This is a genomic window from Actinophytocola sp. NPDC049390, from assembly GCF_044466355.1.
In the GTDB taxonomy this organism is placed as follows: domain Bacteria; phylum Actinomycetota; class Actinomycetes; order Mycobacteriales; family Pseudonocardiaceae; genus Actinophytocola.
On record NZ_JBITMQ010000029.1, the window covers coordinates 1 to 52,661 of the forward strand.

Genomic DNA, 52,661 nt, shown 5'->3' on the forward strand with positions numbered 1-52,661 from the left:
CATCGATCTTGGTCGACGCTGTTCTAGCAGGAACCCCGTTGCCTATCTCAGCCGCCTTGACAACCCACCCACCGCCCTAACTGAACGGCATTGGAACTAGTCCTTCTTGCGTAGTGCCGCCAGCTGTTCGGCGAACGGCACGAACGTCTCCTTGACGGGGGCGGGTGCGCGCACCATCAGCTCGGCCAGTTCCTCGGCCGCGCGGTCGATGCGCTGCGCCAGGTCGTGGCCCGCCCAGTCCTCCGACGCGGCGTACACGGCCGTCGGCACGACCACCGCGTGCAGGTAGGCGAACATCGGGCGCATGGCGTGCTCCAGCGCGAGCGAGTGCCGCGCGGTGCCGCCGGTCGCCGCGATCAGCACCGGTTTGCCGGTCAGCGCCTCGTTGTCGACCAGGTCGAAGAACGACTTGAACAGCCCGCTGTAGGAGGCGGTGAAGATCGGCGTCGCGACCACCAGGCCGTCCGCCTCCTCGACCGCCTTCAACGCGTCCGCCAACGGGGGTGCCGGGAACCCGGTGACCAGGTTGTTCGCGATGTCCACCGCGAAGTCCCGCAGCTCGACCACCCGGGTGTCGACGTCGGCGTGCGCGGCGACGGCCGTCGCCAGCCGGTCGGCGAGCAGCCTCGTCGACGACGGCTGGGTCAGACCCGCGGAAACCACGACGAGCTTCATGCCTCCACCTTCTCCTGCGAAGCGGCCTCGACCTGCGAGGCGTGCGTCGGCGCCTCCGCGACACCGGGGGCGCGCCGCGACTCGAACTCCTTGCGCAGCACCGGAACGATCTCACCCAGGTGGTCGAGCTGCTCCAGCACCGTCTTCAGCGGCAGGCCAGCATGGTCCATCAGGAACAGTTGGCGCTGGTAGTCGCCGAAGTGTTCGCGGAACGTCAGCGTCCGGTCGATCACCTGCTGCGGCGACCCGACGGTCAGCGGTGTCTGCGCCATGAAGTCCTCCAGCGACGGCCCGTGCCCGTACACCGGCGCGTTGTCGAAGTACGGCCGGAACTCGTTCACCGCGTCCTGGGAGTTCTTCCGCATGAACACCTGCCCGCCCAGGCCGACGACCGCCTGCTCGGGCGTGCCGTGGCCGTAGTGCGCGAACCGCTCCCGGTACAGGCTGATCAGCCGCTGGAAGTGGTAGGTCGGCCAGAAGATGTGGTTGGCGAAGAAGCCGTCGCCGTAGTAGGCGGCCTGCTCCGCGATCTCCGGGCTGCGGATCGAGCCGTGCCACACGAACGGGGGAACACCGTCGAGTGGCCGCGGCGTGGACGTGAAGCCCTGCAGCGGGGTGCGGAACCGGCCCTCCCAGTCGACGACGTCCTTGCGCCACAGTTCGTGCAGCAGCGCGTAGTTCTCGATGGCGAGCGGGATGCCCTGGCGGATGTCCTGGCCGAACCACGGATACACGGGTCCGGTGTTGCCGCGGCCCATCATCACGTCGACGCGCCCGTTCGCCAGGTGCTGCAGCATCGCGAAGTCCTCGGCGATCTTCACCGGGTCGTTCGTGGTGATCAGCGTGGTCGACGTGGACAGGATCAGCTTCTCGGTCCTGGCCGCGACGTAGCCGAGCATGGTCGTCGGTGAGGACGGCACGAACGGCGGGTTGTGGTGCTCGCCGGTCGCGAACACGTCCAGCCCGACCTCTTCGGCCTTGAGCGCGATCGTGACCATGGCCTTGATCCGCTCGTGCTCACTCGGCGTCACGCCGGTGGTCGGGTCCGTGGTGACGTCCCCGACGGAGAAGATCCCGAACTGCATCACGCTCACCCCTCTGGTAGTTGCGAGTTCAACTACTCCTGTGAACCGTACTGGACGTGCGGGTATTCCCGCGAGCGAGATGGGCGCCCGTGAAGCAGATCGTGAGCCAGAGAACACCGATCAACCAGCCCGCGAGCACGTCCGACGGCCAGTGCACGCCCAGGTAGACACGGCTGACCCCGACCACGACGACCAGGAACGTGCCGACCGCGGTCAGGGCGGTCCTGCGCACCGCACCGGGCCGCTCACGCACGGCCAGCACCGTGAGCAACCCGAATACCACCATCGAGTTGAGACTGTGGCCGGACGGGTAGGACCAGCTGCTGACGAACACCACGTGGTCGGTCAGTGCCGGTCGCGGCCGCTCGACGATCGCCTTGAGGACCGGCCCGAGCGCGAGCCCGCCCGCGGACCCGAGCACGACCAGCAGCGAGTCGGCCTTCCTGTCCTTCCACACCAGCCACGCGCCCGTGAACAGCACGATGACGATCAGCGACGGCGTGCTGCCGAACCGGCTCGCGTTCACCATGACCTCGGTCCAGAACCCGCCGCGGTGGTCGATCACCCAGTCGCGGAACGGTCCGTCCAGCTCGGCGAGCGCCCGGTGGTGCACGACGGCCTCGGTCAGCACGATCGCGGCGAGCCCCAGCACGACCACGGCCACGGCCTGCCTTGATCGGGTCATGTCCCCAACGTAAAGGGCACCTGACCGGTTGGCCGATCGGCCACCGGTGGGTCGGCCGATCGGCCGGTGCGCCTCGACCGGTCCTGGCCATCTGCCCGACGTGCGCGACCGCCCACCTCCGCGAAGGTTTCTCCCCGCAGGTACCGACGAGAAGGGGTCGACATGACATCGCTGTTGTCCGGGCGGGGGTTGGTGAAGCGGTACGGGTCCGCGTACGCGCTCGCCGGGGTGGACATCGACATCGCCGCGGGGGAGGCCATCGCGATCGTGGGGCCGTCGGGGTCGGGCAAGACCTCGCTGCTGCACGTGCTGGCCGGCATCCTCAAGGCGGACGAGGGTGCGATCACCCTGGGCGGACAGCGGATCGACCAGCTGTCGGAGACCAGGCGCAGCGAGCTGCGGCGCACCGAGTTCGGCTTCGTGTTCCAGTCGGGGATGCTGGTCGCCGAGCTGACCGCCGAGGAGAACGTGGCGCTGCCGCTGCTGCTCGGCGGCCGCGACCGCGGCATGGCGATCTCCACGGCGCGCACGTGGCTCGACCGGCTCGGGCTGACGGGCAAGGAGACCCGCCGCCCCGGCGAGCTGTCCGGCGGCGAGGCCCAGCGGGTCGCGATCGCGCGGGCACTCGCGCACCGGCCCAAGGTGATCTTCGCCGACGAACCGACCGGCGCCCTGGACACCAGGACCGGTCACGCGACGATCAGCGCGCTCGTGGACGCCGCGCAGGAGACCGGCGCCGCGGTGATCGTGGTGACCCACGACCGGGAGATCGCCGCGATGATGCCGCGCACCGTCGCCATCCGCGACGGCCGTATCGAGCAGCCGGTGGCTGCCCAATGAGTCCGTTCCAGCTGGCGCTGCGTGTGCTGCGGGTCGACCGCCGCACCCAGGTGTCCACCGTGCTGACCACACTGGGGGTCGCGGTGGCCACCGGGCTGGTGCTGCTGTTGACGAGCCTTCCGTACGCGACGCAGGCGCGCGCGGAACGCACGCTGTGGCAGCACCCGATGGGCTTCGCCGACCCGGGGACGGGCGTGCTCGGCTACGCGTCGAGTGAGGACCAGGTCGACGGGCAGGTCATCACGCGGGTCGACGTGGCGCCGCTCGTCGACGAGGCGGACATCGCGCTGCCACCGGGCATCGACCGGCTCCCGGCGCCCGGCGAGATGCTGCAGTCGCCGGAGCTGGCGGCCCTGTCCTCGGCCAAGCCGCCCGCGGAGCTGTCGGACCGCTTCGGCGCGGAACCCGCCGGGCTGCTCGGCGAGGACGCGCTGATGTTCCCCGAGCAGTTGGTGGTGCTCGTCGGGCACACGCCGGAGACGATGCCCGCGATGTCCTCGGAGCTGACCACGCTGGCCTCGGGGGAGGCCCGGGCGGACGGGCTGCTGTCGCTGCTCGCCGGCGTCGGTGTGGTCGTGCTGCTGGTGCCGAGCCTGGTGCTGGTGGCGTCCGCGTCCCGGCTCACGGCGGCGCGGCGGGAACGTCGCCTGGCCGCGCTGCGGCTGGCGGGCGCGACCCCCGCACAGGTCACGGCGATGGTCGCGGCGGAGACGGGGCTCGCCGCGGTGGCCGGTGCGGTCGTCGGGGTGGCGATCAGCCCGGTGCTGCACTCGCTGGCGACCTGGGTGCCGTGGGGCGGCGGCACCTGGTTCGCGAGCGACTTCATGCTGCCGTGGCCGATCGTGCTGCTGGTGGCGATCGCCGTCCCGGTCCTGGTCGTGGGCGCCGCCGTCGCGGGTCTGCGGCGCGTGGTGAACACGCCGCTCATGGCGACCGGCGGGCACACCCGCAAACCGCTCAGCAAGACACGGCTGCTGGTGGTGCCGGTCGCGGGACTGCTGTTCATCCTGTCGCTGTCGATGGCACAGGAAGCCGGAGCGGGTGCGCTGCTGCCGATCCTCCTGACGCTGGGGCTGCTGATGTGGTCGCCGACCGTCGTGGGACCGTGGGTGACCTCGGCGCTCGGCGGCGTGTTCACGAAGGCGTGGCGCAGGCCGTCCGCGCTGCTGGCCGGGCGACGCCTGCAGGACGACCCGAAGGCGGCGTACCGCGCGTCGGCCGGTGTGGTGCTCGCGGTGTTCGCCGGGTCGATGGCGTTGACACTGATGCCGAGCCTCGAGTCGGAGGCCGGGTACTACAGCCCGTACAAGGACTCCGTCCTGTACCTCAGCACAGACGCCGAGCACGCGCCCACTGTCGTGGCGGCGGCCGACGAGGGCCTCGAACGGTACGGTCTCGCGGCACGCGCGGCGGCGGTCGGCCAGCTCAACGTGCGGCAGGGCGAGGACTACCTGCAGGCGTACGTGCTGTCCTGTGCCGAAGCCCAGGTGCTGTTGCCGAACGTGTCGGTCGACTGCCGGTCCGAACCGGCCGTGTACGCGCCGTCGGACGCGCGGCTCGACGCGGTGACGTGGTCGGACAGCTCGTCGGCCGAGGAGCGCACACCGCTGGACGTCACCCCGGTCGCTGCGTCGACGGACGTCGTGCTGATCGACCCGGCCCTGCTGCCCGAGGGCGTCGAGCCGACCGGCGTCGACGTCGCCGTGCCCGCGGACGACAAGTCCCGGGAGGCCGCGCGGACCGCGCTGATGGCGGCGTCGGGTGGCGCGCAGGTGATCAGCAAGGAGATGAAGCTCGGCGAGCAGAACCAGGAGCTGGCGGACCTGCGCCGGGTGACGGTGATCGGTCTGGTGACCGCGTCGGTGCTCGGCGGGCTCAGCGCCGCGATCGCGACCGCGGGTTCGGTGATGGACCGCAGGCGCACGTTCGGCGCGCTGATGGCGGCGGGCACGCCGGTGCACACGCTGGCACGGGCCTTGCGTGCGGAGGCGGCGTTGCCGGCACTGGTGGCGACCGTCGGCGCGGGCGCGCTGGGGACGGCCGTCGGGGTCGGGTTGTTCGGGTTGGTGTCGCACAGCGCGCCGGTGTTCAGCGCGTGGCTCGCCGCCCCGATCGTGCTCGGCGCCCTGGTCGCGTTGCTGGCGGCGTCGGTGTGCTCGCCCGCGCTGAAGCGGGTGCGTGCGGAGCCGCTCGCGGAGGAGTGAGACCCCGGGGAGCGCCGGCCTTCCCCTCGGGTCGGCGCTCCCCGGCTCGGGGTGCCGGGTGGCCGTCGGGGGCCGGTTCGTCGGGGGACGGGCCGGGGAAGGTGAGGCCCGGTTCGCGTTCGGGGCGCGGACCGGGCCTCACCGCGTGCCGCGAAAGGCGCGTTGGCGGCGTTGAGTGCTGCGAAAGCGCCTTTCACAGCACCGGGGGATGCCGCCGACGCGTCTTTCGCGGCGGTGAGGAGGTCGGGGGCGGGCCGGGAGGGCTGCTCGCGATCAGCGGCGCGATGGTGGGGTCCGGATGGGCGTGCCCGGTCCGCTGTGGCGGCGGGCCGGGCGCCCGTTGTCGTTACGTCGTCCGCGTGGTCAGCGGCGCTGACGGTCCGCCAGCTCGGCCTGCATGCGGACCAGGATGGCGTGCGCGTCGACCACCTCGCCCGCCAGCAGCAGGTCGGCGGCCAGGCGCACGCCGTCGCACTGCGGGCGGATGCGGCAGCTGTCGCCCAGGGCAGCGGTGCGGGCGAGAGCGGTGCGGAGGTCGTCGGCGAGGCCGGTGGAGTCGCCCGGCTGCGCGAGCCGGCCGAGCACCTTGTCCACCCCCGCGAGCAGATCGTGTCCGGCGCGCGGCCGGATGTCCGGGGTGGCCTGCACCACCCGCGGACCGGGAATCGGTCTCGTGGCGGTCATTGCTGCGGCCTCGATGGCCATGCGGTCCTCCTCGTCGTTGAGGTTTGCCCACCGATTCCCTCGGCAGGTCTGGGCGAAACCTGAAGACATTCCAACGGGTGAACACCATGTTGCGTCGCTGTCCGCGAACGGGACGCGACATCTCGCGTGATCATCATCATGGATGGTGTCTCATGGGGTGGACGCGATGGTCGGATGGTGGGCACGATGCATACGGTTGCTCCGGTCGGGTGACACGCGGAAAGGGACGTGCGCATGAGGGCGCGATTGGGGATCTTGCTACTGGCCGCCGGAGCGCTGGCAACCGGGTGCAACGCGGCGGCGAACTCGCCGGGGGCATCGGAGGGTGACGGACCGTCGCTTGTCCTCGTGACCCCCAACCCGGTGGGTGTCAACGACTTCCTCAAACTCGCGGTCACCGGCATCGAGGACGCCGCGAGCGAGCACAAGGGCAGCCAGAAGGTCTACCAGAGCACCGACCCGGCCTCGATCCAGCAGAACGTGGCGGCCGCGGTCCGCGACAAGCCCGACGTGATCGTCGCCGTCGGCTTCAACTTCGCCGACGTGCTCGCCCAGCAGGCCGAGCAGAACCCCGACCAGCAGTTCCTGTTCGTCGACTCCTGCACGGAGAAGCCGTACCCGAACGTCACCTGCGCGGTGTTCCGCGAGTACGAGGGCGTCTTCCTCGCGGGCGCCGAGGCTGGGCTGCTCACCAGGTCGGGCAAGGTCGGCGCGGTCGTGGCCGTCGACGCGCCCCAGTTCCACCGCTACTCGGAGCCGTTCGGGCTCGGCGCGCGGAGGACCAGGCCGGACGCGGCGCTCTCGCCGCTGTTCATCGGTGGCGCCAACCCGTTCAACGACCCGGGCCGCGCCAAGCAGCTGACCGCGACGCTCGCAGGCCAGGGCGTGGACCACGTGATGGGCGCGGCGTCCGCGTCCGGCAACCTCGGTGTGTTCGAGGCCGCCAAGGAGGCGGGGATCTTCGCGTTCGGTGTGGACGCCAACCAGTGCCCGGCCGAGCCCGGCGTGGTGGTCGACAACGTGATCAAGCGCACCGATGTGGTGATCACCGACGGGGTGACGGCCATCCTCGACGGCAAGCGCGGCGAGACCCGCTCGTACGGCGTCAAGGAAGAGGGCATCTCACTCACCGGTCTCCAGCCGGACGTCGCGCAGTCGCAGTGCGTCATCGCGGATCACCCGGACGTGCTCACCCAGGTCGGCAAGCTGCGTGACGAGATCACCGCGGGCACCCTCACGATCGATGACCCCGCAGCGGCCTGACGCACCGGCGGTCTCCCTGCGGGGGATCGTCAAGCGCTACCCCGGCGTCCTCGCCAACGACCACGTCGACCTCTCCGTCGCACCCGGCGAGATCCACGCGCTCATGGGCGAGAACGGCGCGGGCAAGTCGACGCTCATGTCCATCCTGTATGGACTGTCCAGGCCCGACGAGGGGACGGTCGAGCTCGACGGCCTGCCGGTGTCGTTCTCCTCCGCCGCGGCGGCCATCGACGCCGGGGTCGGCATGGTGCAGCAGGGGTTCGCCCTGTTCGACACGCTGACGGTGACCGACAACGTGGTGTTCGGCGCCGAGCCCACCCGGTTCGGGCTGCTCGACCGGCGCACCGCGCGGGCCGCGGTCGCGGAGCTGATCGAGCGGCACGGCCTGCGGCTGCGGCCCGGCGACAAGGTCGGTGACCTGCCGGTCGGGGTGAAGCAGCAGGTGGAGATCCTGAAGCTGCTGTACCGCAGGGCGCGGGTGCTGATCCTCGACGAGCCGACCGCGGTGCTGACGCCCGCGGAGACGGACCGGCTGTTCGACGTGCTGCGCGGGCTCGCCGCCGACGGGCACACGATCCTGTTCGTGTCCCACAAGCTGCACGAGGTCCTCGCGTTGAGTGACAACGTCACCGTGCTGCGCGACGGCCGCGTCACCCTTCGAGCGAAGACCGCGGACACGGACCGTGCCGCCCTGGCCGCCGCCATGACCGGCCGGGACGTGGAACTGGACAAGATCTATCCGGCGGGGTCGCCCGGCGAGGTCGTCCTGTCGGTGCGGGGGCTCATCGTCGCGGGCCACGGCAAACCCGCCCTCGACGCCGTGTCGCTGGACGTCAGGGCGGGCGAGGTGGTGGGCGTCGCGGGTGTCGCGGGCAACGGGCAGACCGAGCTGATCGCCGCCATCGCCGGCCTGCGCACCCCCGACGCGGGCACGGTCACCGTGCGCGGCAAGGACATCATCCGCCTGTCGGTGCGGGAGCGGCGTGCGGCCGGGCTCGCGCACATCCCCGAGGACCGCGCGCACACCGGCAGCGCACCGGGCGCGAAGCTCGGCGACAACCTCGCGACCGGGTTCCAGCGGCGGCTCGCGCGGCGCGGCTGGCTGCGGCCCGCGCGGCGCCGGGACCACGCACGCGGGATCGTCGAGCGGTTCGGGGTGCGCGCGGCGAACCAGGACGTGCCGATGCGCACGCTGTCCGGCGGCAACCAGCAGAAGGCGATCCTCGGCCGCGAGCTGACCCACGACGCACCGGTGCTGCTGGTCGAGCAACCGACCCGCGGCGTGGACATCGGCGCGATCGTCAACATCCACCAGCAGCTGATCTCCTACCGCGACGCCGGGCACGCGGTGCTGCTCGTGTCGGCCGAGCTGTCGGAGATCCGCGCGCTCGCCGACCGCGTGCTGGTGATGTACGAGGGCCGGGTGGTCGCCGAACTGACCAAGGACGACGCGACGTACGAGGCGCTCGGTCTCGCGATGGCCGGGGGCGCGTCGTGAGGACCGTGGCCGTCACCCTGCTGGCCGCGCTGGTGCTCGGCGCGGTCCTGCTCGCCGCCACGGGCGCGAACCCGCTCGAGGCGTACCAGGCGATCGTCACCGGCGCGTTCGGCCCGGACGGCCTCGCCGACACGCTCGCCTACGCGGTGCCGGTCGTCGGTATGGCGACCGCGCTCGCGATCCCCTTGCGTGCCGGGATGGTCAACCTCGGCGGCGAGGGCCAGCTGGTGCTCGGTGCGATCAGCGCGATCACGGTGGGCCTGCACGTGCCCGGCCCGCTCGGGCTGGTGGCGGCGCTGGTCGCGGGTGCGCTGGCCGGTGCGCTGTACGCGTCGGTCGCCGCCGTGTGCGAGACCCGGATGGGCGTCCCCCTGCTGGTGACGACGCTGCTGCTCAGCTACCCGGCGATGTCGTTCGCCGCGTACCTGGTGCGGTTCCCGATGCGGGACGAGGGGTCGAGCCTGCCGCAGAGCGACCAGCTGCCCGCGGACGTGCGGTTCGCGGAGCTGGCGCCCAGCCTGTGCCTGATCGTCGCGGCGGTGGTGGTGTACGCGGTGGTGGACGCCAGGACGCCCGCCGGGTTCGAGACGCGGGTGACGGGGTGGGGGCCTCGGTTCGCGCAGTACGCGGGGATCGACCGGCCCGCGCTGACGGTCAAGCTGCTGGCCTGCTCGGGTGGGCTCGCCGGGCTGGTGGGGGCGGTGGTCGTGCTGGGCTTCCCGCACCGGTTCATCGACGGTGCGCTGATCACGCCGCAGTACACGTGGATCGGGCTGCTGGCGGCGTTGCTGGCGGCGGCGAACCCGCTGGGAACGTTGGTGGCCGCGGTGTTCTTCGCCGCGCTGACCAGCGGCGGCTTCGCGATGGAACGCGTGACCCAGGTACCACGCGAACTGACGGCGGTGCTCCAGGCGGTGCTGATCATCTTCCTGGCCGCGGCGACGGGCCTGCTGCGCAAGAGGAGGAACCCGGCATGACTGTGGACAACTCCGCCCGCGCGGCCCGGAACTGTCGGTCCTCCGCGGTAGCGTGGATGTCGGGGGTCCCCTGGGGGTGCGAGTGGGACTTTCGTTCGGGGTGTGCCCGTGTGGGTGTGGATGGCGTGTTGTGTGGCGCGGGGGATTGTCGGTTCGCGTCGGTAGCGTGGATGTCGGGGGCCCCCTGGGGGTGCGAGTGGGACTTTCGTTCGGGGTGTGCCCGTGTGGGTGTGGATGGCGTGTTGTGTGGCGCGGGGGATTGTCGGTCCGCGTCGGTAGCGTGGATGTCGGGGGCCCCCTCGGCGAGCGAGTGGGACTTTCGTTCCGGATGTGCCCGTGTGGGTGTGGGCGATCTGCCGCGAGGTGAGCGGAACTGTCGGTGTCTGCCGGTAGCGTGGAAATCGGGGGGCCCCGGGCTGCGTGAATGGGACTCTCGCTCGGGTTCGGGGGCTCGTCGTGGTTGACGCCGCTCTCTTCTCCTCCGCGCTCGGGGCGCTCACGCCCATCCTCTTCGCCGCGCTGGCCGGGGCGCTCTGCCAGCGGGCCGGGGTCTTCAACATCTCCCTCGAAGGCACCATGCTCGTCGGCGCGTTCGCCGGGGTCGCGGGCAGTTGGTACACCGGCAGCGTGTGGCTCGGCGTGCTGATCGCCGTCGTCGCCGGGACCGCCTACTCCCTGGTCCTCGCCGTCGGGCACGTCACCCTCGGCGGCGACGCGATCGTTCTCGGGGTCGCGATCAACCTGCTCGCCGTCGGGCTCACGTCGTTCCTCATCCGCACCGTCTTCGGCACCCGCGGCACCTTCAGCGACCCGGCACTGCAGGGGCTCGACGCGATCCACATCCCCCTCGTGCGGGACATCCCGTTCGTCGGGCGTGTCCTCTCCGGGCACTCCGTGCTGGTCTACCTGTCGTGGCTCGCCGTCGTCGCGTTGGCGGTACTGCTGTACCGGCACCTGTGGGGGCTGCGCCTGCGCGGCATCGGCGAGCGTCCGGACGCCGCCGCCAGCCTCGGGGTCAGCGTCACCCGCTACCGGTACGGCGTGATCCTCGCCGGCGGCGCGCTCTGCGGCCTCGCCGGCGCACAGCTCGCGCTCGGCAACGTCACCCTCTTCTCCGAGAACATGACCGCGGGCCGCGGCTGGATCGCCGTCGTCGCGGTCATGCTCGGCCGCGCGCTGCCGTACGGGGTGCTCGCCGCCGCCGTCCTCTTCGGACTCGCCGAGGCCTTCGGCTTCCGGCTCCAGGGCATCGGGCTGCCACAGCAGGCCACCGACGCCGCCCCGTACGTCGTCACCCTCCTGGCGCTGTTCGTCTCCAGCGCCCGGATCCGCAGAACCAGGGAGAGCACATGACCGGGCCGACAACGCTGCCCATCACCAAGATCCCGCGCGCCGGGCTGCCCGGCCTCGCGCTCGTGGTCGGCGACCCCGCCCGCGCCACCGCCGTCGCGGGGTTGCTCACCGACGCGAACCTGATCGGTGAGAACCGGGAGTACCGCAGCTACCAGGGACTCTGGCAGGGCACGCCGGTCGTGGTGTCCTCGCACGGGGTCGGCGGGCCGGGCGCGCTCTGCCAGTTCCAGGAACTGGCGGAGGCCGGGGTGCACACGTTCCTCCGCTTCGGCACCGCCGGCGCGCTGCGTGCCGACATCGTGGACGGCGACCTGGTCATCGCCGAGGCCGCGGTCCGCGACGACGGGGTCACCCAGCAGCTCGTGCACCCCGAGTACCCGTCGTTCGCCACCGCGGAGGCGGTGCTCGCGCTGACCGCCGCCGCACGCGCCCACGAAGCGCGGGCGCACCGCGGTGTCGTGTGGACCCGGGCCGCGTTCAGCCCGCTGGTGCGTGAGCTGCCGATGCGCGACTACCTCGCCGCCGGCGTGATCGCCATCGAGATGGAGCTGGCCACCCTGCTCGTCTTCGCCGCGCTGAAGGGGCTGCGTGCCGGTGGGGTGCTGGTCATCGACGGCAACGCTACCGTCGACAACACCGACCCGACCTCGTACGACCCGCACCGCCAGGTCGTCGTCGACGGGGTCGCGCGGGGCAGCGCGGTCGCACTGGACGCATTGGTGGCACTGGCATGAGGTGGCGGGAAGCAGCGGACAAACTGGTCGACACGCTCCGGTCCGACGCGGCCGAACGTGACCTCGCGGGCGAGGATCCGACGCGCGAGGTGACCCTCCTCAAGGAGTCCGGGCTCCTCACGCTCCTCATCCCCGCTGACCTCGGCGGCGCAGGGGAGAGCTGGCTCACCGCGAACACCGTCACCCGCATGGTGTCGGCCGCCGACCCGAACGTGGGGCATCTGCTCGGGTACCACTACCTGCAGTTGTGGCGTGGTGAGCTGTTCGAGCGGCCGGACCTGGTGACGCGGCTGCGGCGGGAAACCGTGGCGGGCAACCACTTCTGGGCCGGGGTGAGCAACCCGCTCGACGCCGCGCTCGAGCTGACGCCCGTCGACGGCGGTTTCCGGGTCAATGGCCGCAAGACGTTCGCGACCGGTGCCGCCGTCGCCGACCGGCTCGTCGTCAGCGCGACCCGCACGGACGACGACGAGAAGCTCACGTTCGTGCTCGACGCGCGGGCCGACGGCCTCCGCTATCTCGGCGACTGGGACAACATCGGCCAGCGGCTCACCGCGAGCGGCGGTGTCGAGTTCACCGACGTGTTCCTGCCGGAACGCGACGTGCTCGGCCCGCAGCCGGAGAACCAGTCGCCGCGCCTGTCGCTCGCCGCGATCGGGTTCCAGCTGTTCCTCACCCAGATCTACGTGGGCATCGCGGAGGGCGCGCTGATCGAGGCCGCCGACTACACGCGGCACCGCGGCCGCCCGTGGTTCCTGTCCGGGGTGGACAGCGCGGTCGCGGACCCGCACATCCTCGCGGGGTACGGCGAACTGGTCGCGCAGGTGCGTGCCGCGGGCGCACTGACCGACGACGCGGCCCGCGCCCTCGGCGCGGCGTTCGACCGCGGGACCGAGCTGACCGACGAGGAACGCGGCGAGGCGGCCGTGACCGTCTCCGCCGCCAAGATCGTGGCGACCAGAGTGGTCAACGAGGCCACGTCGAAGGTGTTCGAGTTCGTCGGCGCCCGGGGCACGGCCAGCAAGTACGCGTTCGACCGCTTCTGGCGCAACGCCCGCACGCTCACCCTGCACGACCCGGTGGTCTACAAGGCACGCGAGGTCGGCGAACACTTCCTGACCGGCGAGTTCCCGCCGTTCACGGGGTACACATGAGCACCCCGGTCCTCGCCGACAGCGTCCGGCTCACCGACGACGGCGTCGAGATCCTCGACCGGCGCGTGTTCCCCGAACAGCGGGTGTGGGTGCACTGCGGCGGCGTCGAGGACGTCGCGAAGGCCATCGAGGACATGGTCACCCAGTCGTCCGGCCCGTACTTCGCCGCGCTGTGGGCGATGGTGCTCGCGGCACGCGAGGCCGCCCACCTCGAACCGGCGGCGGCCCGCGCCCACCTCGACGCCGCCGGGGAGCGGCTGATCGCCACTCGCCGCACCAACAACCACCTGCGCAAGGCGGTGGCCGCCGCGCTGTCCGACGTGGACGGACAAGCCGGGGAGGAGCTCGTCGCGACCGTGCTCGCCGGGGCGCGCGCCGGGGACGAGCGATACCGGTCCCGCAGCGCGGCGCTCGGACGCCATACAGCTGACCTGCTTCCCGACGGCGCGACCGTGCTCACGCACTGCTGGGCCGACCTGTACCTGGTCGAACTGGTGCGGGCGGCGGCGGACAAGAACGTGTCATACATCTGTACCGAAACCCGCCCGTACCGGCAGGGCGCCCGGCTCACCGCGGAGACACTGGCGGAGATGGGCGTCGACACCACTCTGATCACCGACGGCATGGGTGCCGCGGTCCTTGCCGAGGGCACGGTGGACGCGCTCGTCACTGCCGCCGACCGGGTCACCATGGACGGTCACGTGATCAACAAGATCGGCACGCTCGGGCTCGCGGTCGCCGCGGCCGCGTTCGACGTGCCGTTCCACGCGATGGTGCAGGCACCCGACCGGCTCGCGCCCACCGCCGCCGACGTCCCCATCGAGTACCGCGACGGCAGGGAGATCGTGGACCGGCCCGGCATCCGCGGCCACTACCCGGCCTTCGATATCACCCCGCCGCGGTTCGTCACGACCGTCGTCACCGACCGAGGTCCCTTCGACCCGCGCCGGCTCGCCGGCTACTACCAGGAGGTTCCGTGAACGCCGACTGGGTCGTGCTCGACATCGAGGGCACGCTCACCGCGACCAGCCAGGTGCACGTCGTGCTGTACGACTACGCGCGGCCGAGGTTGGGGTCGTGGATCGACGCGCACGGCGACGACCCGGTGGTCGCGGACGCCGTCGAACAGGTCCGCAGGCTCGGCGGCCTCCCGGACGGCGCGAGCACGGACGAGGTCGTCGCGGTCCTGCACAGCTGGATGGACGCGGACCAGAAGATCGCGCCGCTCAAGACGTTGCAGGGCCTGATCTGGCAGAAGGGGTACGCGGACGGCGACCTCACCGCCGAGTTCTTCCCCGACGTGGCCCCCAGGCTGCGGCAGTGGCACGAGGACGGGCTCCGGCTCGCGGTGTTCTCGTCCGGCTCGGTCGCCGGGCAGGTCGCGTTCTTCTCCCGCACCACCGACGGCGACCTGACCGGGTTGTTCGAACAGCACTTCGACACCGTCAACGCGGGACCGAAGCGCGAGGAGCCGTCGTACCGGGCGATCGCCGCCGCACTGGACGCCGACCCCGCGCGGCTGGTGTTCTTCTCCGACGTGCCCGCGGAACTGCACGCCGCGGACGCCGCGGGCTGGCAGACCGTCGGCGTGGCCCGCGACGGCGAACCGTTCGGTGACGCCGACTTCGCACCGCACCGAACGATCCGGTCGCTCACCGAGGTCGAGGTGTCCCGGTGAGCGTGGGGCAGCGGCTCGCCGACGAGGCGGCCCGCTACGCGTCGATGGGCTGGATGCGCGGCACGTCCGGCAACCTGTCGGTGGTGCTTCAGCGCGACCCGCTGCGGCTCGCGGTCACGGCGAGCGGCTTGGACAAGGGTGAGCTGACCGAGTCCGACCACGTCGAGGTCGACGCGGACGGGCAGCCGGTCAGCGACGGCGTGCCGTCCGCGGAGGCCGGGTTGCACGCGCGGATCGCGGCGGTGTCGGGCGCGGGCGCGGTCGTGCACGTCCACGCGATGGCGCCGGTGCTCGCGGCGGAACGCTGGCCGGGCGGGGTGGAACTGTGCGACCTGGAGATGCTGAAGGGGTTCGGCCGCGCCGCGCACGACGACCTCGTCACCATCCCCGTGATCCGGAACGGCCAGGACATGCGGGTGCTGGGCGACGCGTTCGAACGCGGCTACCGCGCCGACACCCCGGCCCTGATCGTCGCCCGTCACGGCGTGTACGTGTGGGGCGACGACCTGCGGCAGGCCCGGCACCGCCTGGAGTGCCTCGAATGGCTGCTGCGGTTCATACTCGAATCGGGAAGGGACCCACGATGACACTGCTGACCGTGTGGGCCGGCGACGACCCGGACACCGTCCTGCTCAGGACCGAGGACGGCGCGACGATCGCCGACGAGCTCAAGGAACTGGGTGTGCGCTTCGAGCGCTGGCCGGTGGTCGAGGACCTCCCTGCCACCCCGACGTCCGACGAGGTGCTCGCCGCCTACCAGTCCCACGTCTCCCGGGTGGTGGAGAACGAGGGCTACATCCTGGTGGACGCGCTGCACATGACGCCGGAGGACACCGAGGAGTGGCGTGCGAAGGCGGCGGAGGCCCGCCAGAAGTTCCTGAACGAGCACACCCACGACGATGACGAGGACCGGTTCTTCGCCCGCGGCGCCGGCGTGTTCTACCTGCACATGCACGGCAAGGTGTACGCCGTCCTGTGCGAGGCCGGCGACCTGCTGAGCGTCCCGGCGAACACCACGCACTGGTTCGACATGGGCACCCGCCCGGACTACGTGGCCATCCGGTTCTTCCACGACGAGGACGGCTGGGTCGGCAACTTCACCGGCGCCCGCCTCGCGGACACGTTCCCGGACTTCGACACCCTGGCCGAGGGCCGCTGAGCTGAGTTCTCGTCGTGCCGACACTGGGGATGTTCGAGGACGACGACTACCTCGCGGAGTCGGGCACGCTCGTCGTGCGTGACGCCGGTGCGCGCGAGCAGCGGGGCCCGTTCAGCCAGCACGGTTCGGATGTGCAGCCGTGCGGCACGATCGTGCGTACCGGCAACGGGTGGCTGGAGGGCGCGGCGGGTCCTGGTCCGGACGTGGTGCGCATCGAGGTGCACGACTCGGCCCCGGACGACGACTTCGCCGAGCGGATGTCGTGGACATCCCGTACCGGAGCCTGTCCGGCGAGGATCGGCTCGACTACACGACCGGCGGGTCGGGCGCGGACGTCCTCCCGCTCGCCGGTGCGGACGCCTACCGCGTGCGGGTGACCAGGCGGCCGGTCGGCGAGGACGCGTGGGGCGATCGCTGGTTGCTCCGGTTCTGGCGGGCCGAGCCGGTTCCGCCGCGGTGGTGGAAACGGCGCGACATCGCCGTGCGGGCGGCCGATCCCGGCTGGCTCAGCATGTTCAGTTTCGAGTTCGGCGACCTGTTGCGGGCCGTGGACGGGGCGCGCGAGGACCTCGGCGAGGCGACGCTCGAGTCGCTGCGGCGGTTCGGTGTCCAGTGGCACCGGGGCGCCGACTGGCTGGACCGGCCGCTGTCCGCCCGGGTGCCGGTGCTGATGCACCCGTCGGACGTCGCCCGGCAGCTCGGGATGCCGGAGCCGGGCACGCTGGCCGAGACGCTGGACGTGTTCGTCGCCGTCGGCGCGCTGGTCGAGGACGAGGGCGGCTACCGCACGCCCGCCACGGCACGGTACCCGGAGGACGTGCTCGACATGTCCGCGAGGGACGGGGACCGGCTCGTCTCGCAGCGCGACAACGACCGGTTCGCCGCCTACGCGGCGGATCTGGTGGCCGTCGCGTTGTGGCACGGCACGACCCAAACGCTCACCGATCTCGCCGAGCGCACGCTCGTGCCGGCAGACGACGTTCGTGCCGCGCTCGAGTGGGCCGTGCGGCGCCGGTTCCTCCGCGTCGACGGCTCGCTCGACGCGACGTTCACCATGACGCTGTAGGCGGTTCAGCGCGACAGCCTCGCCGCGGCGACCAGTTCGACGGTCACGAGGACGGCGATGCCCTCGATCGCCAGCAGCGCGATCAGCACCAGCAGCTGCGTCGCACCCGCCTGGATCGGGGTGCCGCCGCCGAGGAGGATGCCGACGAAAGTGCCCGGCAGGGTGACGAGCCCGACCGTGCGGGTCTGGTCCAGGGCGGGCACGAGCGCCTGCCCGGCGGTCGGCCGCACGATCAGCCGTGCGGCGTCGGCGTCACGGAAGCCCAACGCGAGCGCCGCCTCGTACTCGCCGTGACGTGTGGTCAGCTCGTCCAGTGCGCGCCTGCCCGCCAGGGACGTCGCGGTCATGGCACCGCCGATGAGGATGCCCGCGATCGGGATGATCGCCACCGGTTCGTACGGGACCAGGCGGGTGGCCAACAGAAGCCCGAGAACCGGCGCCACCCCGGCCGCGATGGCGACGGCCGCCCACCGACCATGGTGTGCCTTCGTGATCCGCCGAGCCGAGGTGATCGTCGCGATACCGAACATGAGCACCACGAACGCCGCGGTGAGCCACCCGTTGCGCAGGACGACCACGATCACGAAGCTGACCGCCCCGAGCTGCCCGACCGCCCGCGCCGCAGCCGTCACAACCGGCCACCACGACCCCAGCCTCCCAACCCCGACCGCGACGGCACCAACGACCGTGAGCAGCACCAACACCCCAGCCAACGGCCACCCGATCACGACATCCACCCCCACAACATCGCACACCGACCCCACCCACGAACCCCGAACAAACCCCGCGAGTCGCGCCCCCAAACCCAGCGAGTCGCGCCCCAGGCCACCGCGAGTCGCGCGCTCGGGCACCGCGAGTCGCGCGCTCGGGCACCGCGAGTCGCGCGCTCAAACACGGCGAGTCGCGCGCTCGGGCACCGCGAGTCGCGCGCCAGCACACAACGAGTTGTACGTTTCGTGCGCATCGGCTGGGCGGGAAATCTGCACGAGATCGACAACTCGCACCGTGTGAGGGCGCGACTCGCGATGTTCTGGCGCGCGACTCGCGGGGATCTGGGGGCCGCTGCTCGCGGATGCCTGGGTGCGTGACTCGCGGTGTTGTCGCGCGCGACTCGCTGTGCCTGGGGGCGCGACTCGCCGTGTTTGGGGGCGCGACTCGCTGTGCCTGGGGGCGTGACTCGCTATGTTCTGGAACGTGACTCGCGGGTGTTGACCGGTGCATAGGATCTTCGTGTGAATCGGTTCCCCACTCGTGTTGCCGTCGTCGTGTCCGCCGCCGCGCTTGGTGTGACAGGTGTTACGGCTTCCGCTGTCGCTCCGCCCGGTCTGTCGCTGACGGTCGAGTCCAACACCAGGGCCGAGTTCGTGAGCGGCGGTGACGTGCTGGTCCGTGTCGGGCGTGCCGACGGGGTGCGCGTGCACAGCAACGGGCGTGACGTCACCGATGCGTTCACCCGCCAGCCGGACGGTTCGCTGCTCGGCGTGGTCGACGGACTGCGCGACGGTCGCAACACGATCACGGCAGACGCGAGCCGCGGCGGGCGCGCGACCCTGCGTCTGGTGAACCACCCGCGTTCGGGCCCGGTGTTCTCGGGTCGGCAGCAGGAGCCGTTCTACTGCCAGACCGAGGTGTTCGGCCTCGCGCCGGCGCAGCAGCCGTTGTGCGAGGCGCCGACCGAGGTCACCTACTCGTACCGGACCACAGCCGGCCAGTTCGTCCCGATGGCCGACCCGGCGGACCGGCCTGCTGACCTCGCGACCGCGTCCGTCGGCGGCGTGACGATGCCGTACGTCGTGCGGGTCGAGACCGGCGTGATCGACCGCGCCGTCTACCGGATCGCGGCGCTGTACGACGGCACCGACCCGTCGCCGGTGGCGCCCGAACGAGGGTGGAACGGCAGGCTCGTCTACAACTTCGGCGGCGGCTGCAACGGCGGCTACCGGCAGGGTGGCACGACGGCGCCCGTGCAGGACGACCTGTTCCTGTCGCAGGGCTACGCCGTCGCGTCGTCCACGCTGAACGTGCTCGACAACAACTGCAGCCCGGTCATCTCGGCCGAGGCCGCGATGATGGTCAAGGAGCACTTCCAGGAGACGTACGGCCCGGCACAGCACACCATCGGCTGGGGCGGCTCCGGCGGCGGCATCCAGCAGTACGACATCGCCGACGCCTACCCGGGCATCCTCGACGGCATCATCCCCGGCATCTCCTATCCGGACCCGCTGACCACGATGGGCCCGGTCACCGACTGCGGCCTGCTCAACGCGTACTTCGCCAAGGGCGGCTTCTCCCCGGAGCAGCAGCGCGCGGTGTCCGGCTACATCTCCTACAACACGTGCCTGTCCTGGCAGGCCACGTTCCTCAGCAGGGCCACGGCGACCGGCAGCTGCGACCCGATCATCCCCGTCGAGACCCGCTGGCACGAGACGACCAACCCCGACGGGCTGCGCTGCGGCGCGGCCGAGCAGTGGGTGAACCAGCTGGGCCGCGACCCGCGCACCGGGTTCGTCCGCGCCGTACTGGACAACGTCGGCGTGCAGTACGGCCTGCGGGCGCTGGAGGACGGCGCGATTACGCCCGCGCAGTTCGCGGCGCTGAACGCGGGCGTCGGCGGCTACGACCACGCGGGCCGCCCGATCCCGACCCGCACCACGGCCGACCCGCGCGGCCTCTTCGCCGCCTACGGCGCCGACCTGGTCAACAGCGCGGGACTCGGTTTGCGGTACACGCCGATCATCGACCAGCGCACCTACCTGGACCGGGTCACGCCGCTCGCGGACATCCACACCGCCGAGATGTCCTACGTGATGCGCGACCGCCTGCACACCCAGAACGGCACGCACGCGAACCAGGTGATCATCGAGTCCTCCCCGGACCCGGCGCAGGCGGCCGCGGCGGCGCGGTACCAGCTGGACGCCATGGACCGCTGGCTGACCGCGATCGACGGCGACGATTCCCGCCGCGACCAGGCGCGGAAGGTCATCGCGAACAGGCCGGCCGACCTCACCGACGGCTGCTACGTGTCGGCGACCGAACGGATCAGCGAGCCGCTGACCTACCCGTCGGGTGGCCGGTGCGGGCAGCTGTACCCGATCGGCGCGAACCCGCGTCTGGTCGCGGGCGAGGACCTGTCGATGACCACGGTCAAGTGCAGGCTCACGCCGCTGGACTTCGACGACTACCCGGTCACGTTCACCGAGGCCGAGAAGGCGTTGCTGCGCAAGGCCTTCCCGACCGGTGTGTGCGACTGGTCCCGCAAGGGCATCAGCGAACGCGACCCGCGCGGAACCTGGCAGACGTACTAGGACTGCTTGAGCTGCTGGATCTGGATCAGGTTGCCGCACGTGTCGTCGAAGACCGCGGTGACGACCATGCCCATTTCCAGCGGCTCCTGCGTGAACGTCACGCCAAGGCCGGTCAGCCGCTCGAACTCGCCGCGGACGTCGTCCACGGCGAAGGCGGCGGCGGGGATTCCGTCCGCGACCAGCGCGTCCTTGTACGGCTGCACCGCGGGGTGGCGGCCGGGCTCCAGCAGCAGCTCGGTGCCGTCGGGGTCCTCCGGTGACACCACGGTCAGCCACCGGTCGGTGCCCAGCGGCAGGTCGTGCTTCTTCACGAAACCGAGCACGTCGGTGTAGAAACGCTCGGCCTTCGCCTGGTCGTCGACGAAGACGCTGGTCATGTGGATCTTCATGGAGTCCTCTCAGGTGCGCAGCCATCGCGTGACGATGTGCCGCAGCGGTTCGGTGTTCAGGTCGTGGAACTTGTAGCGGCCCTCGCGCCGCGAACGGACCAGGTCGGCGGCCTCCAGCACGGCGAGGTGCTGGCTGACCGCCTGGCGGGACATTCCGAGACCGTGGTCGGTGGCCAGCCGTGCACAGATCTCGAACAGGGTTTGGCCGTCCCGTTCCGCGAGGCCGTCGAGGATGCGCCTGCGGGTGGGGTCGGCCAGTGCTTTGAAGAGGTCGTCTTCGTCCACGACAGACAGCATAGGCAAGTGGCGACTTGCCTATCAAGTCGAGAGCCCGTTCATCAGCAGGGTGAGCAGCTGGTCGGCTTGGGCGCCGCTGTTCTCGGCGGCCCAGGCGATGGCGCCGCCGGTGCCGCCATCAGTCAGTCCGCAGGGGACCAGCGCGACGGCGTACTCGCGGACGGCCGCGGCGAACGTCGAGGTGGAGAGCGTGACCGTGCCGGCGAAGGCGAGGTGGCGCGGGGAGACGCCGACCGGGATCGAGGGCCCGACGACGGTCCGGTGCCCGAGCCGGGCGGCGACCCGCGCCGCGATCTGTTCGGCACGGATCAGGTCGGTGGCGAGCGGCATCCCGGGCCCGTGCTGCTCGAACGCGCCGGCGGGGATGATGACGACGGTCCCGGTGGCAGCGGCGTGCGTGGCCTCGACGGTCGCCATCTCACCAAGCCGGACGACTGTCCCATCGGCACGGTCCGCACCCCGATTCCCGTCGGTCCTGCCCGGTAGGCTGGAAATCGGGGGACCCCCGAGGCGCGCGAATGGGACTTTCGCTCGGGGTGCGTTGGGGTTGTTGTGTTCGAGGGCCGTTTGCGGTCCGTTTGTGTCGGTGCTGTTCGGTAGGCTCGATGTCAGGGGGTCCCCTGGCCGTGCGGATGGGACTTTCGTTCGGGGATTATCCGAGGTGTTGTGGTTGAGGCCTGTTTCGGGCCCTTTTTCTGTCGGTCCCGCCCGGTAGAGTGGAAATCGGGGGACCCCCGGAGTCCCGGTAGATCCGGGACACGGTGGGCTGGGAGATCTCGAACAGATCGGCCAGCATGGTCTGGGCGGCGTTGGACGGCAGCAGCACCAGGGTGAGCACCACCCGCCGGTACAACCCCAGCACCGGACGGCGTCCCCGCTTCGTTACGGGCAGGACCTGGTTGATCCGGGCGACCAGCTCCTGGATCAGAGCGTGATCAAGACCCGTCGTAGACTCGTACCGCAACAGCCCCGCCCTGGTCAGTCGTGTTCTGTGGAAGGAAACGATCCTAACCAGGCGGGGCTGTTGCGCTACCAACAAGATCAACACTTCTGAATAACGCTCCGCGAATGGGACTTTCGTTCGGGGCGATACGGTTTCGTTGTGGTTTGGCGGTTTTCGGGGTTCGGTGTTGTCGGTGTCCGCCGCTAGACTTGAGATCAGGGGTCCCCCTGGCGGGCGGATGGGACTTTCGTTCGGGGTTCGCCTGTTCGGGTGGGGACAGGTGGGGGTTTTCGCGATTTCTCGTCGGTGGGTGCCGTTACGCTGGATTTCGGGGGCCGGAGGCGTCCGTGGTCATGGGGTGCCGAATTTCGCCGTCTCGATCGCGGTGCGGATCGACTCCAGGTGTGTCCTTGTCAGGGTTTCCGCGGCCTGCGGGTCGCCGTCGCGGATGGCGGCCAGGATCTGCACGTGCAGCAGCGCTTCCATCGACTCCTCCAGGAGCCGGTTGCCGCTCGCCGCTGCCAGTGCCACGTGGAAGTGCACGGCCGGCCGGGTCTCGCCCGCCGGGGGGTGCGGTGCGTTGGTGACCGCGGCTTTCAGGCGGGTCAGCGCCGCCGCGCCACGGGTTCTCGCCGCCGCGGCCGCGATCGCCGGTTCCAGGACCCGCGAGATGCCGGTGCCCACGTACGTGCCCGACCCGTGCCGGAACTCCACGATGCCTGTCGCCTCCAGGCGGCGCAGCGCTTCCCGGACGGTCGGGGTGGTCACGTCGAAACGTTTGGCCAGGTCGCGGGACGACGCCGCGCCGCGCCCAGCACCAGCTGCTCGTCGCGGATGATCTCGACGGTGGTGTCCGCCAAGCGCTCCGACAGACTCACAAAGTGACTAAATCAGTTGATGAGTTTTGCTGTGAAGGTATCCGGGGAACGATGGGGGCATGCCATCCACGCGAGTCGTCATCGTCGGAGGCGGATTCGCCGGGTTCGAAACGGCGCGCTCGTTGCTCAAGGCGCTGCCCCCGGACTCGGACACCGAGATCGTCCTCGTCAACCCGACCGACTACTTCCTCTACCTGCCGCTGCTCCCCGAGGTCGCGGCCGCGGTCATCGACCCCAGGCGGGTGACCGTGTCGCTGCCCGCCGCGCTGCCCGGCGTCCGGTTGGCGCTCGGCACCGTTGACAAGATCGACCTCGACCGCCGGGCCGTCACCTACACCGACCCCGAGGGCCGCGACCACGAACTCACCTACGACCGGCTCGTCCTTGCCGCGGGCAGCGTCAACAAGCTCCTGCCCATCCCGGGCGTCGCCGAGCACGCGCACGGGTTCCGCGGCGTGCCCGAGGCGCTCTACCTGCGCGACCACGTCATCCGCCAGATCGAGCTGGCCGCCGCGACCGACGACCAGGCCCAACGCGACGCCCGCTGCACGTTCGTGGTCGTCGGCGCCGGCTACACCGGGACCGAGGTCGCCGCGCAGGGGCCGCTGTTCACCACGGTCATCGCCGACCGGCACCCCGAGCTGCGGGACCAGAAGATCCGCTGGCTCCTGCTCGACATCGCGCCGAAGGTGCTGCCCGAGCTGCATCCTCGGCTGTCGAAGGCCGCCGACAAGGTACTGCGGTCCCGCGGTGTCGAGGTCCGGATGGGCGACACCGTCGAGGAGGCCACCGCCGACGGCGTGAAGCTCAGGAGCGGCGAGGTCGTGTGCACCCGCTCGCTGGTGTGGTGCGTCGGGGTGCGGCCCGACCCGGTCGTCGAGTCGGCCGGGCTGGAGACGCAGAAGGGGCGCGTCGTCGTCGAACCGACGCTGGTGGTGCCCGGACATCCGGACGTGTTCGCCTGCGGCGACGCGGCCGCCGTGCCCGACCTGACCCGGCCCGGGCAGATCACCACGATGACCGCGCAGCACGCGTCCCGGCAGGGCAAGCTCGCCGGGCGCAACGTCGCCGCGTCGCTCACCGGCGGCAAGCTCCGCAGGTACAAGCACCACGACCTGGGTTTCGTCGTCGACCTCGGTGGCGTGCAGGCCGCGGCCAACCCGATGAGGGTTCCGCTCGCCGGGTTCCCGGCGAAGGTCGTCACCCGCGGGTACCACCTGGTCGCCATGCCCGGCAACCGCATCCGCACGGCCGTCGACTGGCTGCTGGACGCGGTGATCGGACGGCAGTCGGTCCAGCTGGGCCTGGTGCGCGCGCCGCACGTGCCGCTCGACACCGACAACCCGGAGCTGCCGAACATCCCGGGGATCACCGCGAAGAAGTGACACCGCCTCGCAGTACGTGGGCGCGGAACGCGGCGGACAGCGGCGGCAGGTCGCGGCCCGCCTGCCACGCCACGCCGATGTCGCGTTCGGACGGGACATCGGTGACCCGGAGGTGCGGCGCCGGGGAGGCCGCCTGCGGGGGTGGCAGCAATGCCACCCCCAGCCCCGCGGTGACCAGGCCGCGCAGCGTGTCGACCTCCTCGCCCTCGAAACCCACGTGCGGTGTGAACCCTGCCGCCGCGCACAGGGCCTCGGTCGTGGCACGCAGTCCGTAGCCCGGGCGCAGCAGGATGAACGTCTCGTCCGCCGCGTCCGCCAGCCGGATCTCGGCGCGGTCGGCGAGGCGGTGGTCCGGTGGGACCGCCAGGCGCAGCGGCTCGGTGAGCAGCCGCCGCCACTCGATCCCGGGCTCGCCCGGGTCGTCGCTGGTCAGCACGAGGTCCGCGGTGCCGTCGCGCAGCTCGGCGATCAGCCCCTCCTCGCCGTGCTGGCGCAACACGAACCGGGCGCGCGGGTGCTGCTCGCGGAAGCCGCGGATCACGTTCGGGACGAGCCACGTGCCGAGCGTGTGCAGGAACGCGAGCGGGATCGTGCCCGCGTCCGGGTCGACCAGCTCGCGGACCTCGCGCACGCCCTGGTCGTAGCGGTCGAGCACGGCCTCGGCATGTGCGGAGAACGCGTGCCCGGCCGGGGTGAGCCGCAGGGTGCGGCCCGTGCGCTGGAACAGCGTCGTCCCGACCTCGTGCTCGACTCGCCGGAGTGCCCGCGACAGCGCAGGCTGTGTGAGCCGGGCGCGGGCGGCGGTGTCGGTGACCGTCGCGCCGCTCGCGACTTGCTGGAACAGACGCAGTACGGCCAGATCCATGACCCCAGTTTATGGATTGGTTGAGAAAGCGGCATTGGACGCATGGTTCTGGCGGGCGGATGCTGGCGGTGGAACGTCGGGTGTCGGAGGGAGCGCGGGATGGCCACGGTCGCGGAACAGCTGGTGCGGACGCTGCGGGACGCAGGCGTGGAGCGGATCTACGGGATCGTCGGCGACAGCCTCAACCCGGTGGTGGACGCGGTGCGGCGCACCGACGGGATCGAGTGGGTGCACGTCCGCCACGAGGAAGCGGCCGCGTTCGCCGCCGCGGCGGAAGCGCAGATCACCGGCAAGCTGACGGTGTGCGCGGGCAGTTGCGGCCCCGGCAACCTGCACCTGATCAACGGGCTCTACGACGCGCACCGCAGTGGCGCGCCGGTGCTGGCGATCGCGTCGCACATCCCGTCCACCCAGATCGGGACCGGGTTCTTCCAGGAGACGCACCCGGCCGAGCTGTTCCGCGAGTGCAGCCACTACAGCGAGCTGGTGTCGGAGGCCGAGCAACTGCCGCGGCTGCTGCGGATCGCCATGCAGGTGGCCGTCGGCAAGCGTGGCGTGTCGGTGCTGTCGATCCCCGGTGATGTGGCCGACCGGCGTGCGGCCGGGCCCCTGTCGGTGCCGGTGACGCTGGTGGAGCCGTCGCCCGTGGCCCCGTCGGCGCAGGACGTCACCGAGCTGGCGGCGCTGATGAACGCGGCCGAGAAGGTCATGCTGTTCGTCGGCGCGGGTGCCGTTGGCGCGCACGACGAGGTGATGTCGCTGGCGACCGCGCTGGCCGCGCCGGTCGGGCACTCGCTCGGCGGCAAGGAGGTCATCCAGTACGACAACCCCTACGACGTGGGGATGAGCGGGCTCCTCGGGTACGGCGCGTGCTACGAGGCGATGCACGAGGCGGACCTGGTCGTGTTGCTGGGCACCGACTTCCCGTACGACAACTTCCTGCCGCAGGCACGCACGGTGCAGGTCGACATCGAACCCGCGCACCTCGGGCGGCGGACGCCGCTGGAGCTGGGCGTGCACGGTTCCGTCCGCGAGACGGTGGCGGCGCTGCTGCCGCTGCTGCGCACCCGGACGGACCGGTCGTTCCTGGACCGCATGCTGCTGCGGCACGCACGCAAGCTGGAACGGGTCGTCGAGGCGTACACCTCCGGGGTGGCGCAGCGGACCCCGATCCACCCGGAGTACGCGGCGTCGCTGGTGGACGAGGTGGCCGCCGACGACGCCGTGTTCACCGTGGACACCGGCATGGGCAACGTGTGGGCGTCGCGTTACCTGACGCCGAACGGCGAGCGCCGGGTGATCGGCTCGTTCCGCCACGGCAGCATGGCGAACGCGTTGCCACAGGCCATCGGGGTGGCGCTCGCGCAGCCCGGCAGGCAGGTGGTGTCGCTGTCCGGCGACGGCGGGCTGTCGATGCTGATGGGTGAGCTGCTGACGCTGTCGACGTACGACGTGCCGGTGAAGGTCGTGGTGTTCAACAACGCGTCGCTCGGCATGGTGAAGCTGGAGATGCTGGTCGACGGGCTGCCGGACTACGGGACCGACCACCCCAGGGTGGACTTCGCCGCGATCGCGTCGGCCTGCGGGTTGTACGCGGAGCAGGTGACCGACCCGGCTGACATCCGCGGTGCGCTGGAGAAGGCGTTCGCGCACCCCGGACCCGCGGTGGTGGAGCTGGTGACCGACCCGAACGCGCTGTCCATCCCGCCGAAGATCACCGGCGACATGGTCCGCGGCTTCGCGTTGGCCGCGAGCAAGACCGTGCTGAACGGCGGTGTCGGCAAGATGCTCGAGATGGCGCGCAGCAACCTGCGCAACACCCCGCGCCCCTGATCAGCTCCGCTCGACGAGCGCGCGGATCAGCGCGTCCAGTGAGCCGGGCGGCGGCACGTCGGACATGTCGACGACCTCGGTGTTGCCGGTCGTGACCGCGCGGTGGAGCAGGAGCGTCGCGTACGGGTTGGCGGCCTCGTAGTTGTGGTTCAGCTCGCGCAGGACGGCGAGCAGCCGGTCCCGGGCGGGGTGTTCGGTCTCCGTCAGGGCCCGCAGCAGCGCGGGGTCGACGTACTCCTCGTGGGTTTCCGGTTCGGTGGGGGCGGGCACCGTCTTGTCGATGTAGTCCCGCAGGTGCCGGACGCCCTGGTAGACGGCGAAGTCCGCCGGGAACGTGATCGTCCAGTCGTCGCCGTCCGTGCGGACGTCGGCGGCGGCACCCAGTGGTTCGCGGCGCAGGACGGCCGGGAACGTCCGGACGTGGAAGGCGTTGTCCTCGCCGAACTGGCGGTGGAACCGGGTGCTCGAGATGGTCACCGGTCCCGCGGTCGCGACCCGGCTCGCGCAGGTTCGGATCATCGCGAGGTACGGCGCGATCTCGTAGTCCACGGTCAGCAGCCCCGCCGCCAGGGTCAGCCCGACCTCGTCGTCCTCGCCGTCCGCGTTGCGCCAGACGGCGCGGTAGCGGGTGCCGGAGCCGGTCTCCGCCGCCGGGAACGAGTCCAGCACGGTGGGTACGTCGAGTTCGTGCCGCAGGTGGTCGGCCAGCTGTGCGGTGGTCGCCCACGAGCCGTCGTCGCCACGGATGGTCAGAATCGCTTGCAGGAGCACCGACTGCTCGTCGGTCGGGTCGTCCCAGATGGTCTGCGCCACCAGAACAGCCTAGGCGAACCGGGTGAGGCGCTTCGGAACGCCGACCCGGCGCGACGACGTCGGCCATGCCGTCGACGTCAGTCGAGGCGGATGTGTGTCACCGTTGTCCACACGCGGCGGACGTAGGCGCGCAGGCGGGTGTCCGTGTCCGGGGTGAGCGTCGCGCCCGCCGTGTGCGCGACCTGGTCGGCCACCTCGGGGATGGTGAGGTCGTCGGTCCACACGTGGGTCGCGAACGTGGGGTCGCTCAGGCTCGACAGACACTCGTCTACTTTGGACTCCGCCCACGTGTCCCTCGCGAACGGGACGGCTCTGCCCAGGCCTCGGCCCTGTAAGCGTTTCAGCACGGTTTCCCTGCGTGCCAGCAGTGAGAAGTGGTGGACCTCGTGGTCCATGTCGCGTAATCGGCCTACTGTCTCCTCGAAGTACGTCGGGTTGGTCACTGTCATGGGGGCTATCACCGGACCGTTGTGCTTGCGCAGCACCAGGTCCAGCACCTCCACCACCCCGTCGCGCCAGGACTTCAGTTGCTGGAAGTCGGTTCGCAGGTGGCGGGGGAGCATTCTGCGCAGGCCGAAGCCCGCGTGTTCCGGGTCGCAGACCACGCTGCCGGGCAGGCGACGGGACAGCTCGTGTGCGGTCTGCGTCTTGCCGCCGCCGAAGGGGCCGTTCAGCCAGATCAGCATCACGCGCGTGTCAGCACCACCAGTGGGATCTCACGGTCCGCCTTCTTCTCGTGGTCCAGGAAGAACGGGTACAGGCTCGTGATCTCCGACCATAAGCGGGCGCGCTCCTCGCCGGTGGCCACCGCGGCGGTGGCCGCGTAGGTCTCGTTGCCCTTCTCGACCCTGACCGACGGGGTGGCGCGCAGGTTCGCGTACCAGTCCGGTGCCTTGGGCGCGCCCGCGTTCGACGCCATGACCACCACCCGGTCACCGTCCGGGTGGAACATCATCGGCGTCGTGCGGTCCGTGCCCGTCCGCGCGCCCTTCGTCGTCAGCAACAGCAAGCGTTCCCGCCGCATGCCCTCGATCTCGCCGCCCGCGCGGAACTGGTCGATGACCTTGCGGTTGATCTCCTGGATGTCCATGGCCGACACGGTAGACCGGCCCACCGACAATGCAGTCCGTCACGCGGGTGTGACCGGCGGCGTGGATCGGCGACATCACCCGTGCGGGTTGTGTGCCCACGTTCACACTGGTGAATCGGGTGGCAACCGTCCCGGGCGGTGTGGAGTTTGAAAGGGCATGCGGATGTTCGCGAGCTTTGACGAGTTCGTCGAAGACAGGTCCACCGCACTGCTGCGCACCGCGTTCCTGCTCACCGGGGATCGCGGGCACGCGGAGGACCTGTTGCAGACGACCCTGCTGCGCACCTTGCGGCGGTGGTCCAGGGCAAGCGCCGCGCCCGAGGCCTATGCGCGCCGGGTGCTGGTGAACCTGTCCAAGGACCGCCTCAGATCGCGGGGCAGACGGCCGCCGGAGACGGCGATGCCACCCGACGTGACGGGGCTGCCCACGGTCGACGCCGGATACGACCGGATCGCCGACCGGCGGGTGGTGTCCGACGCGCTCGCGCACCTGCCGCTGCGGCAGCGGCAGGTGGTCGTGCTGCGCTTCGTCGAGGACCTGTCGGTGGAGCACACCGCCGACCTGCTCGGCTGCACGGCCGGGACGGTCAAGTCGCAGACCGCCCGCGCGCTCACCAGGTTGCGTGAGCTGCTCGCCGACTTCCACGGACCACAGAGCGAGAAGGAGACAACCGATGTCCACCGATGAGGAGTTCGGCCGCGTCGTCGGCGGCCGTCTGCGCGATGAGGTGGCCGACATCCACGCCGCCCGCGACCTGGCCAGGGCGGTGCACGAGCGGCGACGCTCCGAGCGGCGCACGTGGACGATCCGGGCCTCGATCGGCGCGCCGCTGGTGGCCGCCGCGGCGGCCGTCGCCGTGGTGATGACCACCGGCGCCACCCCCACCGAACCGCGAGGTGGCACACACGCCGCGCCACCGACGGGCACCACCACCCAGGTGCGCGTGGAGAACCTCGCGCACGTCCAGGCCATGACCATCCAGGCGCTGCGCTCGGCGGAGGACTACGTCATCCACGAGAAGCAGCTGCTGAAATACGGCTATGACGAGTTCTGGACGGACCGGGCGACCGACCGCTATCGCCTGGACGCCTACTCCACCATCATCGAGTCCAACGAGGAACCGGAGCCGGGACCGAACGGCGAGGTGACGGTCTCGGTGAAACCGGGGGCGCCGCCGACCGGCCCACTGCGCCGGACCCGTTCCGTCGCGGGCGACGGCCCGATGGGCGACCGCTACTACACCCATGTCGACTACGACCGGAAGACGTGGTCCACCAGTCACGACACGGAGATACCGCCCCCGCCTGAGATGCCGGACGTCCTGGACGCGGACGCACTCAAGAAGGCGATCGACGAGGGCCGGATGGAGTTGGTCGGCGCCGAAACCATCGGCGACAAGGAAACCCACCACCTGCGCCTGTTCGCCAACCGGCGCGGCTACCAGATCGACCTGTGGGTGGACGCCACGTCCTACCTGCCGGTGCGGCAGACCTCGACCGTCATCGACGGCCCGGAGAAGCCCGTGATGACCAGCGACTACGACTGGCTGCCACGCGACGAGGAGAACCTGGCGAAGCTGGAGCTGACCCCGCCCCCTGACTTCGTGAAGGAGTAGAGAGCCCACCGCCCCGAAGGGGTGATCTTCTCCTACTGCAGGTAGCCCTCCACGACGTTGCCGGGGCGGGCGGCCGCGTCGTCGGGGCTCTCCCCGGCCGAGCGGCGGGCGCGGCGCTGGCGCAGCAGGTCCCAGCAGGTGTCCAGCTCGACCTCGATGGCGCGCAGCCGCTCGTGGTCCGGTGCCTCACCGGCGCGCTCCAGCTTGTGCTCCTCCTCGATGAGGGAGCCGATGCGCTTCGAAATCTCCTTGTCGTCCATGCCGTCCATGCTGGCAGAGTGCGGGCATGGTCGCCCACGTGACAGAGCGCGCACGTGCGGCCCTCGCCGCGGCAAGGACGCCGACGGCCACGACATCGAGGCGGTCTGCGCGGCCGGTCCCGACGTGACGCTGGCCCACGTCCGGGCCGCCGCGCACGAGGAGCGGGACGCCCTGCTCGCGCGGTTCGCCGAGGGTGTCCCGACTGACGACGGCGTCGAGCGCTACGTCACCCGCAAGCCCCGGTGGTGCCGGCCGCGGTCCAGCGGATGCTCGACGCCGCCAACGCCGGTGACGGCGACGCGTTCCTGGCGGCGTTCACCGAGGACGGCGTGGTCGACGACTGGGGCCGCGAGTTCCGGGGCGCCGACGCCATCCGGGGGTGGAGCGACGACGAGTTCATCGGCAAGCAGGTCAGTCTCGACGTGACCGAGGTGGCGGCGAAGTCCGGCGAGACCGTCGTGACCGCGCAGGTCGGCGGCAACGGCTTCAACGGGCCGAGCCACTTCTCGTTCCGCGTGTCCGGTGACCTCGTGTCGCGGATGACTATCCGCGAGTGACGCGGGCCAGGAACGCCGTCAGGTTCTCCCTGGTGCGCGTGATCTGCTGGGCCAGCGGCAGCGAGTCGTGGGCGCGTGCGCCGGGCTCGGTCTCCTTCTTGCCGCGCAGGTACAGCGAGCAGGCCAGGTCGGCGCACAGGTACGAGCCGACCGAGTTGCCCTGCTGGCCCGCTTTGCCCGCCTTGCGTGCGGTCACGAGGGACACGCCGTCGCCGCTGTGCGTGGTCAGACAGAGGGCGCACATCGAGCGGCGGGCGCCCGCCGGTGGCGTCGCACGGCGCAGGGCCACGCCGACGAGGCCGTCGTCGCCCTCGTCGACGACCAGGTAGGCGCGGTCGGGGGCGCTCGGGTCCCGCCAGCCGAGGAAGTCGAGGTCGTCCCAGGGGTGGTCGGCAAGGTCTCTCGGGACGGCCAGCCGTTTCGCCTCGCCCTTGCTGCAGTTGACGAAGGACGTGCGGATCTCACGTTCGGTGACCGGTCTCATGCCCACGACGCTAGGCCGCCTATAGTCATTAGGCAAATCATTAAATGCTCTAGGCGGGCTCGGGGTGAGGAGGCTCGCGGGTCAGTTCGTCGACGACGTCCTCGATCGATGCTCCGTCGCCGGTGTCCACGGCGCCTGCGAACAGCGCCAGCGCCGCGGTGCCCAGCGTGCTGCGCCTGCTGGACTCGTCGAACACGTGGTGGTTCGGGTCGCTCGCCACCCGCAGGGCCAGGCCCTCGTTGAGCGCGGTCAGCATCATGGCCAGGTCTCGCGGCGTCAGGCCCGGGCGCAGCGACAGACCGCGGCTGGAGAGGACCGACACGATCAGCGGCTCCCACGCCTCGATCACGTGTTCGTACAGCGACGACAACGACTCGTACAGCCGCCGGTCGCGCATCGCGAGCGCGACCGCCGAGTACCGGAAGCGCATGGAGGTCGAGTGGGTCGACAGCATCGTCCTGCGGAACGCGACCTCGTGCACGACCGAGGAGAACTCGCCGTCTGCGAGTGCGGTGCCCGCCTGTTCGGCGAGCACCGCGTCCCACGGCATCCGCTGTGCCCGCAACACGTAGCGGGTCAGGTCGGAGACGTAGTCCGGGAAGTACGCCCAGCGGTCGCGGAAGGAACCGACGGTGCCCTGCCTCGGCAGCGGCTCCGGGCCGTTCGCGACCTCCGCGATCACCGTCTCCCGGGTCAGGGTCGCCAGTGGCCGCCGCAACCGGTCGTCGTCACCGGTCGGGTGCGTGCCGAACTCGCGCTCCAGGATCCGGAAGCCCGCCTCGAGGTAGGCGCGGGTGAGCGGGTGGTTCGCCAGCCGCCGGGTCGCCTGCGCGTTGCGGCGGTGCACGTTCAGGACGACGTCGGTCAGGTCGTCGTCCAGGTTGCGGTAGGACATCGCTGCCTCCCCCTCCGGACCTCCCGGCTGGGAGGTCCCGACCGGACCGTCCGGCACGGCCGTGTCGCGCGGCACACCGGTTGTCCTATCAAGGTTCTCATCAGTACGGCCGGAGGGAGAACGCCATGCACATCAACTGCTCGTTCGGCGCGATGGTCCGGTTCTGCCTGTTCCTCCTCGTGTTGGGAGTGGTGGCAGGCGCCGCGATCGACGGCTGACCGTCACGTCGCGGCTCTGCGGAGGTGGACCCGGTAGGAGTAGTGCTCGGGCAGGAAGTGGGAGATCGCCAGTTCCACCGGTTCGCCTCGGGTGGAGTGGTACGTCCGGTCCACACGAAGTAGTGGGTCGCCGGGAACGCAGTTCAGCCGCGTCGTGGCGGGTGGTGTGGCCAGGACGGCCGTGATGCTCTGTTCCGCCTCCGCGATGGGGAAGCGGGTGTCGACCATCGCGATGACCGTCGTGGCGCTCGTCGCGCCCGGGGACGTCAGGGTCGGTTCCGCTGCCAGGGTTTCCGCGACCCGGGGCGGGAGGTGCACGGTCGTCACGCAGAACGGGACGTCGTTGTGGACCCGGCGGAACACGACCGTGTGGACGACGTCGCCGGTCAGCCGGAGCCGGGACGCCGCGTCGATGTCCACCCGCCGGCGCAGCGGGGTGACGATCTCCAGCCTCGTGTCGATCGACAGGCCCATCAGGTCGTCGATCGTGCCGAACTGGCGCAGGTAGCGGCCGTCGCGCGGGGCCGCGAACGTGCCCCTGCCCGGGACGCGGTGGACGAGGCCGTCCGCCACCAGGTCGTGGAAGGCTCGCCGTACGGTCTGGCGGCTCACCCGGTGCTCGTCGGCCAGTTCCGCTTCCGTCGGGAGGCGGACGCCGTCCGGGTACGTGCCCCGCACCAGCGCGTCGCGCAGGGTTCTCGCCAGAGTCTGGTACGCCGGTTCGCGGTTCATCATCCCGGGACACCTCGGGACACGAGCTGGGCGGCGATGATGTTGCGCTGGATCTCGTTCGTGCCCTCGCCGACGATCATCAGTGGGGCGTCGCGGAAGTAGCGTTCCACGTCGAACTCCGTCGAGTAGCCGTAGCCGCCGTGGATGCGGACCGCGTTCAACGCGATCTCCATCGCGGCTTCCGAGGCGAACAGTTTGGCCATGCCCGCTTCCATGTCCGCGCGTTCGCCCGCGTCGACGCGTTCCGCCGCCAGCAGCACCAACTGCCGGGCCGCCGTGTACTTCGTGGCCATGTCGGCGAGGTAGTTGCCGATCGACTGGTGCTTCCAGATCGGTTTGCCGAACGCCTCCCGTTCCTGCGCGTACCGCAGGGCGTCGTCCAGAGCGGCCCTCGCCACGCCCAGTGCGCGGGACGCCACCTGGATCCGGCCCGTTTCCAGGCCGGTCATCATCTGGGCGAAGCCTTCGCCTTCCGTGTCGCCCAACAACGCCGACGCGGGTGCGTGGTAGTCGGCGAACGACAGTTCGCAGCTCTCCACGCCCTTGTAGCCCAGCTTGGGCAGATCCCGCGACACCGTCAGGCCCGCACCGTGTTCGACCAGCAGGATGCTCATCCCGGCGTGCTTCGGTGTCGCGTCGGGATCCGTCTTGCACAGCAACGCGATCACGTCGGAGCGGCGGGAGTTCGTGATCCACGTCTTGGTGCCGTTGACGACGTACCCGTCACCGGTGCGGCGGGCCACCGTCGTCATCGCCTGCAGGTCGGAGCCACCGCCCGGTTCCGTCAGGGCCATCGTGGCGCGCACCTCGCCGGTCGCCATGCGCGGGAGGTACCACTGCTTCTGTGCCGCCGTGCCGAACCTGGTGATCAGCTTCGCGACCACCGTGTGGCCGCCCATCGCGCCCGCCAGGCTCATCCAGCCGCGCGCCAACTGCTCGGTGACCTGGACGTAGCACGGCGTCGACACCGCGACCTCCCCGTACGGCTCGGGGATCGCCAGGCCGAAGATGCCGAGCTCCTTCATCTGCTCGATCAGCCGCTCGGGGTAGGTGTTCGCGTGCTCCAGCTCCCGCACCACCGGGCGCACCTCGCGGTCCACGAACTCCCGCACCGTGTCGACGATGACCTGCTCTTCCGCACTCAGCACGGTTTCCCCCTAGATCGCGTACGCCGCGCGGAGTGCCGCGATGTCGTCGTCGGTGCGGCCCAGCGCGCGCAGGACATGCTCGGTGTGCTCGCCGGTCGCGGGGACCGGGTTCATCACCGGTGCCACGCCACCCAGGTCCGCGGGCGGGCGCAGCGCCTCGATCATTCCGCCTGGACTGCCCACCTCGCGCCAGCGGCCGCGTTCGCGCAGCACCGGGTGGTCGAGGAACTCCGCCACCGAGTTGACGCGCGCGTTCGCCACACCCGCCTCGTCCAGCAGAGCGACGGCGTCCTCGGTGCTGAGGGTGTCGAAACGTCGCTGCAGCAACGCGTTCAGCACCTCGCGGTGTGCGACGCGGGCCGAGTTGGTGGCGAACCGTTCGTCATGGGCGGTTGCCGGATCGTCCAGTAGCAGGCCGCACAGGGCATCCCATTCACGTTCGTTCTGTACGGCGAGAACCACGGTGTCGCCGTCCTTGCTGGTGAACGGGCCGTACGGGGCGATGGTCGCGTGCTCGGCGCCGACGCGCCTCGGCTGGTGCGGGCCGTACCGCGTGTAGTACGCGGGGGAGCCCATCCACTCGGCCAGCGCCTCGAACAGCGACACCTCGACGGTCGTGCCCTCACCCGTGTTCGTCCGCCGCAGCAACGCCGTGAGGATGCCCGAGTACGCGTACATGCCCGCCGCGATGTCGGCGATCGAAATGCCCGCCTTGGCCATGTGCTCCTCGGTGCCGGTGAGTGACACGACCCCGGTCTCGCACTGCACGAGCAGGTCGTAGGCCTTGCGGTGCGCCCACGGGCCGTCGGTGCCGTACCCGGAGATCGTGCAGTGCACGAGCCGGGGGTTCAACGCCCGCAACGGTTCCGCGTGCAGGCCCAGCCGCTGTGCCGAGCCGGGGGCGAGGTTGTGCACGAACACGTCCGCGTCCGCGATCAGCTCGTTGAGGATCTCGCGGGACGCCGGGTGCTTCACGTCGAGCGTCACGGACTCCTTGGACCGGTTGAGCCACACGAAGTAGCTCGACTGGCCGAGGACCGACTCGTCGTAGCGGCGCGCGAAGTCCCCGCCACCCGGTCGTTCCACCTTGATCACCCGGGCGCCGAGGTCAGCGAGCTGGCGGGTCGCGTACGGCGCCGCGACCGCCTGTTCGAGACTCACGACGGTGGTGCCGGACAGGGGCAGGGTCACCGGACCTCCTCGGACAGCAGCGCGCGTGCGGTCGGCCAGTCCCATTCGGGGTCCAGACCGCAGTCGGCGAGCTTCTCCGCCAGCTCCGCGTCCGTCGGCGGGCGGTCCGGGGCGCCGGGCGGCAGTTTCTCGACGAGCGTGCGCCTGCCGTCGAGCGTGATCTCCACCTCGCCGGTCAGCAGACCCGCACCGCCCTCGGTGGTTTCCAGTTCCACCAACGAGATCAGGCGTTGCGCCTCGGGCCGCCGCACGGCCTCGTCGGTGAAGCTCGCGAGGCCCGGCCTGCCGTCGAGCAGGGCGGCGGCGATCGCGTACTCCATGCTGAACTTGCCCTGGAGGCCCGTCGTCGGGCGGTGGTGGATGAGTGGCTGCGTGCTCGCGGCCGGGGTGCGCACGTGGATGCTCCGCACGTCACCGGTGACGCCGCGCAGTGCGCTGATCGGTCGCTGTGACGCGTAGCAACACGGGTGGAGCTTGATCGCGAGGCCACCCGGCACGGCCGGGCCGTCGAGGTCGACCGCCGCCGGGTCGCCGCCCAGCAGCGTCAGCCACTGGTCGAGCGCCGTGGGATCGGCGGTCGCGCCCGCCGCGGCCAGGCGTGCCGCCCGGACACCCGCGTCGGCCGCCAGCCCGACCTGCAGCGCCTTGCCGTCCGTGCCGAAGGCGCGCTGGACGCCACCCGCTTGCGGCACGGCAAGAGCGAGCGCGGTCGCCGTCTGTGCGGGGGACAGGCCCAGCGCCACCGACGCCGCGACGGCGGCGGCTGGCGCCCCCGCGGTGCACGTGACGTGCCAGCCGCGGGTGTAGTGCGCCCAGCCCAGAGCCGTGCCGAGCCGCGCCATGACACCCGCGCCCGCGAGGTACGCCGACGCGTCACCGCCCGCCGCCAGCGTGGCGGGCACGCAGACCACGCTGATGTGCGCGGTCGACGGCAGGTGCAGGTCGTCGAAGTCGAGGACGTGCCCGACCGCCGCCCAACGGGCCGCGTCCGGCAGGTCCTTCGTGAGCGCGCGCATGCGGCTGTCGCGGGCCGCGACGGTCACCGCGATCGTGTCGATCAGCGCGCGGTGGGTCAGCTCCCGGTCCGCCGCGGTGGGCTCGTACTCGTGTGCCCAGCGCGCCAAACGCTCCGCCGTGGCGGCCATGAAACTCCTTCCGGCGAAATGTACGGCCAATTTCACATCGTGTTGTGCTGGGTGTCAACTACGCTTACTGGGGCTTTGGCCGGACGTTTTGGATCGGCGCTGTGGAGGGCGTGTGGAGGTCGTGGACGGGCCGTGGTTCGACGAGCTGTCGGTCGGTGACCGGTTCGACGGGGCGCCGTCGGTGACCCTCACCAGCGGGCACGCCGCCGTGCACCAGGCCGTGCTGGGCGACCGGCTGCGGCTGCCGCTCGACGACGGGCTGGCACGCGCGGTCACCGGGGTGGCGCCGCTCGCGCACCCCGCGCTGGTGTGGGACGTCGCGATCGGGCAGTCGACGGTGGTGACCAGGCAGGTGCGCGCGAACCTCTTCTACCGTGGCCTCGCGTTCCACCGGTTCCCGCTGATCGGGGACACGCTGCGGACCGTCACCGAGGTCGTGGGGCTCAAGGAGAACTCACGCAGGCCGGGGCGCCCGCCGACCGGGCTCGCCGCGTTGCGGATCACGACCGTCGACCAGGAAGACCGGCCGGTGCTGGACTTCTGGCGGTGCGCGATGCTGCCGTTGCGCTCCGGCGAACCGACCGGGCACGCCGACGACCTGTCGACCGTCGGCGAGACCGTGTCGCCGGCCGTGCCGGACTGGGACCTCGCCGCGTTCCGCGCCCGGGTGCCGGGCGAGCACGCCGACGCGATGACCGCCGGGCGGCGGTGGCGGGTGCCGGGCGGCGACGTCGTGTCCAACGCACCGGAACTCGCCAGGCTGACCGTCAACATCGCGACCACGCACCACGACGGCGATCCCCGCCTGGTCTACGGCGGGCACACGATCGGTCTCGCGCTCGCCCAGGTGTGCCGGGCGATACCGAACATCGTGACGGTCGTATCGTGGGAGAGCTGCGACCACCTCGGGCCCGTGCACGAGGGCGACACGCTGTCGAGCGAGGTCGAGGTGCTCGCCGTGGCCGGGCACCTCGTCACGCTGCGGTCGGTGGTGGACGGGGTGCTGGACTGGCGGTTCACGGTGGTGCTGGCGTGATCGCGGACGCGCGGTCGTTCCTGTTCGTGCCCGGTGACCGGCCGGACCGGTTCGCCAAGGCGCAGGCGGCGGGTGCCGACGTCGTGGTGCTGGACCTGGAGGACGCCGTCGCGCCACCGGCGAAGGAGGCGGCCCGCGACCACGTGGCGGCGTGGCTCGCCGACGGGCGCGCGGCGGTGGTGCGGGTCAACGCGGCCGGGACGCCATGGCACGCAAACGACGTGGCCGCGGTGGGCGCCGCGACCGCGGTGATGGTGCCGAAGGCGGAACGACCCGAGGACCTCGACGTGCACCCGTCCGTGCTGCCGCTGATCGAGACCGCACGCGGGGTCGCGTCCGCGGCCCGGCTGTGCGCGGTGGCTGGCGTGGTCCGGCCCGTGTTCGGCGGCATCGACTTCGCCGCCGACATCGGCGTGGACCCCTTGTCCCGCACTGCGTTGCTGCACGCGCGGTCCACGTTGGTGCTCGCCGCCGCGGCGGCCGGGTGCGCGCCGCCCGTCGACGGGGTGACCACGGCGCTGTCCGATGTGGACGCGGTGCGCGACGACACCCGCCACGCGGTGGAGCTGGGTTTCGCCGGCAAGCTCTGCGTGCACCCGCGCCAGGTGCCCGTGGTGCACGAGGCGTTCCGGCCGTCCGCCGAGGAGGTCGCCTGGGCGGAGTCCGTGCTCGCGGCGGGGGTCGCCGGGGTTGACGTGGTCGGCGGGCAGATGGTGGACCGGCCGGTGCTGCTGCGTGCGCGCAGGATCCTGGACCGCACGTCGACGTAGGCTGGGCACATGGCTGACGCACCGGATCCCGACCTGGTCCGTGCGCTACGGGCGTTGTCGAACCCGGAGCGGCTGCGGCTGCTGCAGTGGTTGCGCGAGCCGGAGCGGCATTTCGCGCCGGAGAACGTGGTCGAGGTCGGGGTGTGCGTGAGCCACATCCAGGCCAAGGCCGGGCTGGCACAGTCGACGGTGTCCGCGTACCTCGCCGAACTGGAACGTGCCGGGCTCGTGCGGTCGACCCGGGTCGGGAAGTGGACCCACTACAAGCGTGACGACCAGCGGATCGCCGGGCTCGTCGCGGAACTCGGGCAGACCCTCTGACCGGTGCGCACTCGTGGCGCACGCACCTGCGGTGGGCTTCATATCGAAATTCTGCGATACTTCGATGTGTGACACGAGACATCGGTACGTTCGGGCTCTACACCTTCGACTTCGAGCACCAGCCCGCCTCGCTCATCCGGGACGAGGTCCAGGAGCTGGACGAGCTGGGGTGGCGCGGGCTCTGGTTCCCCGAGGTCGGCGGCCGGGAGGCGTTCTCGCTGGCCGGGCTGCTGCTCGCCGCGTCGGAACGGATGCACGTCGTCAACGGCATCGCGACGGTCACCGCCCGTGAGGCGTGGGCGGCGCACGGCGGCGCGGCGCTCCTGGCCGACGCCCACCCGGACAGGCACCTGCTCGGCCTCGGGGTCTCCGCGGGACGACCGGGCACCACGCCGCTCACCCTCATGAACACCTACCTCGACGAGCTGGACGCGTTCGACCCGCCGGTGCCGCGCGTGCTCGCCGCCTACGGACCCAGGATGCTCGCCATCGCCAGGGACCGGGCCATCGGCGCACACACCTACCACGTCAACGTCGCGCACACCGCCCAGGCGCGGGAGATCCTCGGCCCCGACCGGTTCCTCGCGGTCGAGCACGCGGTGCTGTTCGAGACCGACCCCGCGCGGGCGCGGGCGGTCGCGCGGGAGCACCTGCACCCCTACCTGACCACGCCGTTCAACGTCGCGAAGTTCCGCAGGCTCGGGTACACCGAGGACGAGATCGCGGGCGGCGGCAACGACCGCATCGTCGACGACCTCGTGTTCTGGGGCGAACCGGACTCGATCGCCGACCGGCTGCGCGGGCACCTCGACGCGGGCGCCGACCACGTCGCCGTGCAGGTGATCGGCGTGGAGAAGGGGCGGTCCGCGATGCCGTTCTGGCGGCTGCTGGGCGACGTGGTCAGGCCGCCGCGGGCAGTGGTGTAGTCGGCAGGGCGGGGGCCGGGGCGCGGGACAGCACGACCGCGGTCGTGTTGTCCCGCGTGCCCGCCGCCACGGCCGCCGCCACCAGCGCCTCCGCCGGGTCGGCCGCGGTGCGCAGGATGGTGGTCATCGCGTCGTGCGCCAGGGTCTTGTGCACGCCGTCGGTGGTGAGCAGCAGGTTCGCGGCGCCGGTGGCGGTCAGGCCGTACTCGTCGACGGCCGACGTGCGGACGCTCGTGGTCACGAGGTGCTCCATCCGCGGCTCGACCCGGCCGCCGCGGTCGCGGTGGTACTGCGCGAGCGTGTGGTCGCTGGTGAGCTGCCAGAGGTCCACGCCGTTCCACGCGTACGCGCGGACGTCGCCGACCCAGCCGATGTGGTAGCCGCCCGCGTACGGCTGGGCCACGACGAGCACGCAGTCCCCGTCGGACACGGCGTCGTGCGCGGCGGACAGCGCGGCGATCGGACCCGCCGAAGCCAGCACTGACCGCCGCGTCCACGGCGGTCAGTGCTGCCCGCGCGGCCTCTGAGCTGTCGCCGACGCCGTCGGCCAGCGCCATCACGCCGCCCGCCGTGGCGACCGCGTCCGCGTTCACCGACCGGGGTCCCCGACTGCTCGCCGTGCGCCATGCCGGCTGTGGTCGCATCGCGGCCTCCTCGCTGTCCCTACTCGCGAGGATCCGGGCGCCACCTGTGAGATCGCTGAGGGTGCTGTGAACGGGAACTGTGAAGATCGGCTGTGCGACCCAAACGTCGGACTCCGGGCCGGTCCCCGGAGTCCGACGGTCACGGTCGAATCAGCAACCGCACTTGCCTCCGCAGCAGTCGCTGCTACCACAACCACCGCACCCGCAGCTACAACCGTCCACCAGCATGCCGACCTCCTGCCTGGGAACTCTGTGCGCACAAAATGGTACGGGCGGTCGCGGACCGGGCACATCCCGCAAACGTGTGGAGATATGCGAATGAATCGGTGCACTCATGCCGTGAGCAGGGCCGCCCTGATCGCCTGTGCGCGGTCCGCGTGCCTGCGTGCCGTCGCCGGGTCGCCCCTCGTCTCGTACAGGCGGGCGAGCAGTTCGGCCACGTCCGCCTCGGACCGGCGGTCGCCGTTGCGGTGGTGCAGGTCGAGCGCGGTGGCGAGCAGCCGGTCCGCGTCGGCCAGGTCACCGTCGGCCAGGCACAGCTCGCCGAGGCTCTGGTTGGTGTAGCCGACGCAGTGCTCGTCGTCCAGCTCGCCGAAGATCACCAGTGCCCTCGCGATGTGCTCACGTGCCGCCACCAGGTCACCGCGTTGCTGGTGGAGCGCGGCGAGCCGCTTCAGCGCGTGGGCCTCGCGGTGCCGGTCGCCGATGGCGGCGCACAGCTCGTACGCGTCGGTGAACCAGCGACCCGCCGGGGCGAGGCAGCCGAGCGCGAGCCACACCGAACCGGCCGCGAGCCTGGCCACCGCCTCGCCGTGCCGGTCGCCGACCCGCGCGAACAGCCCGAGCGCGGCGTGGCAGTGGTCGAGCGCCTGTTCGTGCTCGCCGACCAGCCGCAGCACCGTGCCGAGCCCGGCACGCGCGACCGCGGCACCCTGCGCGTCGTCGATGCGGGCGAACAGGTCGCAGGCGGCGGTGAACGCGGACCGGGCGTCGGCGTACGCGTCCCGGTACAGCGCGACCTGCCCGAGGTTGCGCAGCACGATCGCCTCGCCGCGCACGTCCCCTGCCCGGCGGGCGGCCGCCAGCCCGACGGTGTGCGTGCGCTGCCAGTCGTCCTGGTTGCCGCGCAGGTCGAAGAACGGCGCGAGCGTGGTCGCGAGCCGCCACGCGTGGTCGTCCGCGCCCCACGCCTCGGCGAGCGACACCATCGCGACGCACGCGTGGTGCTCGGCCTCGAACCACGCCGCCGGGGCCGGCATCGGCTCGGCCTTCTCCGCCAGCACACCGAAGTACGGCATCCCGGCCGCCGCCGACGACGCCCGCGCGAGGTAGCCGTCCAGCACCCGCACCACCGCCCCGCGGTCCTTTTCGGACAGCTCGGCGGCGTAGCAGCGCAACAGGTCGTGCAGCCGGTAGCGGGGCGCGCCCGTGTCGTCGGAGCCCACCAGCTCGACGAGGTGGTTGTCCACCAGCAGGTCCAGCACGTCGTCGGCGGAGTCCCGCGCCAGCAGCGCGGCCACCACCCAGCCCGGCCACCGCACCGGCCCGAGCAGGCCGAGCAGCCGGAACGCCCGCGCCGCGTCGGGCGGCAGCGACGCGTAGCTCAGGCCGACGCTCGCGCGCACGGCGAGGTCGCCGACGGCCAGCTCGTCGAGGCGGCGGCGCTCATCGCGCAGCCGGTCGGCGAGCGTGCGCAGCGTCCAGCCACGCCGGTGCGCGAGGCGGGTGCCCGCCACCCGGATCGCGAGCGGCAGGTGCCCGCAGAACCGGAGGATCGCGGCCGCGCTCTCCGGTTCCGCGCGGGTGCGGGCGGCGCCGACGATGCCGTCGAGCAGCCGGGTGGCCTCGACGTCGGGCAGCACGTCCAGCTCGACCGGTCGCGCGCCGACCAGGTCGGGCAGCATGACCCGGCTCGTCACCAGCACCGCGGACCCGCCCGCGCCGGGCAAGAGCGGCGCCACCTGGGCGGCGTTCGCGGCGTCGTCGAGCAGAAGCAGCACGCGGCGGGCGGCGAGCGCGGACCGCAACAGCGCGGTGCGTTCCGCGAGACCGTGGGGCAGCTCCGTGTGGCCGAGCGCCCGCAGCAGCTCGGGGAGCACGTCGGCGGGTTTGCGCGGGGACGTCGACGTGCCGGCGAGGTCGACGTGCAGCTGACCGTCCGGGAACGACGCGCGCACCAGGTGTGCGACCCGCACGACCACCGCCGACTTGCCCACCCCGGGCGGCCCGGACAGCACGACCACCGCGGGCCGGTCGCGGTCGCGGACCTGCCACACGAGGTCGTGGACCAGGTCGTCGCGGCCGGTGAAGTCGGGCAGGTCGAGCGGCAGCTGGCAGACGGGAGCCAGCGCGGCGAGCAGCGCGGCGCCCGGTGCCGCGCCCAGCTCGTCGCGGAGGATCCGCTCGGCCTCGGTGTAGGCCTGGATGGCGTCGGCGCGGCGGCCCGCCGCGGTCAGCGCGTGGATGAGCAGCTGCCACAGGTCCTCGCGCAGCGGGTGGTCGCGGAGCATGCCGCGCAGCTCGGCGGCCGCCGCGTCGTGGTCGCCGCGTTCGATCCGCGCCCGCAGCCGGTCCTCGCGGGCGGACAGCCACATCTCGGTGGCGCGGGCGGCGGTCGCGTCGAACACGTGGCTCTCCGGCAGGTCCGCCAGGAACGGGCCGCGCCACAGGCCCGGGTCGCGGGTCTCCTCGAACCGGCAGAGGTCGATCTCCCCGGGGTCGGCCCGCAGCAGGTAACCGCCGGGCCGGTGCTCGATGCGGTTGTCGAGCAGGCGCCGCAGGCCGTGCACGTAGGTGCGCACGTTCGCGGCGGCCGAGCGCGGCGGGGACTCCGGCCACAGCACGTCGACCAGCACGTCCGTGCTCACCGCGCTGTTCGGTCGCATGAGGAGGGTGGCCAGCAGCAGCCGCGGCTTGGGTCCGCCGAGCGCGACGGAGCGCCCCTCGACTTCGGCTTCGAGGGGCCCGAGCACGCGGAACAGGACCGTCACCACCGAGTGAGATCGTATGCCGCGTGTGTGCGGGATGGAACAGTCCGTGCGCTACTGGTCTCGCAGCGTGGCTACGTCGAGGGTGCCGTGCGTGATCCGGACGCGGCCCGCCGGGGCGTCGGAGTCGATCTCCGGGTGGTCGTCGCTCGCCACGGTGACCGCCAGGTGGTGGCCCTCGGCGAGGCGGTGCCGCGGCTTGTTCACCGCGACGAGCAGCGACGAGTGGCCGCCGTAGCTCACGCCCATCTGCCCGACGCGGCCGTTGGACCACGACCGGGTGCCCAGTTCGGTCCCCCTACCGCGGAAACGTCCTGGTCGACGGCCTGATTCTCACCACCCGCCGGTCGCGTCGGCGCGGGCAATGTCGCATGCCTGAAACATTCGCGAACGTGTGGGTAACAAGCGTTCCTTAGCGTCCTCTTCAGCCGAATCGAGGAGGACAGCGCGTGACGATCGCGGCCAGCCCGATGTCGGTGAGCACCGGCACCGTCGACACACACTGCCCGTACTGCGCGCTGCAATGCGGAATGCGGCTCACGGGTACCGAGATCGAACCGCGCGACTTCCCCACCAACCGGGGCGGCCTGTGCCAGAAGGGCTGGACCGCCGCCACCCTTCTCGACTCGCCGGGCAGGCTGACGACGCCGCTGGTCAGAGTGGACGGTGTGCTGCGTCCCGCGAGCTGGGATCGCGCCCTCGACCTGGTCGCGAACCGGGTCATCGACCTGCAGGCACGCCACGGGCGGGACGCCGTCGCGGTGTTCGGCGGCGGTGGGCTGACGAACGAGAAGGCGTACCTGCTGGGGAAGTTCGCCCGCGTCGCCCTGGGTACCTCGCGGATCGACTACAACGGACGGTTCTGCATGTCCTCGGCGGCCGCTGCCGGGGTGAAGGCGTTCGGCATGGACCGTGGCATGCCGTTCCCCGTCGAGGATCTCCAGGGCGCGAACGCGATCCTCCTGGTGGGTGGCAACCCGGCGGAGACGATGCCGCCGTTCGTGCAGCACCTGCGGGGCGCCGAGTTGATCGTGGTCGACCCGCGCCGCTCGGCCACGGCCGAGTTGGCCGCGCTGCACCTGCAGCCCGCACCGGGCACGGACCTCGCTCTGGCGCTGGGCATCCTGCACGCGGTGGTCGCGGACGGGCACCTGCGCCACGACTACCTCGCCGCCCGCACGGTTGGTTTCGACGACGTGTGGCGTATCGCCACCGCGTGGTGGCCGGAGCGGGTGGAGCGGGTGACCGGCGTCGCCGCCGCCGACCAGCGGGCGGCGGCCGCGATGCTGGCCGCGGCGGGCAACGCGTACGTGCTGACCGCGCGAGGGACCGAGCAGCACGCGCGCGGCGCCGACACCGTCAGCGCGTGGATCAATCTCGCGTTGGCGCTGGGGCTGCCGGGTAAGCCGGGCTCCGGGTTCGGCTGCCTCACCGGGCAGGGCAACGGGCAGGGCGGCCGTGAGCACGGTCAGAAGGCCGACCAGTTGCCCGGCTACCGCAAGCTCGACGACCCGGCTGCTCGCGCGCACGTCGCCGCGGTGTGGGGTGTCGACCCGGACGACCTGCCCGGGCCCGGGCCATCCGCGTACGAGCTGTTGGACTCCGCGCCCAGGGGCCTGCTGGTGTTCGGCAGCAACGTGGTCGTGTCGGCGCCGCACGCCGCCCGGGTCACCGAGCGGCTCGCGGACGCGGACCTGCTCGTGGTCGCGGACGTGGTCATGTCCGAGACCGCCGCGATGGCCGACGTCGTCCTCCCGGTCACGCAGTGGGCCGAGGAGGACGGCACGATGACCAACCTCGAAGGCCGGGTCCTGTTGCGCCGCAAGGCCATCGGCGCACCGGTCGGGGTGCGGAGCGACCTGGACGTCCTGCGCGGGCTCGCTACCCGGCTCGGGCAGCCGGAGGACCGGTTTCCGGTCGATCCAGAGGTGGTGTTCGACGAGTTGCGGCGGGCGTCGGCGGGTGGGATCGCGGACTACGCGGGGGTGTCCTACGACCGGCTGCGCGCGGGGGACGCAGTGCACTGGCCGGTGCCGTCCGTGGATCACCCCGGCACGCCCCGCGTGTTCCTCGACCGGTTCGCCCACCCCGACGGGCTGGCCCGGTTCGTCGCGGTCGACCACAGCGGCCCCGCCGAACCACCCGACGACGACTTTCCCTTGCAGGCCACCACGGGCCGGGTGCTGCAGCACTACCAGTCCGGCGCCCAGACCCGGCTGGTGCCAGAGCTGAACGCTGCCGTGCCGGAGATGTACGTGGAGGTCCACCCGGACACCGCGGCCCGCGCGGGGCTCGCGGACGGGGCGATGGCCGAGGTCGTCTCCCGCCGCGGCACGGTCCGCGCACGGGTGCGGACCGTGCCGACGATCCGTGTCGACCTGGTGTTCCTGCCGTTCCACTTCCCCGGCGACGCGCGGGCGAACCTGCTCACCAACCCCGCGCTGGACCCGACCAGCCGCATGCCCGAGTTCAAGGTGTGCGCCGTGCGACTGGAGGCCGTGACGTGAGGAAGATCGTCATCGTCGGGTACGGTATGGCCGGGTCCCGGCTCGCGGAGGAGATCCGCAGGCGGGATCGGGACAACGTCGCCGTGACGGTCGTCGGCGCCGAACGCCACCCCGCGTACAACCGGATCCTGCTGTCCAGTGTGGTCGGTGGCGGGATGACCCCGGACATGGTGCGGCTGCACGACGAGGGCTGGGCGCACCGGCACGACGTCGACCTGCGGCTCGGCACCAGCGTCACCGGGATCGACCGCGTGGCACGGAGAGCCGCGCTCGACGACGGCTCGTCCGTGGACTACGACGCTCTGGTGCTCGCCACCGGCAGCCGCCCGTGGCTCCCGCCGACCGAGGGCCTCGTCGTCGACGGCGCGGTCGCCCCGGGTGCGGTCGCGTTCCGCACGCTCGACGACTGCGACAGGATCGTCGCCGCGTCCCGGCCCGGCGCGCCGGTGGCGGTGGTCGGCGGTGGGCTGCTCGGGCTCGAAGCGGCCAGAGGTCTGGCGAGCCGCGGCAACCTCGTCACGGTCGTGCATCCGGTCGGCCACCTGATGGAACGCCAGCTCGACCCCGGTGCGGGCGCGGTGCTCGCGGCGCGGCTGGCCACGCTCGGCATCGAGGTGCGGCTGAACGTGAAGGCCGCCCGGTTCGTGCCCGGCGACGGCCTGAAGCTCGACGACGGCACCCACGTGCCCGCCGACCTGGTCGTCGTGTCGGCGGGCGTGATCCCCGAGACCACCCTGGCCTCGGCCGCGGGCCTGACCGTCGAACGCGGCATCGTCGTCGACGACCTGTTGCGCACCAACGACTTCCGCGTCCACGCCATCGGCGACTGCGCCCAGCACCCCGGCACCGTGTCCGGGCTCGTGCAACCGGCGTGGGAACAGGCCGCGGTGCTCGCCGACCTGCTCACCGGCGCCCGTCCGGCCGCCCGCTACCGCGGCACGCCCGTCGTGACCCGGCTGAAGGCCAAGGATGTCGACCTGGCGGCGCTCGGCGACGTCCACGCGGGCATGGACAGCGCGGACGCCGAGGTGCTGTGCCTGTCCGACCCGACGGGTGGCCGGTACGCGAAGCTCGTTCTGCGTGACGACCGGGTGTCCGGCGCCATCGTGCTCGGCGCGCCGGACGCGGCCGCCGCCATCACGCAGCTGTACGACCGGGGGATCCCCGCGCCGTCCGACCGGCTCGCGTTACTGCTCGGCCGCGCACTCCCACCGGGTGCGTCGGCCGCGCACAGCCCGGCAGACCTACCGGCGGCGACAACGGTGTGCCGCTGCAACACCGTCAGCAAGAGCCAGCTGGTGAAGGCGTGGCGCGGCGGTGCCCGCGGCGTCAACGGCCTCGCCCAGGCGACCCGCGCGACCACGGGTTGCGGCGGCTGCCGCGACACCGTCACCGCGATCGCCGACTGGCTCGCCACCGCCGATGAAGGCACGGCCTGAACCTTCCGAGGAGACCGCGACCTTGACCGCCACCATCACATCGACACCCGCACCCACCCGCCGCAAAGGCCGCTGGATCGACGACTGGAACCCCGACGACGAGGAGTTCTGGGAGACACGCGGCAAGAAGATCGCCCGCAAGAACCTCGTCTTCTCGATCTTCGCCGAGCACCTCGGGTTCGCGATCTGGGTGCTGTGGTCGGTGGTCGTGATCAACCTGGCCAACGCCGGGCTGCCCATGACCCTGTCGGAGACGTTCTGGCTCACCGCCATGCCCAACCTCATCGGGTCGGCGCTGCGCATCCCGTACACGTTCGCGGTCCCGCGCTTCGGCGGTCGCCTGTGGACGGTCATCAGCGCCAGCCTGCTGCTGGTCCCGTCGCTGGCTTTGGCGGTCGTGGTGCCCAGCGGCTGGCTCGCGAGCCAGTCCCACGACACCCAGTTCTGGGTGCTGCTGGCCTGCGCGGCGACAGCGGGGGTCGGCGGCGGGAACTTCTCCTCGTCGATGGCGAACATCTCGTTCTTCTACCCGGAACGCAAGAAGGGCCTGGCGCTCGGCCTCAACGCGGCGGGCGGCAACCTCGGCGTGGCCGTCGTGCAGTTGGTCGTGCCGCTCGTGGTGCTCATCGGGGTGCCGGCGGCCGCGGCACGGCTGCCGCGGCACGAGGTGCACCTCGCGTACGCCGGGCTGATCTGGATGCCGTTCGTGGTGGTCGCGGCGCTGTGCGCGTGGCTGTTCATGGACTCGATCACCCACGCGCGCGCTGACGCGAAGTCCTACGTGTCCTCGCTGCGGCACGGGCAGACGTGGATCATGTCGGTCCTCTACATCGGCACGTTCGGCTCGTTCATCGGCTACTCGTTCGCCCTGCCACTCGTCATCAAGAACACGTTCCCGGAGTTCCTGGCGCAGCACCCGTTCATCGCCACCTATCTGGCGGGTCTCGGGTTCATGGGCGCCCTGATCGGGTCCGTGGCCCGGCCGTTCGGTGGCTGGCTGTCCGACCGGATCGGCGGCGCGCGGGTGACGCTGTGGTGCTTCGTCGGGATGGGCGTGTTCACCGTGCTGGCGATCGTCGGGGTGAACGCGCACAGCTTCGCGCTGTTCTTCGGCTCCTACATGGTGATCTTCCTGCTCTCCGGTGCGGGCAACGGGTCCACGTACCGGATGATCCCGGTGATCTTCGGTGAGCTGGGCCGTAAGGAGGCCGCGGAGAAGGGTGTCGACGCGGGTCAGACCGCGTTGACGTTCAAGCGTGAGGCCGCCGCGGTGATCGGCATCGCGGGTGCGATCGGGGCGTTCGGCGGGTTCCTCATCCAGCTGATCTTCCGGCAGGCGAGCCTGGGCGTCACCGCGCAGGTGACGGCCGCGGAGACCCTGGCCGAGAAGCAGGCGGTGGCGGCGGCGGGCGACGACTGGTCCACCTCGGCGCTGTACGTGTTCCTCGCCGCCTACGTCGTCTTCGCGTTCATGACCTGGTTCTACTACCTGCGCAGGAGCTTCGCGGTCGCCCGCGTCCCGAGCCTCGCGCACGCGGGGGTGTAGCAGATGAGAACACTGGTGGTGGCAGGCAACGGGCCCGTCGGGCACCGGCTCGTGCGGGCGCTGCGAGACAAGGACGTGACCGGGCAGTGGCGGGTGGTCGTGTTCGCCGAGGAGTCCCGGCCCGCGTACGACCGCGTCGCGCTGACGTCCTACGTGGACACCTGGAACCCGCTCGACCTGCAGCTCGACGGCGCCACCTTCGACGGCGACGACCTGGTGGACCTCCACCTCGGCGACCCGGTCACGGCGATCGACCGGGCGGGGAAGAAGGTCACCACCCGCGGCGGTGCGGTCGTGGGGTACGACGCGCTCGTGCTCGCCACCGGGTCCTACCCGTTCGTGCCGCCGGTACCCGGCCACGACCTGCCCGGCTGCCACGTCTACCGGACCATCGAGGACCTCGACGCGATCCGTGCGGACGCGGAGAAGGCCGCGCGCGGACGTCGTGCCGCGCTGGTGGTCGGCGGCGGTCTGCTCGGGTTGGAGGCCGCGAAGGCGTTGCGGGACATGGGACTTTCCCCGCACGTCGTCGAGCTGGCGCCGCGCCTGATGCCGCTGCAGGTCGACGACGGCGGCGGCGGGCTGCTGCGCATGCTGATCGAGCGGCTCGACGTGACCGTGCACCCCGGCACCGGCACCCAGTCCATCGACGAGGACCGGGGCCGCCTGCTCGCGAAGCTCGGCAACGGCACCGAACTGGACGTGGACCTGGTCGTGTTCTCCGCGGGGGTGCGGCCCCGGGACGAGCTGGCCCGCACGGCCGGGCTCGACGTGGGCGAACGCGGAGGCGTCGCGGTCGGCGCCGACTGCGTCACCAGCGACCCCGACATCTACGCCATCGGCGAGTGCGCGTGCGTCGACGGCGCCGTGTACGGGCTCGTCGCGCCCGGCAACGCGATGGCCGACGTGGTCGCCGACCGGCTCCTCGGCGGCGACGCCGTGTTCGAGAGCGGCGACACGTCGACCAAGCTGAAGCTGATGGGTGTGGACGTCGCGAGCTTCGGCGACGCGCACGCCCGCACCGAAGGCGCACTGGAGGTCGTGTTCAACGACGCGGTCGCGGGCACCTACAAGAAGCTCGTGGTGTCCGACGACGCGAAGACGCTGCTCGGTGGTGTGCTCGTCGGTGACGCGGCGCAGTACCCGCTGCTGCGCCCGCTCGTCGGCCGCGACCTGCCGGGCGACCCGGCCGCCATGATCGCGCCGTCCGGCGGGGCCGCCGTCGGGATCGGTGCGTTGCCGGACGAGGCGCAGGTGTGTTCGTGCAACGCGGTGACCAAGGGCGCGATCAACGGCGCGATCGCGCAGGGCTGCGCGGACGTGCCCGCGCTCAAGTCGTGCACCAAGGCGGGCACCACGTGCGGGTCGTGCGTGCCGATGCTCAAGCAGCTGCTGGCCGCGGCGGGGGTCGAGCAGTCCAACGCGCTGTGCGAGCACTTCCCGCAGAAGCGTGCGGACCTGTTCGAGATCCTGCGTTCCACCGGCATCCACTCGTTCAGCGAGCTGGTCTCCCGCTACGGCACCGGCCGCGGCTGCGACATCTGCAAGCCCGCGGTCGCGTCCATGCTCGCGTCGCTGGGCAACGGGCACGTGCTCGACGGCGAGCAGGCCGCGTTGCAGGACACCAACGACCACTTCCTCGCGAACATGCAGCGCAACGGCACCTACTCGGTCGTGCCGCGCATCCCCGGCGGCGAGATCACGCCCGAGAAGCTGATGGTGATCGCTCAGGTGGCACAGGACTTCGGGCTCTACACCAAGATCACCGGCGGGCAGCGGATCGACCTGTTCGGCGCGACCGTCGACCAGCTGCCCGCGATCTGGCGGCGGCTCGTCGACGCCGGGTTCGAGTCCGGGCACGCGTACGGCAAGGCGTTGCGGACCGTGAAGTCCTGCGTCGGTGACACGTGGTGCCGCTACGGCGTGCAGGACTCGGTGCGGCTCGCGATCGACCTGGAGCTGCGGTACCGGGGGCTGCGGGCACCGCACAAGATCAAGGCCGCGGTGTCCGGCTGTGCCCGCGAGTGCGCGGAGGCGCGGTCGAAGGACTTCGGCGTGATCGCCACCGAGCACGGCTGGAACCTCTACGTCGGCGGCAACGGCGGCTTCACGCCCCGGCACGCGGAGCTGTTCGTGTCCGACGTGTCCACTGAGGAGCTTTATCGCTACGTCGACCGGTTCCTCATGTTCTACGTGCGCACGGCCGACCGGCTGCAGCGCACCGCCGCCTGGATCGAGGCCATGGACGGCGGGATCGAGCACCTGCGGGAGGTGATCGTGGCGGACACCCTCGGCATCTGCGACGACCTGGACGCGGCGATGGCCAAGCACGTCGAGTCCTATGCGGACGAATGGGCGGGAGTACTCGACGACCCGGCGAAGCTCGCGCGGTTCACGTCGTTCGTGAACGCACCCGGCACCCCGGACCCGACGATCTCGTTCCGCGAGGAACGCGGCCAGCCGGTGCCGCTGGGCATGCCCGTGGCGGTGACGCGATGACCACCACACAGGCGTGGACGCGGGTCTGCGGGCTGGGCGACCTCATTCCCGACCGCGGGGTGGCGGCGCTGCTGGACGGCGGTGAGCAGGTGGCGATCTTCCTCACCTCCGAGGGCGCCGTGCACGTCGTGTCCAATGTGGACCCGTGGAGCGGGGCGGCGGTGCTGTCGCGGGGGCTCGTCGGCGACCTCGGCGGTGTGCCGGTGGTGGCGTCGCCGATGCACAAGCAGCACTTCGACCTGCGTACGGGGGAGTGCGTGGACGACCCGGCCGTGTCGGTCGCGGTGTACCCGGTGCGGGTCGAGAACGACGACATCCTGGTCGGCCTGCCGTGACCACCCCGCTGGCGGGCTACACGGTGGGCGTCACCGCCGCCCGCCGCGCCGACGAGCTCGGCGCACTGCTGGCACGGCGTGGTGCCACCGTCCAGTTCGGACCGGCGATCCGGCTCATCCCGCTCGCCGACGACGAGGACCTGCTGAGGCAGACGGAGGCCGTGATCGACTCGCCACCGGACGTCGTGGTCGCGACGACCGGCATCGGGTTTCGCGGGTGGGTCGAGGCCGCGGAGGGCTGGGGACTCGGCGACGCGCTGCTCGCCGCGCTCGGCAGGGCGACCGTGCTCACGCGCGGCCCGAAGGCGAAGGGCGCGGTGCGCGCGGCCGGGTTGGTGGAGGCGTGGGCGCCCGCGTCGGAGGGGAGCGCGGAGCTGCTGGACTACCTGTTGGCACAGGGGGTTGCGGGGAAGCGGGGGGGGGGGGGGGGGGGGGGGGGTGTTGGGAGCTGGGCGGTCATGGCGGGGGCGCCGCGGTGGGGGGCGGGCTTGTGTGGTGCGACGGGGTGGGGATGGATGAGGAGGCCCATC

The 52,661-nt window shown here is 71.6% G+C and carries 53 protein-coding genes; 30 read left to right on the forward strand and 23 right to left on the reverse strand.

Features of this window, described 5'->3' with window-relative positions:
- Positions 1 to 96 precede the first annotated feature (96 nt).
- Genes ACIBVP_RS44130 through ACIBVP_RS44140 form a run of 3 tightly spaced genes read right to left on the reverse strand, consistent with a single transcriptional unit; the run spans position 97 to position 2,445 of the window.
- A complete protein-coding gene (locus tag ACIBVP_RS44130; protein WP_396112548.1) occupies positions 97 to 675 on the reverse strand; it encodes an FMN reductase in 579 nt (192 codons plus the stop codon).
- Positions 672 to 1,760 (reverse strand): LLM class flavin-dependent oxidoreductase, encoded by a 1,089-nt coding sequence (locus ACIBVP_RS44135; RefSeq protein WP_396112549.1) that lies wholly within the window; start codon positions 1,758 to 1,760, stop codon positions 672 to 674. The genes ACIBVP_RS44130 and ACIBVP_RS44135 overlap by 4 nt, the downstream gene beginning before the upstream one ends.
- Before the next feature lie 28 nt (positions 1,761 to 1,788).
- Positions 1,789 to 2,445, reverse strand: a complete 657-nt coding sequence (locus tag ACIBVP_RS44140) for a phosphatase PAP2 family protein (protein WP_396112550.1) — start codon at positions 2,443 to 2,445, stop codon at positions 1,789 to 1,791.
- A 162-nt stretch (positions 2,446 to 2,607) separates the two neighbouring features.
- Between ACIBVP_RS44140 and ACIBVP_RS44145 the strand changes: the two genes are divergently transcribed.
- Complete coding sequence (locus ACIBVP_RS44145) at positions 2,608 to 3,285, forward strand: ABC transporter ATP-binding protein (RefSeq protein WP_396112551.1); 678 nt, start codon at positions 2,608 to 2,610, stop codon at positions 3,283 to 3,285.
- Positions 3,282 to 5,489, forward strand: coding sequence for an FtsX-like permease family protein (locus ACIBVP_RS44150; protein WP_396112552.1), 2,208 nt, complete (start codon positions 3,282 to 3,284; stop codon positions 5,487 to 5,489). The genes ACIBVP_RS44145 and ACIBVP_RS44150 overlap by 4 nt, the downstream gene beginning before the upstream one ends.
- A 363-nt stretch (positions 5,490 to 5,852) precedes the next feature.
- On the opposite strand, the gene ACIBVP_RS44155 is transcribed toward ACIBVP_RS44150, so the two are convergent.
- Positions 5,853 to 6,194: a hypothetical protein gene (locus ACIBVP_RS44155; protein WP_396112553.1), complete on the reverse strand. Its 342-nt coding sequence runs from the start codon at positions 6,192 to 6,194 to the stop codon at positions 5,853 to 5,855.
- 234 nt (positions 6,195 to 6,428) lie between these two features.
- On the opposite strand from ACIBVP_RS44155, the gene ACIBVP_RS44160 reads away from it, so the two are divergent.
- The 12 genes from ACIBVP_RS44160 (at position 6,429) to ACIBVP_RS44215 (ending at position 17,076) form a co-directional block, all read left to right on the forward strand.
- Positions 6,429 to 7,457 carry a BMP family ABC transporter substrate-binding protein gene (locus ACIBVP_RS44160; protein ID WP_396112554.1) on the forward strand — a complete coding sequence of 343 codons (1,029 nt, stop codon included), beginning with the start codon at positions 6,429 to 6,431 and terminating at the stop codon, positions 7,455 to 7,457.
- Positions 7,438 to 8,955 (forward strand): ABC transporter ATP-binding protein, encoded by a 1,518-nt coding sequence (locus ACIBVP_RS44165; RefSeq protein ID WP_396112555.1) that lies wholly within the window; start codon positions 7,438 to 7,440, stop codon positions 8,953 to 8,955. Before ACIBVP_RS44160 ends, ACIBVP_RS44165 begins: the two co-directional genes overlap by 20 nt.
- Complete coding sequence (locus ACIBVP_RS44170) at positions 8,952 to 9,932, forward strand: ABC transporter permease (protein ID WP_396112556.1); 981 nt, start codon at positions 8,952 to 8,954, stop codon at positions 9,930 to 9,932. Before ACIBVP_RS44165 ends, ACIBVP_RS44170 begins: the two co-directional genes overlap by 4 nt.
- Positions 9,933 to 10,388: 456 nt before the next feature.
- Positions 10,389 to 11,285 (forward strand): ABC transporter permease, encoded by an 897-nt coding sequence (locus ACIBVP_RS44175; protein WP_396112557.1) that lies wholly within the window; start codon positions 10,389 to 10,391, stop codon positions 11,283 to 11,285.
- Complete coding sequence (locus ACIBVP_RS44180; RefSeq protein WP_396112558.1) at positions 11,282 to 12,019, forward strand: purine-nucleoside phosphorylase; 738 nt, start codon at positions 11,282 to 11,284, stop codon at positions 12,017 to 12,019. The genes ACIBVP_RS44175 and ACIBVP_RS44180 overlap by 4 nt, the downstream gene beginning before the upstream one ends.
- The gene (locus ACIBVP_RS44185) at positions 12,016 to 13,173 is read left to right on the forward strand and encodes an acyl-CoA dehydrogenase family protein (RefSeq protein ID WP_396112559.1); all 1,158 of its coding nucleotides are present in this window, start codon (positions 12,016 to 12,018) and stop codon (positions 13,171 to 13,173) included. The genes ACIBVP_RS44180 and ACIBVP_RS44185 overlap by 4 nt, the downstream gene beginning before the upstream one ends.
- Positions 13,170 to 14,153: a methylthioribose-1-phosphate isomerase gene (locus ACIBVP_RS44190; protein ID WP_396112560.1), complete on the forward strand. Its 984-nt coding sequence runs from the start codon at positions 13,170 to 13,172 to the stop codon at positions 14,151 to 14,153. Before ACIBVP_RS44185 ends, ACIBVP_RS44190 begins: the two co-directional genes overlap by 4 nt.
- On the forward strand, positions 14,150 to 14,851 hold the full coding sequence (gene mtnC / locus ACIBVP_RS44195) for an acireductone synthase (RefSeq protein ID WP_396112561.1): 702 nt from the start codon (positions 14,150 to 14,152) through the stop codon (positions 14,849 to 14,851). Before ACIBVP_RS44190 ends, mtnC begins: the two co-directional genes overlap by 4 nt.
- On the forward strand, positions 14,848 to 15,438 hold the full coding sequence (gene mtnB, locus ACIBVP_RS44200) for a methylthioribulose 1-phosphate dehydratase (RefSeq protein WP_396112562.1): 591 nt from the start codon (positions 14,848 to 14,850) through the stop codon (positions 15,436 to 15,438). The genes mtnC and mtnB overlap by 4 nt, the downstream gene beginning before the upstream one ends.
- Positions 15,435 to 16,010: a 1,2-dihydroxy-3-keto-5-methylthiopentene dioxygenase gene (locus tag ACIBVP_RS44205; protein ID WP_396112563.1), complete on the forward strand. Its 576-nt coding sequence runs from the start codon at positions 15,435 to 15,437 to the stop codon at positions 16,008 to 16,010. The genes mtnB and ACIBVP_RS44205 overlap by 4 nt, the downstream gene beginning before the upstream one ends.
- Before the next feature lie 14 nt (positions 16,011 to 16,024).
- The gene (locus ACIBVP_RS44210; protein ID WP_396112564.1) at positions 16,025 to 16,387 is read left to right on the forward strand and encodes a hypothetical protein; all 363 of its coding nucleotides are present in this window, start codon (positions 16,025 to 16,027) and stop codon (positions 16,385 to 16,387) included.
- A complete protein-coding gene (locus ACIBVP_RS44215; RefSeq protein WP_396112565.1) occupies positions 16,273 to 17,076 on the forward strand; it encodes a DUF6042 family protein in 804 nt (267 codons plus the stop codon). Before ACIBVP_RS44210 ends, ACIBVP_RS44215 begins: the two co-directional genes overlap by 115 nt.
- A 5-nt stretch (positions 17,077 to 17,081) precedes the next feature.
- Here ACIBVP_RS44215 and ACIBVP_RS44220 read toward each other — a convergent pair whose 3' ends face one another.
- A complete protein-coding gene (locus ACIBVP_RS44220; RefSeq protein WP_396112598.1) occupies positions 17,082 to 17,819 on the reverse strand; it encodes an ABC transporter permease in 738 nt (245 codons plus the stop codon).
- Positions 17,820 to 18,308: 489 nt separating this feature from the next.
- Here ACIBVP_RS44220 and ACIBVP_RS44225 point away from each other — a divergent pair, with 489 nt between their 5' ends.
- Complete coding sequence (locus tag ACIBVP_RS44225; protein WP_396112566.1) at positions 18,309 to 20,381, forward strand: DUF6351 family protein; 2,073 nt, start codon at positions 18,309 to 18,311, stop codon at positions 20,379 to 20,381.
- On the opposite strand, the gene ACIBVP_RS44230 is transcribed toward ACIBVP_RS44225, so the two are convergent.
- The 4 genes from ACIBVP_RS44230 to ACIBVP_RS44245 form a co-directional block, all read right to left on the reverse strand.
- The gene (locus ACIBVP_RS44230) at positions 20,378 to 20,770 is read right to left on the reverse strand and encodes a VOC family protein (protein WP_396112567.1); all 393 of its coding nucleotides are present in this window, start codon (positions 20,768 to 20,770) and stop codon (positions 20,378 to 20,380) included. The two genes, ACIBVP_RS44225 and ACIBVP_RS44230, sit on opposite strands and share 4 nt — an antisense overlap.
- A 9-nt stretch (positions 20,771 to 20,779) precedes the next feature.
- On the reverse strand, positions 20,780 to 21,055 hold the full coding sequence (locus ACIBVP_RS44235) for an ArsR/SmtB family transcription factor (protein WP_396112568.1): 276 nt from the start codon (positions 21,053 to 21,055) through the stop codon (positions 20,780 to 20,782).
- A 33-nt stretch (positions 21,056 to 21,088) separates the two neighbouring features.
- The gene (locus ACIBVP_RS44240) at positions 21,089 to 21,484 is read right to left on the reverse strand and encodes a creatininase family protein (RefSeq protein WP_396112569.1); all 396 of its coding nucleotides are present in this window, start codon (positions 21,482 to 21,484) and stop codon (positions 21,089 to 21,091) included.
- An 877-nt stretch (positions 21,485 to 22,361) separates the two neighbouring features.
- Positions 22,362 to 22,778, reverse strand: coding sequence for a FadR/GntR family transcriptional regulator (locus ACIBVP_RS44245; protein WP_396112570.1), 417 nt, complete (start codon positions 22,776 to 22,778; stop codon positions 22,362 to 22,364).
- Positions 22,779 to 22,947: 169 nt separating this feature from the next.
- On the opposite strand from ACIBVP_RS44245, the gene ACIBVP_RS44250 reads away from it, so the two are divergent.
- Positions 22,948 to 24,273: an NAD(P)/FAD-dependent oxidoreductase gene (locus ACIBVP_RS44250; RefSeq protein ID WP_396112571.1), complete on the forward strand. Its 1,326-nt coding sequence runs from the start codon at positions 22,948 to 22,950 to the stop codon at positions 24,271 to 24,273.
- Here the strand turns inward: ACIBVP_RS44250 and ACIBVP_RS44255 are convergent.
- Positions 24,257 to 25,138 (reverse strand): LysR substrate-binding domain-containing protein, encoded by an 882-nt coding sequence (locus ACIBVP_RS44255; protein WP_396112572.1) that lies wholly within the window; start codon positions 25,136 to 25,138, stop codon positions 24,257 to 24,259. The two genes, ACIBVP_RS44250 and ACIBVP_RS44255, sit on opposite strands and share 17 nt — an antisense overlap.
- A 99-nt stretch (positions 25,139 to 25,237) precedes the next feature.
- Here ACIBVP_RS44255 and ACIBVP_RS44260 point away from each other — a divergent pair, with 99 nt between their 5' ends.
- Entirely contained in the window at positions 25,238 to 26,971 is a 1,734-nt protein-coding gene (locus tag ACIBVP_RS44260) for a pyruvate dehydrogenase (protein ID WP_396112573.1), read from the forward strand.
- On the opposite strand, the gene ACIBVP_RS44265 is transcribed toward ACIBVP_RS44260, so the two are convergent.
- The 3 genes from ACIBVP_RS44265 to ACIBVP_RS44275 all read right to left on the reverse strand — a co-directional run bounded on the left by ACIBVP_RS44265 (position 26,972) and on the right by ACIBVP_RS44275 (position 28,874).
- Positions 26,972 to 27,784 (reverse strand): hypothetical protein, encoded by an 813-nt coding sequence (locus ACIBVP_RS44265; protein ID WP_396112574.1) that lies wholly within the window; start codon positions 27,782 to 27,784, stop codon positions 26,972 to 26,974.
- 77 nt (positions 27,785 to 27,861) lie between these two features.
- The gene (locus ACIBVP_RS44270) at positions 27,862 to 28,470 is read right to left on the reverse strand and encodes an AAA family ATPase (protein ID WP_396112575.1); all 609 of its coding nucleotides are present in this window, start codon (positions 28,468 to 28,470) and stop codon (positions 27,862 to 27,864) included.
- Complete coding sequence (locus tag ACIBVP_RS44275; protein ID WP_396112576.1) at positions 28,470 to 28,874, reverse strand: nitroreductase/quinone reductase family protein; 405 nt, start codon at positions 28,872 to 28,874, stop codon at positions 28,470 to 28,472. Before ACIBVP_RS44275 ends, ACIBVP_RS44270 begins: the two co-directional genes overlap by 1 nt.
- A 157-nt stretch (positions 28,875 to 29,031) precedes the next feature.
- Here ACIBVP_RS44275 and ACIBVP_RS44280 point away from each other — a divergent pair, with 157 nt between their 5' ends.
- Together ACIBVP_RS44280 and ACIBVP_RS44285 are read left to right on the forward strand one after the other, a co-directional pair.
- The gene (locus ACIBVP_RS44280) at positions 29,032 to 29,562 is read left to right on the forward strand and encodes a SigE family RNA polymerase sigma factor (protein ID WP_396112577.1); all 531 of its coding nucleotides are present in this window, start codon (positions 29,032 to 29,034) and stop codon (positions 29,560 to 29,562) included.
- Positions 29,549 to 30,490: a hypothetical protein gene (locus ACIBVP_RS44285; RefSeq protein ID WP_396112578.1), complete on the forward strand. Its 942-nt coding sequence runs from the start codon at positions 29,549 to 29,551 to the stop codon at positions 30,488 to 30,490. The genes ACIBVP_RS44280 and ACIBVP_RS44285 overlap by 14 nt, the downstream gene beginning before the upstream one ends.
- Before the next feature lie 32 nt (positions 30,491 to 30,522).
- Here the strand turns inward: ACIBVP_RS44285 and ACIBVP_RS44290 are convergent, their stop codons facing one another.
- A complete protein-coding gene (locus ACIBVP_RS44290) occupies positions 30,523 to 30,759 on the reverse strand; it encodes a DUF2630 family protein (RefSeq protein ID WP_396112579.1) in 237 nt (78 codons plus the stop codon).
- A 237-nt stretch (positions 30,760 to 30,996) separates the two neighbouring features.
- On the opposite strand from ACIBVP_RS44290, the gene ACIBVP_RS44295 reads away from it, so the two are divergent.
- Entirely contained in the window at positions 30,997 to 31,308 is a 312-nt protein-coding gene (locus ACIBVP_RS44295) for a nuclear transport factor 2 family protein (RefSeq protein ID WP_396112580.1), read from the forward strand.
- Here the strand turns inward: ACIBVP_RS44295 and ACIBVP_RS44300 are convergent.
- From ACIBVP_RS44300 to ACIBVP_RS44325, 6 genes are all read right to left on the reverse strand, one after another.
- On the reverse strand, positions 31,295 to 31,792 hold the full coding sequence (locus tag ACIBVP_RS44300) for an FBP domain-containing protein (RefSeq protein ID WP_396112581.1): 498 nt from the start codon (positions 31,790 to 31,792) through the stop codon (positions 31,295 to 31,297). The genes ACIBVP_RS44295 and ACIBVP_RS44300 overlap by 14 nt on opposite strands.
- Positions 31,793 to 31,841: 49 nt before the next feature.
- A complete protein-coding gene (locus tag ACIBVP_RS44305) occupies positions 31,842 to 32,687 on the reverse strand; it encodes a TetR family transcriptional regulator C-terminal domain-containing protein (protein ID WP_396112582.1) in 846 nt (281 codons plus the stop codon).
- Between the two features lie 221 nt (positions 32,688 to 32,908).
- Positions 32,909 to 33,640, reverse strand: a complete 732-nt coding sequence (locus ACIBVP_RS44310; RefSeq protein WP_396112583.1) for a GntR family transcriptional regulator — start codon at positions 33,638 to 33,640, stop codon at positions 32,909 to 32,911.
- Positions 33,637 to 34,785, reverse strand: a complete 1,149-nt coding sequence (locus tag ACIBVP_RS44315; RefSeq protein ID WP_396112584.1) for an acyl-CoA dehydrogenase family protein — start codon at positions 34,783 to 34,785, stop codon at positions 33,637 to 33,639. Before ACIBVP_RS44315 ends, ACIBVP_RS44310 begins: the two co-directional genes overlap by 4 nt.
- A gap of 9 nt (positions 34,786 to 34,794) precedes the next feature.
- Positions 34,795 to 35,976 (reverse strand): CaiB/BaiF CoA transferase family protein, encoded by a 1,182-nt coding sequence (locus tag ACIBVP_RS44320; RefSeq protein ID WP_396112585.1) that lies wholly within the window; start codon positions 35,974 to 35,976, stop codon positions 34,795 to 34,797.
- A complete protein-coding gene (locus tag ACIBVP_RS44325; RefSeq protein WP_396112586.1) occupies positions 35,973 to 37,121 on the reverse strand; it encodes an MmgE/PrpD family protein in 1,149 nt (382 codons plus the stop codon). Before ACIBVP_RS44325 ends, ACIBVP_RS44320 begins: the two co-directional genes overlap by 4 nt.
- Positions 37,122 to 37,233: 112 nt before the next feature.
- Here ACIBVP_RS44325 and ACIBVP_RS44330 point away from each other — a divergent pair, with 112 nt between their 5' ends.
- From ACIBVP_RS44330 to ACIBVP_RS44345, 4 genes are all read left to right on the forward strand, one after another.
- On the forward strand, positions 37,234 to 38,157 hold the full coding sequence (locus ACIBVP_RS44330) for a MaoC family dehydratase (RefSeq protein ID WP_396112587.1): 924 nt from the start codon (positions 37,234 to 37,236) through the stop codon (positions 38,155 to 38,157).
- On the forward strand, positions 38,154 to 38,927 hold the full coding sequence (locus ACIBVP_RS44335) for an HpcH/HpaI aldolase/citrate lyase family protein (RefSeq protein ID WP_396112588.1): 774 nt from the start codon (positions 38,154 to 38,156) through the stop codon (positions 38,925 to 38,927). The genes ACIBVP_RS44330 and ACIBVP_RS44335 overlap by 4 nt, the downstream gene beginning before the upstream one ends.
- Before the next feature lie 9 nt (positions 38,928 to 38,936).
- Positions 38,937 to 39,248 (forward strand): ArsR/SmtB family transcription factor, encoded by a 312-nt coding sequence (locus tag ACIBVP_RS44340; protein WP_396112589.1) that lies wholly within the window; start codon positions 38,937 to 38,939, stop codon positions 39,246 to 39,248.
- A gap of 68 nt (positions 39,249 to 39,316) precedes the next feature.
- Positions 39,317 to 40,174, forward strand: coding sequence for a TIGR03620 family F420-dependent LLM class oxidoreductase (locus tag ACIBVP_RS44345; RefSeq protein WP_396112590.1), 858 nt, complete (start codon positions 39,317 to 39,319; stop codon positions 40,172 to 40,174).
- On the opposite strand, the gene ACIBVP_RS44350 is transcribed toward ACIBVP_RS44345, so the two are convergent.
- The 3 genes from ACIBVP_RS44350 to ACIBVP_RS44360 form a co-directional block, all read right to left on the reverse strand.
- Entirely contained in the window at positions 40,149 to 40,655 is a 507-nt protein-coding gene (locus ACIBVP_RS44350; protein ID WP_396112591.1) for a PP2C family protein-serine/threonine phosphatase, read from the reverse strand. The two genes, ACIBVP_RS44345 and ACIBVP_RS44350, sit on opposite strands and share 26 nt — an antisense overlap.
- A 495-nt stretch (positions 40,656 to 41,150) precedes the next feature.
- Positions 41,151 to 43,811, reverse strand: a complete 2,661-nt coding sequence (locus ACIBVP_RS44355; RefSeq protein ID WP_396112592.1) for a BTAD domain-containing putative transcriptional regulator — start codon at positions 43,809 to 43,811, stop codon at positions 41,151 to 41,153.
- Between the two features lie 48 nt (positions 43,812 to 43,859).
- Entirely contained in the window at positions 43,860 to 44,093 is a 234-nt protein-coding gene (locus ACIBVP_RS44360) for a CocE/NonD family hydrolase (RefSeq protein WP_396112599.1), read from the reverse strand.
- A gap of 182 nt (positions 44,094 to 44,275) precedes the next feature.
- Here ACIBVP_RS44360 and ACIBVP_RS44365 point away from each other — a divergent pair, with 182 nt between their 5' ends.
- The 6 genes from ACIBVP_RS44365 to ACIBVP_RS44390 form a co-directional block, all read left to right on the forward strand.
- On the forward strand, positions 44,276 to 46,312 hold the full coding sequence (locus ACIBVP_RS44365) for a molybdopterin oxidoreductase family protein (RefSeq protein ID WP_396112600.1): 2,037 nt from the start codon (positions 44,276 to 44,278) through the stop codon (positions 46,310 to 46,312).
- Positions 46,309 to 47,751, forward strand: coding sequence for an FAD-dependent oxidoreductase (locus ACIBVP_RS44370; RefSeq protein WP_396112593.1), 1,443 nt, complete (start codon positions 46,309 to 46,311; stop codon positions 47,749 to 47,751). The genes ACIBVP_RS44365 and ACIBVP_RS44370 overlap by 4 nt, the downstream gene beginning before the upstream one ends.
- 22 nt (positions 47,752 to 47,773) lie before the next feature.
- Positions 47,774 to 49,297, forward strand: a complete 1,524-nt coding sequence (locus ACIBVP_RS44375; RefSeq protein ID WP_396112594.1) for an MFS transporter — start codon at positions 47,774 to 47,776, stop codon at positions 49,295 to 49,297.
- Between the two features lie 3 nt (positions 49,298 to 49,300).
- The gene (nirB, locus tag ACIBVP_RS44380; protein WP_396112595.1) at positions 49,301 to 51,796 is read left to right on the forward strand and encodes a nitrite reductase large subunit NirB; all 2,496 of its coding nucleotides are present in this window, start codon (positions 49,301 to 49,303) and stop codon (positions 51,794 to 51,796) included.
- Positions 51,793 to 52,131, forward strand: a complete 339-nt coding sequence (gene nirD, locus ACIBVP_RS44385) for a nitrite reductase small subunit NirD (RefSeq protein WP_396112596.1) — start codon at positions 51,793 to 51,795, stop codon at positions 52,129 to 52,131. Before nirB ends, nirD begins: the two co-directional genes overlap by 4 nt.
- On the forward strand, positions 52,128 to 52,661 hold a 534-nt coding region (locus tag ACIBVP_RS44390), incomplete at its 3' end, for a uroporphyrinogen-III synthase (protein ID WP_396112597.1). The genes nirD and ACIBVP_RS44390, both read left to right, overlap by 4 nt.

What these genes read in the sequence shown, in the direction of transcription:
- ACIBVP_RS44130 (WP_396112548.1), bottom strand. Translation starts at nt 675, where the DNA reads ATGAAGCTCGTCGTGGTTTCCGCGGGTCTGACCCAGCCGTCGTCGACG.
- ACIBVP_RS44135 (WP_396112549.1), bottom strand. Translation starts at nt 1,760, where the DNA reads ATGCAGTTCGGGATCTTCTCCGTCGGGGACGTCACCACGGACCCGACC.
- ACIBVP_RS44140 (WP_396112550.1), bottom strand. Translation starts at nt 2,445, where the DNA reads ATGACCCGATCAAGGCAGGCCGTGGCCGTGGTCGTGCTGGGGCTCGCC.
- ACIBVP_RS44145 (WP_396112551.1), top strand. Translation starts at nt 2,608, where the DNA reads ATGACATCGCTGTTGTCCGGGCGGGGGTTGGTGAAGCGGTACGGGTCC.
- ACIBVP_RS44150 (WP_396112552.1), top strand. Translation starts at nt 3,282, where the DNA reads ATGAGTCCGTTCCAGCTGGCGCTGCGTGTGCTGCGGGTCGACCGCCGC.
- ACIBVP_RS44155 (WP_396112553.1), bottom strand. Translation starts at nt 6,194, where the DNA reads ATGGCCATCGAGGCCGCAGCAATGACCGCCACGAGACCGATTCCCGGT.
- ACIBVP_RS44160 (WP_396112554.1), top strand. Translation starts at nt 6,429, where the DNA reads ATGAGGGCGCGATTGGGGATCTTGCTACTGGCCGCCGGAGCGCTGGCA.
- ACIBVP_RS44165 (WP_396112555.1), top strand. Translation starts at nt 7,438, where the DNA reads ATGACCCCGCAGCGGCCTGACGCACCGGCGGTCTCCCTGCGGGGGATC.
- ACIBVP_RS44180 (WP_396112558.1), top strand. Translation starts at nt 11,282, where the DNA reads ATGACCGGGCCGACAACGCTGCCCATCACCAAGATCCCGCGCGCCGGG.
- ACIBVP_RS44185 (WP_396112559.1), top strand. Translation starts at nt 12,016, where the DNA reads ATGAGGTGGCGGGAAGCAGCGGACAAACTGGTCGACACGCTCCGGTCC.
- ACIBVP_RS44190 (WP_396112560.1), top strand. Translation starts at nt 13,170, where the DNA reads ATGAGCACCCCGGTCCTCGCCGACAGCGTCCGGCTCACCGACGACGGC.
- ACIBVP_RS44205 (WP_396112563.1), top strand. Translation starts at nt 15,435, where the DNA reads ATGACACTGCTGACCGTGTGGGCCGGCGACGACCCGGACACCGTCCTG.
- ACIBVP_RS44230 (WP_396112567.1), bottom strand. Translation starts at nt 20,770, where the DNA reads ATGAAGATCCACATGACCAGCGTCTTCGTCGACGACCAGGCGAAGGCC.
- ACIBVP_RS44240 (WP_396112569.1), bottom strand. Translation starts at nt 21,484, where the DNA reads ATGGCGACCGTCGAGGCCACGCACGCCGCTGCCACCGGGACCGTCGTC.
- ACIBVP_RS44250 (WP_396112571.1), top strand. Translation starts at nt 22,948, where the DNA reads ATGCCATCCACGCGAGTCGTCATCGTCGGAGGCGGATTCGCCGGGTTC.
- ACIBVP_RS44255 (WP_396112572.1), bottom strand. Translation starts at nt 25,138, where the DNA reads ATGGATCTGGCCGTACTGCGTCTGTTCCAGCAAGTCGCGAGCGGCGCG.
- ACIBVP_RS44260 (WP_396112573.1), top strand. Translation starts at nt 25,238, where the DNA reads ATGGCCACGGTCGCGGAACAGCTGGTGCGGACGCTGCGGGACGCAGGC.
- ACIBVP_RS44270 (WP_396112575.1), bottom strand. Translation starts at nt 28,470, where the DNA reads ATGCTGATCTGGCTGAACGGCCCCTTCGGCGGCGGCAAGACGCAGACC.
- ACIBVP_RS44275 (WP_396112576.1), bottom strand. Translation starts at nt 28,874, where the DNA reads ATGGACATCCAGGAGATCAACCGCAAGGTCATCGACCAGTTCCGCGCG.
- ACIBVP_RS44280 (WP_396112577.1), top strand. Translation starts at nt 29,032, where the DNA reads ATGCGGATGTTCGCGAGCTTTGACGAGTTCGTCGAAGACAGGTCCACC.
- ACIBVP_RS44285 (WP_396112578.1), top strand. Translation starts at nt 29,549, where the DNA reads ATGTCCACCGATGAGGAGTTCGGCCGCGTCGTCGGCGGCCGTCTGCGC.
- ACIBVP_RS44290 (WP_396112579.1), bottom strand. Translation starts at nt 30,759, where the DNA reads ATGGACGGCATGGACGACAAGGAGATTTCGAAGCGCATCGGCTCCCTC.
- ACIBVP_RS44300 (WP_396112581.1), bottom strand. Translation starts at nt 31,792, where the DNA reads ATGAGACCGGTCACCGAACGTGAGATCCGCACGTCCTTCGTCAACTGC.
- ACIBVP_RS44305 (WP_396112582.1), bottom strand. Translation starts at nt 32,687, where the DNA reads ATGTCCTACCGCAACCTGGACGACGACCTGACCGACGTCGTCCTGAAC.
- ACIBVP_RS44310 (WP_396112583.1), bottom strand. Translation starts at nt 33,640, where the DNA reads ATGATGAACCGCGAACCGGCGTACCAGACTCTGGCGAGAACCCTGCGC.
- ACIBVP_RS44325 (WP_396112586.1), bottom strand. Translation starts at nt 37,121, where the DNA reads ATGGCCGCCACGGCGGAGCGTTTGGCGCGCTGGGCACACGAGTACGAG.
- ACIBVP_RS44340 (WP_396112589.1), top strand. Translation starts at nt 38,937, where the DNA reads ATGGCTGACGCACCGGATCCCGACCTGGTCCGTGCGCTACGGGCGTTG.
- ACIBVP_RS44365 (WP_396112600.1), top strand. Translation starts at nt 44,276, where the DNA reads ATGTCGGTGAGCACCGGCACCGTCGACACACACTGCCCGTACTGCGCG.
- nirB (WP_396112595.1), top strand. Translation starts at nt 49,301, where the DNA reads ATGAGAACACTGGTGGTGGCAGGCAACGGGCCCGTCGGGCACCGGCTC.
- nirD (WP_396112596.1), top strand. Translation starts at nt 51,793, where the DNA reads ATGACCACCACACAGGCGTGGACGCGGGTCTGCGGGCTGGGCGACCTC.